Here is a 54,957-nt window from a genome sequence, read left to right as displayed (position 1 = left end):
GCGGCCACCAGGGCGGCCGCCGCCACGGCCACGGCGGCCTCGTGGGAGTCGAGGTAGTCCCTGGTCCGGACGACATCCGTCAGAGCGTTCCGGATCAGCTCCGCACGTTTGCCCTGCGGGGCGTCGTCGAGGTCCCCCGAGAAGTCCGCTGCGGTGTCGTTGTCGAAATGGCCGATGTCCCAGGTGCCCATGGCTCCCCTTCCTCGATGGTCGGGCCATCCTCGCAACCCCCACTGACAACGGGCCTGTCAGTGCCCGTTGTTACGGTCCTCCTCATGACGAAGAACGTGCCGTACACCGGCGGCGAGAAGGAGTCCCCGCACATCGCCCTCAACCGGCACGGCGACGCGGTGCTGTGGAAGCTCGACGGCTTCCACGACGAGCAGCTGCGCCGCCCGATGACCCCGACGGGCACCAAACTGCTGGGCCTGGTCAAGCATCTGGCGACCGTCGAGTACGGCTGGTTCTGCACGACGTTCGGCCGTGAGACGGAGAAGCTCTGGTTCGACGCGTACACGGAGGACATGACGGTCGCCCCGGACGAGACGACCGCCGACATCCTGGCGTTCTACGCCCGCGCCCGCACCGCCGCCGACCGGGCGATAGACGAGATCCCGCTCGACGCGATCGGTACGGCGTGGGACGGGCGGAAGGTGTCGATGCGCTGGGTGCTCATCCACATGCTGGAGGACGTCGTACGGCACGCCGGGCACATGGACATCGTCCGCGAACTGATCGACGGGGCGACGGGAACCCACCCGCAGAGCGCCTCCGCATAGAGCCTGGCACGCCTCGTTCACTCAACCGAGTGGACGACGACATACAGGACACGCAAGGCGCACCGTTCTACGATGATGGCCTCGACAACACCCCTTCAGGAGGCCCGCAATGTCTGCAGCAGCAGTCGAGCACCCCTGTGACGGTGAGCCGGAATCGCTGCTCGAAACGGCCAACATCCTCACAGAGCAGCACCCGGGTTACCGCGTCGAGATCATCGGAGGCGTCATCACCGTGGCCCCATCCCCGGATGCCCCGCACGCCCGAGTGCTGACCAAGCTCATGCGCCCCTTCATCGCAGCCGGTCTCGACGACGGTGAGACCGAGGTCCTGCAGGGAGTCGGCCTGTGGCTGCCCAGTGGCCCCGAGGACTACGCCATCCCCGACCTGGCGATCGTCGACGCCGATCTCGACGGGCACCTGGCCGAGAACAACTGCTACGACCCCGCCGTCTTCCGCCTCGTCCTGGAGGTCACCTCCAGCAACTACAACAACGACCTGCGCAACAAGGTCGCCGCCTACGCCGAGGCCAAGATCCCGGTGTATGTGATCCTCGACCGCAAGCACGGCCGGGTGCATGTCCTGACCGAGCCCATGGGCGGCGGCTACGACAGCCACCAGGTGTACGCCCCCGGGCAGACGGTCGCACTGCCCGATTCGATCGGCGCCCCGGTGACTCTCGACGTGGCCGAACTCATCCGGGCCGGTCGCCCCCGGACCTGATCACCCGACATCACCCGCCCGCCGCCACCAGCACGGCCCGGAGCCGGGTGACGCCCGCCGCGCGCTCCCCGCCGGGAGTGCGGGCAGCGGCGTGTCGGCCTCGCGACCGCCACTGACAGCGGGTCAGCCCTCTCTCCCGCCCCGCTCCCAGCGCCGTTCGCCGTCACACCACTCCTCCGTCGGCAGCAGACCCGCCCCGGCAGCCACAGCGGCCGAGGCTTCGTGGTCCGGATGGATATGGGCGACGACGGTACGCACCACCCGCAGCGCCGTCAGATGGGCCACCAGCCCCGCCGCCGCCTCCTTGGCATATCCCCGCCCCTGCCACCGCGTCCCGACCACCCAGGCGATCTCCGCCTCCGTGTCCCGCACGTTCACCGTCGCCTGTACGTAACCGGCCAGGCAGCCCTCGTCCCGCACCCGCAGCACCCAGTTCCACCAGCCCACGCCAGGGTGCGGCGAACCGGCGGTCTGGCGTTCGTAGCGGGCCCGCAGCTCATCGGCGGTCTCCGGGGCGCCGCCGGTGTAGGTGTGCAGGGCGGGGTCGGCCAGCACGGCCGCCATCTCGTCCGCGTACGCGACCCGCAACGGCAGTGCGTCCAGCCGGGCGGTGGCAAAGGGGTCCGGTCCAGGGTTCACGCGGTTCTCCATGGGTGCCCGACATAGGTGCCCGACATAGGCGCCCGACCCTACGCCCACGCCACGGCCGGCAGCGGGCCGGACCTCAGCCCGTCTTCCGCCGACGCCCCATGAACACCAGGAAGCCGATCCCGGCGAGCACCAGTGCTCCGACCAGGGTGCCGGTGCCGCCCTTCGTCCCGTCGCCGCTCCCGCCACCGGCGGACGACGACGCACCGCCGCCCTGCTTCGACGGCGACGCTCCCCCGCCGCCTGCGTCGGGCCGCACGTCCACCCGCACCACATCGCTCCGCTCCCCCTCCGAACCGAACATCAGCGCCGAGCCGTCCGCCGTGTACGTCACCGACTCGGCCTGCCGCTGGAGCGGCGCCCGGACCGCGTGGTCGGCGCCGAGCCTGCCGTTCTCGAAGGCGTAGCCACGGGCGCTGAAGTACGAGCGCAGCACCAGCTCCTTGCCGTCCGGCGAGAAGGCGCCGTCCGTCACCCACGGCACCTCCCCCACGCGCCGGAAGACGTTGGTGGCACCGGTGGTGAGCTTCGCGGGGCCCTCGTACAGCCCGCCGCCGTCCTCGTTCTTCGACGCGATGTAGACGCGCCCGGTCGTGGGGTGGACCATCAGCGCCTCGGCGTTGCGCGGACCGTCCGCGTACTTCACATCGAACTGCGTGGCGCGGACCGTGGCGTCCTTGAGCCGCTTCGGCTCCGGGAAGCGGTAGATCCAGACGTGGTCCCAGCTGCCGTTCAGGTTGTCGCCGATGTCACCGACGTACAGATTGCCGTCGGGCCCCAGCGAGATGGCCTCCACGTCGCGCGGCCGCCCCACCCCCTTCATGGTGATCGTCGCGACGGTCTTCCCGGTGCGGGAGTCGACGGCGTAGACGTACGGCCCGTCCTCGCTGTCGTTGTGCGTCCAGTAGATGCCGGGATGGGTACGGCTGGCCGCGAGGCCGCTGGACTCGGTGATCCTGGGGTCCTCGATCGTGAAGCTCCGGTCGGCTCCGTCTCCGGCCGTCGCGGGAGCCGCTCCCGCGAGGAGGAGCAGCGCGGCGGCTCCGGACACAGTCAGGTACGAACGCATGGACCCAAGTGTCCATCGTCACGTCGCAGGCCGCAGGAGTGATCCGCGATGATGACGCCATGCGTTTCACGTTTGTCGGCGATTCCATGACGATCGGCCGCGCCGGCGACTTCACCTGGCGCTACCGGATGTGGCAGCACCTGGATTCCGCCCTCGGCACCCCGTTCGCGATCGTCGGCCCGCGCAGCGAGCTGTACGACACCGGGACGAACACCCCCGTCTCGTACGCGTACGGCGCACCGGACTTCCCGGTCGGGGCCCGTAGCCATCTGGCCGGCTGGGGCGAGGGCTGGCTGCACATGGCCCCGGTGATCGCCGACACCGTCACCGAGCACCGCACGGACGTCCTGCTCGTCTCGCTCGGCCTGATAGACCTCGGGTTCTATACGGACAGTGGCCGGACCGCCCTGAACGCAAGGGCGTTCATCACGGCGGCCCGCACCGCGAACCCGCACGTCAGGATGGTGCTGCTGCCGGTGATACCGAACATACGGGCCGAGTCGGACGCCCCGTTCGCCGCCGAGTGCGACCGCTTCAACGAGCTCCTCGCGAAGGCCGTCGCCGACCTCGACGACCCGATGTCCCCGATCCTGCTGGCCTCCCGCCCGCCGGGGTACGACATCCACCGGGACACGTACGACGGGACGCACCCCGGTCCCAGCGGCGAACACCGGCTGGCGGCGGCGTTCGCCGACGCGATGCACCAGGCATGGGGCCTGGGCGGCCCGTACACGGCCCGCCCGTAGCGCCTGTCCGGGGCCGCCCTCGCGCGCAGCCGCCGATGTCTCACCGCCCCGAGGGCCGGGCCCGGACGTGCATCCGCTCGCCCTGCTGACCGAAGAGGCTGAGGAATTCGACCGGCTCGGGCCCGGCGCTGGCCCACGCGTGCGGTGTGCGCGTGTCGAACTCCGCGACCTCGCCCGCCGTGAGGACCAGATCGTGCTCGCCCAGCACCAGCCGCAGCCGCCCGGCCAGTACGTACACCCACTCGTATCCCTCGTGCACCCGCTGCTCCAGCTCGCCGGTGGCTCCACGTCCGCCGGGCAGGATCTGCTTGTACGCGTGCAGCCCGCCGAGGTGCCGGGTCAGCGGGACGAACGTCACGCCGTCCCGGGTGAAGGGGCGGAAGTGGATGCGTGGATCGCCGGTGGGCGGGGCGCCGACGAGTTCGTCGAGCTGGACGCCGTACGCCTTGGCCAGGGGCAGCAGCAGTTCGAGCGTGGGTTTGCGGCCGCCCGACTCCAGGCGCGAGAGGGTACTCAGCGAGATCCCGGTCGTCTCGCTGAGCTGCGCCAGGGTCGTACCGCGTTCCTGACGCAGGGCGCGCAGCCGCGGCCCGACGCCCGTCAGTACGTTCGAGATCTCGTCGTCCGTACGCTCCGCGTGCTCCGCGTCTTCATCCATGCCGCCATTATTTGCCGTCCGCGTTTGCCGTCCCGGCAACGGGGTGTGTCAGGACGGCAGGATCATGGCCAGCGAGAGCCGGGTCAGCTCATCGGTCAGCCACTCGGCGTTGACCTGGCGGGGGCGGCGGCCGTGGTGGGCCATGAGCTCGTCCACCGAGTGGTTCAGCACGGTGACGGTCACGTGGTGGTCGCTCGGCACCGCCTCGCCCCGGCGCACGGCACGCTCGGCCTCGGAGGTCAGGAACTCGATCCACATCGCCCGCCAGGTCGCGAGGTGGTTGTCCACCTCCCGGCTGACTCCCAGCGCCTCGACGAAGGCCACCCTGGCCGCGCACGGATCCTCGGTGACCGCCTTCACGTAGGCGTCGAAGAGCAGCCGGACCCGCTCCGCCGTCGGGCAGTCCTCCATGCCCTCGGCCATCAGGGCGTTCTCGGCAGCGCGCAGCCCGTAGGTCGCCACCTCGTCGTAGATCGCCATCAGGAGGACCTCCCGCGAGACGAACTCCTGCTGGAAGATGTGGACGGGCACCTTCGCCTGCTCGCACAGGTCCTCGATGCTCGTGTGCGCGTACCCGTACGCGGCGAACAACTGGCGTCCGGCGCGCAGGAGTCGGTCCCGCGCCCCCGGCCCCTCCATGGCCTGTCCGGCCGCCCCGTTCCGCTGGTTCGCCACGACACCCACCATCGGTCCTCCTTCGTCGTCCGTACCGCTGCCCCCACTTTCCACGCTCCGCGCCGCCGGTGGTGTCTCCGCCACGCCCTCGACCACGCGTAGGACGGCACCTCGGTCAAGTCCGATTGCCCATCGAACCGTTGCTGCTACGGTCTGAATTTTGGACTCCGGGAGGTGCCCGAGCCGCCGCCCGAGCCGCCGCCCGTGACACCGCCTGCGACTCCGCCCGCGCCTTCGTGGCACGCATGCCGCACGCGGACGCGACACGGAGAACCGCCGAAGAAACACCCCCCGGCGGACCCGAAACCACCGCCTCCACGCCCCCTCGCGAACGACTCCGCACTCGAAGAGACCGGACATGAAGGGGCGTTGCCTCACCCGCCGTCCGGGGCCGCCAGCCACCCGCGGGCGGCCTCGGCCGCCACCTCACGAACCGGGCTCCACCCCCCGGCGGATCTACAATTTCCCCTCCCGGAAAGGGGATTCACGTGGACCGGAACATACGTACGGTGGATGACGTGCTCAACCTCCTGGACGGCCTTTTCACCCGGGAGGCCGACCGGTGGACGGCCGACGGGGCCTCGTGGTGGGACAGCTTCTACGCGGACCGGACGAAGTCCGTTCCGTTCTTCGTGGCGAAGCCCGACGAGAACCTCGTCGCGTACGTCGAACGCGGGCTGATCACCCCCGGCCGCGCCCTGGACCTGGGCTGCGGTCCGGGCCGCAACGCCCTTCATCTCGCCACCCTGGGCTTCGAGGTCGACGCGGTGGACCTGTCCCCGGCGGCTCTCGCGTGGGCCGGGGACCGCGCCCGCGAGGCGGGGGCCGACATCCGGTTCCACTGCGGCGACGCCTTCGCGCTCGCGGCGACCGAGCTCACCGGCCCGTACGACCTGATCTACGACTCCGGCTGCTTCCACCACCTGCCGCCGCACCGCCGCATCAGCTACCTCGCCCTCCTCGACAGGTCCCTGGCCCCCGGCGGCCACCTCGCCCTCACCTGCTTCGCGGCCGGCGAGACGGGCATGGGCTCCGAACTCCCCGACGCCTCCTTCTACGACCGGACCGACGGCCTGCGCGGCGGCCTCGCCTACACGCCGGAGTCGCTGCGCGCGATCTTCTCCGACCTGACGGAACTCGAACTCCGCCGCATGAGCGACGAACCGCCCGAGTCCCCGTACTTCGGCGAGCCGTTCCTCTGGACGGCCCTGTTCCGCGGTGCCGGTGAGCGATGTGGCCCGGCGACCGGGACGGGCAGCGGCCGGTCCCCCGTGTCGTGAGGTGCCACCGGACGCCGCACGGCCGGTGAAGCGCGGGCTTCACCGGCCGTGGTGTGTCCGGGGACGGGGCGCGGTCGGGGCGTGCCCGGCAGCGGACCGTCAGACCCGGGTGGTGCAGATCGTGTCGTACGGGCGGCCCGGACTCGGGAACAGTTCCATGGGCTTGTCGGTCCCGGACGGGCATTCGACGGCCTTCTTGGTCAGACCGAGCACCTTGGCCACACCGCTGCCCCCGCTGCCGCAGGCGACCTCCTTGGCCCGGTCGTCGACGCAGTCGCCCTTCACCAACTGGCCGCCGCCCGCTCCCGGGTCACCGGGGTGGTCGCCGGAGAGGTTGCGGCCACAGATGGTCTTGCTGGGGATCCCGGCACTGGCGTCGCCGGAGCCGAAGGAGACCTTCACCGAGATGATCGTGTCCGTCCCCGGCGGGCACTGGATGGAATCGGCGAACATGGCACCGTCCTTGATTTCGAGAGCCTTGATCGTCGCCTTGGAGTCGTCGCAGTCCAGGGCCTGGTAGCCGTCCTTCGACTCACTGCGGTCGGGCCCGGCGCAGTCGCCGACCTTCCAGTCCTTGGCCGCGTGGCTCCCGCCGCCGGACGACTGGCTGCAGGCGGTGGCGGCCCCCAGGACGAGCGCGAGCGCGAGCACCGCCTTCGCGCAGTCCAGGGGAGCCGTACGAGAACCGCCCCGCGAGGAAACGGTGTTCCGGCTGCCGCCCCGGGACCGCGTGCCGCCGTTGACGCTCATGCTGCTCCTTGAGTGTGTGCATGTGGGTGTGGCGCGCACGACAGGACGACGGGATCGAGCGCCGTGGTTCCCGGGACGAGGAGTCCGTCCGACCACGGACCGGAAATGGTCGCTGAGCAGCGAACTACCCCTGCGCTCACGCGACTTGACGCCTCAGCGGCAGCGGGGCGGCACGGTGAAAGCGACGTCCGCGGCGTGGGCGACGACCTCGGCCTCGCTGCCGAGGGCCCATTCGGCGACCCGTGAGACCGCGGCGGCCGGAACCGCGTCACTGATCCCCGGTGCCGCCGGGATGTCGTGCGTCGCGTGGGCGTCGTGCGGCATGACGACCCGGTACCCCAGCGCCAGGGCGGTGCGGGCGGTCGCCTGGACACACATCTCGGACATCACACCGCAGATGGCGAGTGCCCGTATCCCCCGGTCGGTCAACAGGCCCCCCAGCGCGGTCCCGTCGAAGCCGTCGTCCTGGGTCTTGCGGATCACGGCCTCGGTGGGACCGGCCTCGACGGGATGATGGAGCTCCCAGCCCGGCGTATGCGCCTCGTCGCCCGCCCCCGGCGCCCCGTCGTTCTGGATGTGGACGACGAGCGCGCCTCTCCTGCGCGCCCGTGCGATCAGGTCCGCGGTCCGGTCCACGAGCCGGGCCGCCTCGGGAACGGCCCGGTCGCCGGAGACAGCGGCCGACTGGACGTCCACGACGAGCAGGGCCTCTACGGGCATCGCACGACTACTGGTCATCCCGCCATCATGTCCGTCCGCGCCGGACGCTTCCACTTCATTGAGCTCCAGGACGATTCACGCACACAGCCGTCTCGGCCCGGTTCTTCGCGAGGGCGGCAACCCGTTCGTGCCCGGGGACATGGGAAGGCTCTTCCGCGCACGCGGCTGACTAGTGCTGTGACCGGGAAGGTTCACCGTGATCGGAAGGCGGCTCGTGGGACGAGCGCACGCGAAACTCCTGGTATTACTGGGGCATGCAGGAAGAGACCGCACGCTCCGCGATCGACACGTTCATCTCCGCGTTCAACGCCTCGGACGACAGCTATGTGACTGCCCTGCTCTCCCAGGCCCTGACCTCAGACGTGGTCTTCTGGGGGCCGTTGGGTCGCAGCGAAGGAATCGGGGCGGTCGAGCGGTTCGTGCTGGACATCCGACGCCACCCGGCGGGGACCGGCACGATGGTGCGCTGCTCAGCGGTGGACATGCCTGACGAATGGGCCCGGTACCAGTGGGTCTTCACCACGCCTGATGGAGGCCCCCGCCTGGCGGGAACGGATGTCGTCCATCTGCGACGGAGCCTCATCGACCAGGTCATCGTCTTCGCGGGGGAGATCGAGCCGTCCGCCTCCTGAGTCATCCTTCTGTCGCTGTCCTTCTCGTCAACTACTCGGCCGTAAACGACCGAGCTTGCTGACTCGGTTCGATACGGCTTTGCTTATGCTCCCGACTGCCCCCTACGACAGGGCGGTCACGGGTCACATCTACCGCTCCCGGCTCGGGCCGGGAGCGGATCGGGCATGTTGACGAATACCCACGCCGAGCGTGCGCGGTTGCGCACGTTGACCCCGGCGACGTGGTCGGCCGGCCCAGCGAGGCCGCACCGGCGACAAGAGAAATGATCACGCGAAGGGCGGTTGTTCTTCGCGGTGTGACCGCAGCGCGGGCAGCGCTGCGAGGTGTAGGCCGGGTCCACCTCGATGAACGGCACACCTGCACGGCAGGCCTTGTATTCCAGGAAGGAGCCGAGCTGGTGGAACGGCCAGGAGGACAGACGGGCCCGCTGGTCGCGAGGAACCGTGACCCGCTCGCGGATACCCCTCAGCTCTTCGAGAGCGATTCCGCGTTCGGTGCGTTGCGCGACGGCAACCGTCTGCTTGGAGATCTTGTGGTTGATGTGGGTGGCGTGCCTCGCCTCGCGGCGGGCGCGTTTCTTGAGGAGCTGCTTGGATGAGCGGGTGCGCTTGGCCTGGATCTCGGCCTTCTTGCGGGCCTGCCACCTGCGGTAGCGGCCGAGACGGCGTCCGGAGTGATTGTCCCCGTCCGAGGTGGTGGCGAGGTTGACGATGCCCCGGTCCACTCCGATGAAGTCCTTCGGTTCAAAAGTACCGCCCGCAGCTCAGCGGGCGAGACGGCCCAGCAGTGAACCGGCGGCGATGATGCCCACCAAGGCCGCGAAGGCGAGGACCGCGAGGTCGAGGCCGAGGTGTGCCTGGGTGCCGATGAGCAGTCCGCGCAGGGCGTCGACCTCGTAGCTCAGCGGGTTCACCCTGCTGACGGCCTGGAGCCAGCCGGGCATCAGGGCGACCGGGTAGAGCGCGTTGGACGCGAAGAACAGCGGCATGGTGATGGCCTGGCCGATACCCATCAGGCGGTCGCGGGTCAGGACGATCCCGGCTATCGACATCGACAGGCAGGAGAAGAACGCCGAGGCGAGCACGACCACCACGACAACACCCAGCAGCCGCAACGGGTTCCAGGTCATGCCGACACCGATCAGTGCGGCGATCACGATGACGACCGCGGCCTGGATCACCGCCTTCACCCCGGCGGCGAAGGCCTTGCCCGTCACCAGGGCGGTGCGGGGCGTGGGGGTGACCATGAGTTTGGTGAGGACGCCGGAATCCCGCTCCCAGATGATCATGATGCCGTAGAAGATCGCGATGAACATGGCGGACTGGGCGATGATGCCGGGCGCGAGGAAGTCGAGATAGGGGACACCGCCGGTCGGGATGGCGTGGATACGGGAGAACGTCACGCCGAAGATCAGCAGCCAGAGGGCGGGCTGGACGGCGCGGGTGTAGATCTCGGTGCGGTCGTGGCGCAGCTTCTGCATTTCCACGACGCACATCGCGATGACGCGCGCGGCGACGACGCGCCAGCCGGTGCGGGGCGGTGGCGGGGTCAGCAGCAGCGCGAAGCGCTGTTCCGGAGGGCCGGACTCAGCCGAGGCGGGATGCGGTGCGACGGGTACGGCGGACATCTCGGAACGCTCCCTTCCGTTCGTCGGAACCGGAGCCGGAACCGGGGTCGTCCAGTCCGCGCCCGGAGTGGTACCGGAAGACGTCCTCCAGGGACGGCGGCGGCAGGCCCGTCTCGCCGGAGTCCCGGCGGTGGACGACGAGTTCCTTCTTCAGCTCGGCGGGGGTGCCGAGCGCGCGCAGCCGGCCCAGGTGCATCAGCGCGAGCCGGTCGCAGCGCTGGTCGGCCTCGTCCATGGAGTGGGTGGTGACCAGCACGGTCATGCCGGTGCCGATCCGTATCTCGGTGATGCGGTCCCAGACACTGTCCCGCGCGATCGGGTCCAGGCCGATGGTGGGCTCGTCCAGGATCATCAGCCGGGGCGCACTGACCAGGGCCTGCGCGAGTTCGAGGCGGCGGACCATGCCGCCGGAGTACGTGCCGACGAGCCGGTGCGCGACCTCGCCGAGGCCGACCGCGTCCAGGGCCTGGGCGACCCGTGCGGCGCGCCGGCGGCGGGGCACGTCGTAGACGCGGGCGAAGAGCTGGACGTTCTCCCGGCCGGTGAGGCTCGCATCGGCCGACAGTTGCTGCGGTACGTAGCCGAGCAGCCGCCGCACCGCCATCCTGTGCCGGGCCGCGTCCTGGCCGAACACCTCGATGACGCCGGGTGGCACGGGCAGCAGTGTGGTGATCGCGCGCAGGGTGGTGGTCTTGCCCGCGCCGTTCGGCCCCAGGAGGCCGAACACCTCCCCCGGGCCGACCAGCAGATCCAGGCCGTCGACGGCCTTCGCGTCGCCGAAGCTGTAGCTCAGTCCGGTGCAGTTAAGGGCGGGCGTGGTCTCCGTGGTCACGCGATCTCATCTCCTTCGCGCAGCGAGTCGGCGAGCCTGCGCAGGGCCGGGAGCGCGGCGGTCAGTGCCGCCCGGTCGGCCGCGCCCAGTCCGGCCAGGTGTTCGCGGAAGAGCGCCTCGCGGCGGGCGCGCCAGTCGCGCAGCCTCCCGGCCCCCGCCGGGGTCGGGTACAGCAGCGCGGCGCGTCCGTCGCCGGGGTCCTTCTCCCTGCGCAACAGCCCTTCGGCGACGAGGTGGTTCACCAGGGTGCTGACCGAGTTGGCCGCGAGACAGAGATGGTGCGCGGCCGTCGAGACCCGGATGCCGGGCTCTGCGGCCACCAGCCGCAGCAGCTCAGCGTGCGCCCCGCGCACCCGGGGGGCGCTCAGACCGCTCCACAGGCGTCGCCGGGCGAGCCTCTGGATGCGGGGCAGGAGTCCGGCGAGCTCATCGGGGAGATCACTCGCCGCCATCTGCCTATTTTAGCTCCGTATGCGAGGTAATGTCCGCGAGGTAATGTCCGCGAGCTGATGTCCGCATGTGGGGCGGCCTGGACGGACCGGTGGTCCGAACCGCCGCGTGACCGCCCGGAACCGCGGGCTCACCCCTCCGCGAACCGCTCCCCGCACCGGCTGCAGAACACCGGCTCGGGGTCCTGCGAGAGCCGGCCGCACCCTGGGCAGACGCGGTCCAGCACGCAGGGCGCCTCGCCGCCCTCGTACGCCGTCGAGGGCGCGGCCACGGGTGGGGACGAGGGCTCGATCATCAGGCCGGGGCGGCGGCGGTGGACGGTCACGTACGCCGGCCCCTCCGGCCCCGCGACGAGCGCGCGACGCGAGGTACGGGGCAGCCGGACGACCATGGTCGGGGTCAGGTCCGTCCCGTCGCCGCCCCCGGCCACGACCCGGCCGCCGCCCGCGACGACGACGAGCAGGACGTCCAGGACGTCCTCCTGATGCTCACCGACCTCCGCGCTCGGCGGAAGACGCACCAGATTGGCGTCCAACTCCCGGCCTGCTCGGCCAGTTGTCACAGCCCACCGCGGTCGTCGTGGGTGGCGGCGGTCAGCAGTTCGTCGAGTACGGCCAGTACCCGGGGTACGGAATCCACAGCGAACAGGCTACGCCCGCCCTACGCTGGCCCCTTTGCCCGCCGAGTTTGCCCGCCGAGTCGAAGGAGCCGCCGCGCCATGGACCGCGAGCCCGACGAGAAGTACCCGCCGATCGAACCGTACGAGCACGGCATGCTCGATGTCGGGGAAGGCAACCTCGTGTACTGGGAGGTGTGCGGCAATCCGGACGGCAAACCCGCAGTCGTCGTGCACGGCGGTCCCGGCTCGGGGTGCACCGAGCGGCCCCGGCAGTACTTCGACCCGGACCGCTACCGCGTCGTCCTCTTCGACCAGCGGGGCTGTGGCCGCTCCACCCCGCACGCGAGCGACCCGGCCACCGACATGCGGTACAACACGACCGACCGGCTGATCACCGACATGGAGCGGCTGCGCCACCACCTCGGGATCGACAACTGGCTGCTGTACGGCGGCTCCTGGGGCTCGACGCTGATCCTCGCGTACGCCGAGCAGCACCCCGAACGGGTCTCCGAGATCGTGATCCCGGCGGTGACGACGACCCGGCGCAGCGAGATCGACTGGCTGTACCGGGGCGCCGGACAGATCTTCCCCGAGGCGTGGGAACTGTTCCGGGCGGGTGTCCCGGAGGCCGGGAGCGACGCGACCGCGGACGTCCTCGCCGCGTACGCCCGGCGGATGGAGAGCCCCGACGCGGGTGTACGGGAGAAGGCGACGGCCGACTGGTGCGCCTGGGAGGACGCGGTGCTCTCCCAGGAGGCGTACACGGGACCGCCGCCGTACAGCGGGCGCCCCGACCGGGCGCGGCAGGCGCTGGTGCGGATCTGCTCCCACTACTTCTCCCGGGGTGCGTGGCTGGAGGAGGGGCAGCTGATCCGGGACGCGGGGCGGCTGGCGGGGATTCCGGGCGTGCTGGTGCACGGGCGGTTCGACCTGGGCGGCCCGCTGATCACCGCGTGGGAGCTGACGAAGGCGTGGCCGGACGCGGAACTGACCGTGATCGACGCTGCGGGGCATCTGGGCGGTCCGGCGACGAGCCGGGCGGTGCTGGCGGCGCTGGACCGGTTCGCGGTCCGGACCCGGCCGGAGCGTCCCTGACGTACCACCCGGCGCTCCCCGGACCTACGCGGTGCCACCCGCGTAGACACGGCGGCGTCCGGACGTGGCAAGCTGTTTCTCCGCTGTATGCGCGGTAGCACTCGTACCCCCCACTGGTCTTGTGACGACCGGTGCTGCCGCCTGACGCAGCACGTGACGAAACGACAGTCCAAAGACGATCCCTGGGGTACGACTTGAGATCGAAGAAGAGAATCTGGATCACGGCTGCCGTGGCCACGTCCGCCGTGGCGGGTGTCCTGGTGTTCGAGGGAGTGACGGGCAATCCCTCGGTGGACTCGGACGCCAAGTCCGGCCCGGCCAGGACCGATGTGCGCGCGACCGCGCTGAAGGTCGACGGCGACGGCACCACCGCCGTGCTCGGCAAGCAGGACACCAAGCCCTTCAGCATGCTGGGGGTCACCTGGACCGACCCCGCGGCCAAGGTCGGCGGAGCCGTGGAGGTACGGACCCGGTCCGCCGCCGACGGGAAGTGGACGGCGTGGCTGCCGCTCGAAACCGACGCCGACGGACGCGCGGAGACCGGCCGGTCCGGCGTGCGAGGGAGCACCGAGCCGCGCTGGGTCGGCCCGTCCAACGGCGTCGAGGTACGGATCAACGCGGGTGGCAAGGTCTCCACGAAGCTGCCCGCGGGGCTGCGGCTGGACACCGTGGACCCGGGCCGGAGCGGCACCCTGAACGCGGACCCCGCCGCCTTCGCCGCCGACCTCCCCGCAAACACCCCCTCGACCGATCCGACCGACGACCCTTCGGACCCGGTCACGCCCGAGCCGCCCGAGCCCGGCGACGCCACGGAACCGCCCGCCGAGGTCCCGCCGACCGACCCGGCGTCGCCGTCCCCGTCCGCCCCGGCCACGGGCGTCACGACTCCCCCGGCGAGCCCGACCCCTTCGCCGTCGGTCAGTTCGTCCCCGGCCGAGAGCCTGCCGCCCGCGCCGCCGTCGACCGTGCCGAAGCCGCCCATCACCCCGCGTGCGGGCTGGGGCGCCGACGAGTCGATCAGCCCGGAGGCCCCGGAGTACACCGACACCGTCAAGGCCGTCTTCGTCCACCACACCGCCGGGACCAACACCTACTCGTGCGCCGACTCCGCGGCCGTCGTGCGCAGCGTGTACGCGTACCACGTCCAGAGCGAGAAGTGGAAGGACATCGGCTACAACTTCCTGGTCGACAAGTGCGGCACGATCTTCGAGGGTCGTAAGGGCGGGGTGGACCGGCCGGTCTTCGGCGCGCACACCTACGGCTTCAACCGGCAGACGGCCGGCATCGCGGTCCTCGGCACGTACACGGACTCGGCCGCCCCGAGCGCGGTGACCACCTCGGTGGCCCGGATCGCCGCGTGGAAGCTCGGCCAGTACAAGGGCGACCCGGCGGGCAGCACCATGCTCACCGCGGGCGCCACCGGCGGCAACCTCGCCGGCACCAAGTTCACCGCCGGCACGCAGTACTCCTTCAAGCAGATCTCCGGCCACCGCGACGGCTTCGCGACCGAGTGCCCCGGCACCAAGCTGTACGGACAGCTGCCCGCGATCCGCAGCCTCGCCGCGGGACCCGTCACCGGACTGGCCATCAAGTCGGTGACCGGCGCCGGGTTCTCGGGCACGACGTACTACACCAAGTCCGCGATCACCGTGGGCTGGTCGGCGACCACCCCGAGCGCGTTCGTCTCCAAGTACGAGCTGCTGGTCGACGGCAAGTCCGTCGCCACCACCGCGGGCACCGCCACCTCCGCCAAGGCCACCCTCGCCGTCGGCATCCACCAGGTCCAGGTCCGCGCCACCCACCAGTCGGGCAAGGTCAGCACGTCCGCGGCGGCCACCGTGGTCGCCGACCAGACGGCGCCCGCCTTCACCACCAAGCCCAACCTGGCCCTGCGCCCCGGCACCGTGAACACCACGGCCGTCCCGGTCACCCTGAAGTGGAAGGCCACCGACGCCGCCTCGCTCAAGGAGGTCAGGCTCACCGCCCCGGTCGCCAAGACCTACGGACCGACGACCACCAGCGCCTCGCACACCGCGAAGTCGGGGGCGGCGACCAGCTGGGCCATGACCGCGTACGACCAGGCGGGCAACACCGCCGCCGCGTCCGTCTCCGGCACACCCGTCATCGTCCAGGAGAGCTCGGCGACGAAGACCGGCACCTGGACGACGAAGTCCTCGTCCAGCTACCTCGGCGGCAAGTCGTACTCCAGCTCGTCCAAGAACGCGAGCCTGAGCTGGACGTTCACCGGCCGCTCGGTCGCCCTGGTCGTCTCCAGGGCCGCCACCTCCGGCCAGGTGTACGTCTATGTGGACGGCGCGAAGGTGTCCACGGTGGACCTGAAGTCCAGCACCACCAAGTACCGCGACGCCCTGTGGACGCAGAGCTGGACCAGCGGTGCCAAGCACACCGTCAAGATCGTCGTCGTGGCCACGTCGGGCCGGCCGACGGTCACCACCGACGGGATCGTGTACCTGAAGTGACCGGCTGAGACGTTCGGTCGCTCATTCGCACGACGCTCCTGCCCCCGGTGCCGCCGGGGGCAGGGTGCGTTCGGGGTCGCCCTTGCTTCGAGCGGACTCGAAGGCGTTGGCTTGGTGTCCATGAAGTACACGCAGCTCGGACGCACCGGACTCAAGGTCAGCCGCCTCGTCCTCGGCACCATGAACTTCGGCCCGCAGACCAATGAGGTGGACAGCCACGCCATCATGGACGCGGCGCTGGACACGGGCCTGAACTTCTTCGACACCGCGAATGTCTACGGCTGGGGCGAGAACAAGGGCCGTACCGAGGAGATCATCGGCACCTGGTTCGCCAAGGGCGGCGAACGCCGCGACAAGGTGGTCCTGGCCACCAAGATGTACGGGAACATGGGCGCCGACGGCGAGGCCTGGCCCAACCACGACAAGCTCTCCGCCGTGAACATCCGGCGCTCGGTCGAGGCCTCGCTGAAGCGCCTCCAGACGGACTACATCGACCTGTACCAGTTCCACCACGTCGACCGGAACACCCCCTTCGAGGAGATCTGGCAGGCGATCGACGTCCTGGTGCAGCAGGGCAAGATCCTCTACGCGGGCTCGTCGAACTTCGCCGGCTACAAGATCGCCCAGGCCAATGAACTGGCGGCCCGGCGCGGCTCGTTGGGCCTGGTCAGCGAGCAGTGCATCTACAACCTGATGGAGCGCCGCGCCGAGATGGAGGTCATCCCGGCCGCCCAGGAGTACGGCCTCGGGGTCATCCCGTGGTCCCCGCTGCACGGCGGCCTGCTGGGCGGTGTGCTGAAGAAGGAGCGCGAGGGCACGGCGGGGCGTTCGGTCTCCGGGCGCAGCGCGGACGCGCTGCAGGACTCGGCGCAGCGCGCGAAGATCCAGGCGTACGAGGACCTGCTCGACAAGCACGGCCTGGAGCCGGGCGAGGTCGGCCTGGCCTGGCTGCTCTCCCGGCCGGGGGTGACGGGGCCGATCGTCGGTCCGCGCAACCAGGAGCAGCTGGACTCGGCGCTGCGGGCCCTGGAGCTCGACCTCTCGGCGGAGCTGCTGGCCTCGCTGGACGAGATCTTCCCGGGGCCGGGGCCGTCGCCGGAGGCGTTCGCCTGGTGAGGACGGACTGACGGGCTGTCCGTCCGGCAGGTACAGGCCGCCGTTGCCCCGTCCCCGTTCGGGGGCGAGGGCGACGGCGGTCCGTTGCGCGTCCGCGTCAGAGCGAGGCGTCGAGTTCCTTGAGCGTCTCCCCGAGCCAGCTCAGCTCCGTCTCGCTGGTCGCGCGGGCGATCCGCAGCAGCCCCCGCCGGAACGGGTCCTCGAACACCTCGGCGCCGAGCGGTCGCTCGCCCTCGTAGAAGAAGCTGCTCGGCTCCTCCAGGAACGCGAGCCGACGGCGCAGCACGTCCGCCTGCGCGGCCGGGGACTCCAGATGGCGTAGGAAGGCCAGGACCGTGAACCAGCGGTTCTCGTCGCTGATGTCCACGTCGTCGGCCTCGCGCAGCCGGCGCCGCAGCGAGGTCGTTAATGCCTTGGGGGAGTGCGTGCCAGGGCGTGGCCGCCCGATCAGAGGCCGCCCGACAGGCTCTCAGCCGCGCGTCACTGTCCGACGGCGGCTGCCACGGCGACGACGACGAACATCAGCACGAGCACGGCGGCCATGATGCGGTTTCTGGTCTTCGGATCCACCCTTCGAGCCTAACCGCCGCTCTCAGCGGCCCAGCGACCAGGATGCGACCGTCTCGTACCGCGGCTTCTCGCCCGGCACCCCGCCGACCGGCAGGTTGCTGCGTACGAGGGCGAGCTCACCGACCTCCCACGGCGTGCTCTCGAAGTCGGCGAGTGCCTCGACGTAGGGGCGCAGGTCGGCGTCGGTGCGGGAGCGGGCGAGGGTGAGGTGGGGGCTGTAGCGGCGGTGCTCGTCCATCGGGATGCCGGTGCGGCGGGCGGCGGCGTCGGCGCGTTCGGCGAGGAGCCGCAAGGTGTCGAGCGAACCCGCCGCCCCCACCCAGAGCGCCCGGCCGCCGAACCGGCCGCCCCCGTGGAGGCGCAGCGGGAAGGGCTCGGCGCGGTGGGCCGCCCGCGCGAGGCGCTCATCCAGCTCGGGTACCAGTTCCTCGTCCACGGACCCGAGGAAAGCGAGCGTGAAGTGCCAGCCGGGCGTGCCGGTCCAGCGCAGCTTCCCGGCACCGGGCAGCGAACGCAGCGCGTCCACGGCACGGCGCAGTTCCTGGACCGCCTGGTCGGGCGGCGACACGGCGACGAAGAGTCTGAGGCTGCTCATGGGCCGAGTGTCGCACCGTATCGGCGTGTCCCGGGCTCCGTACGTATCGTTGTCCTACGCGGCTGCCCGCGCCCGTGCGGCAGTGGGGAGGAGCGGCACGATGACCGTCGTAGACACCGACAGGATCGAGATGGCCGACAACGGCGACGAGCGCACCTTGGACATGATGTTCGAGTGGCTTGAGCCCACCCCCGAGGGATTCAAGGTCGAGATCGTCGAGGGGATCATCTACATGTCGCCCCAGCGGGACATTCACTGGCGGATCATCCTGGCGCTCATCAGGCAGCTGCTCTCCAGGTACGGGGAGGAGCAACTGACATCCGGCGTCCGCTTCGACTTTCCGGGCCGCCTCAACGGCCTCGCCCCGGACGTCGTGGCCCTGGCCGAGGGCGCTGCGCACGACGCCAAGGGGCGGTATCGCTACCAGGACATCGAGTTCGTCGCGGAGGTGATCTCCAAGGACACCGCCGCCAACGACTACGGCCCGAAGAAGGCCACGTATGCCACCGCCGGCGTGCCGGTGTACGTCATCGCCGACCCCTACACCGGCACATGGCACCTCCACACGCTCCCGAAGGACGACGAATACCGCAGTGTGCTGAGCCTCGATTTCGGCACCCCGATCGACCTGACCGACACCGTCGTCGGCCTCACCCTCCGGACCGACACGTTCCCCCGCGACTGACCGCGCCCCGACACACGGCACGGCCCCGACCGGTATCCCACCCGGTCGGGGCCGTGCCGTGTGTCGCACGGGCGGCGCTCAGGCCGCCGTGGCCAGCTCCTCGCGCGGGACGAACCGCACGTGGGGGCGGCCCGGCCGGAGGTCGACCTGGAGCCGGAGACCACCGACGCGGGCCAGCATGAAGCCGACACCGAGCGCGGCCACCAGCGAGAACGCGCCACCGACGACCATGCCCGTACGGACCCCGTAGGCGTCGCTGACCCAGCCGAGGATCGGGGCACCCACCGGCGTACCGCCGGCGAAGACCATCATGTACAGGCTCATGACCCGGCCGCGCATCGCCGGGTCGGCGGCCATCTGGACGCTCGTGTTGGCGCTGATGTTGGTCGTCAGGCCGATCATGCCGATCGGGACCAGCAGGATCGCGAAGAGCCAGACGGACGGCGACATGGCCGCGATGATCTCCAGCAGGCCGAACACCGTGCCCGCGGCCACCAGCATCCGCAGCCGCGAGGAACGGCGGCGGGCGGCGAGCAGGGCGCCCGCGAGGGAGCCGGCTGCCATCAGGATGTTGAAGAACGAGTACATCCCGGCGCCGCCGTGGAAGATCTCGTCCGCGAAGGCCGTGAGCCAGATCGGGAAGTTGAACCCGAACGTGCCGACGAAGCCGACCAGGACGATCGGCCAGATCAGATCGGGGCGGCCGGAGACATAGCGCAGGCCCTCGCGCAGCTGGCCCTTGGCACGCGGCACGACGACGGCCTTGTGCAGCTCGCTCGTCCGCATCAGCATCAGGCCGACGAGCGGGGCCGCGAAGGACAGGCCGTTGAACATGAAGGCCCAGCCGCTGCCGACCGTGGTGATCAGGACACCGGCGACGGCCGGGCCGATGAGCCGGGCGGACTGGAAGTTCGCCGAGTTGAGACTGACGGCGTTCCGCAGCTGGGCGGGGCCGACCATCTCGGAGACGAACGACTGACGGGCCGGGTTGTCGACGACCGTCACCATGCCGAGCAGGAACGCGATGAGGTAGACGTGCCACACCTGGACGACGCCGGAGAGCGTGAGCGCCGCGAGGGCGATCCCGCACAGGCCGAGCGCCGCCTGGCTGACAAGAAGAAGCTTCCGCTTCGGGAGACGGTCGGCGATGACGCCGCCGTACAGGCCGAAGAGAAGCATCGGGAGGAACTGGAGGGCCGTGGTGATGCCGACGGCGGTGGCGGACCCGGTGAGGCTGAGGACCAGCCAGTCCTGCGTGATGCGGGACATCCAGGTACCGGTGTTGGAGATCACGGCGCCCGTGGCGAACAGGCGGTAGTTACGGATCTTCAGCGACGAGAAGGTCCCGCCGGTCGTGCTCTCGTGGGTGGAAGTCGGTGCGGGGGCGGAGTCTGCTCCGGATCCCGTACTCAAAAGGGTTCGCCTCCTTGGGCATATACGTTTCGCTGACTGACGGGATGCGGCGGTGCGGACGGTGCCGGCCATGGGGCAGGCGCGGCCGCCCCGCTACAGGTGGGCGAGCTTCTCCAGCACGGGCGCCGCCTTGCGGAGCGTCTCCCACTCCTCCTCGTCCAGGCCCTCGGCAAGGGTGGTCAGCCAGGCGTTCCGCTTGGAGCGGCTCTCTTCGAGCATGGCTTCCGCCTGCTCGGTCTGGCTGACCATCTTCTGGCGACGGTCATCGGGGTGCGGTTCCAGTCTGACCAGCCCCTTCGCCTCCAGCAGCGCGACGATGCGAGTCATCGACGGAGGCTGCACATGCTCCTTGCGGGCCAGCTCACCGGGCGTGGCCGAACCGCAGCGGGCGAGCGTGCCGAGCACCGACATCTCGGTGGGGCTCAGCGACTCGTCGACGCGCTGGTGCTTCAGGCGTCGGCCGAGCAGCATCACGGCGGAGCGTAGGGAGCTCACGGCGGCCGCACTGTCGCCGTCGTGGATCAGGTCAGGCATGTTTATTAGGGTAACTCATTACCTACCCTAAAGACCATTCGCGTTACACGCGCGAGAGGCAGATCACCTAATCGATCACCCGAACGAGTGAGTCGGCTCCGGAAAGTGACGCGAAACGACCTCCTGGGCCGTAACCCTGCTTGCCATGGGATCGACTGTGCTCAGCCTGCGGATAGACGGTGAGCTGCTCGACCGGCTCCGGCAGCATGCCGCCAAACGCGGAATGAGCGTCCAGGACTATGTCGTCCGGACGCTCATTCGCGATGACTTCGACGAGCGCTTCAAGGCGGCCGTCGACGAGACGGAGAAGTTCTACGGTCCGGAAGGGACCGCGGGAATCAGGGCGGAAGGGGTCACGTGAGGCCGAGGGCCGGCATCGCGTAGTAGAAGACGAAGACCGCCGACACCGCGTACATGGCCACCGGCACCTCGCGCCAGCGCCCGGCCACCACCCGCAGCACGGAGAAGGCGATGAAGCCGATGCCGATGCCGTTGGTGATCGAGTACGTGAACGGCATCATCAGCATGGCCAGGAAGGCCGGGATGGCGAGCGTGTAGTCGCTCCAGTCGATGTCGCGCACCGAACCGGAGATGATCAGGAAGCCGACCGCCAGCAGGGCCGGGGTGGCCGCCTGCGACGGGACCATGGTCGCCAGCGGCGTCAGGAACAGCGCGGCCGTGAACAGCAGCCCCGTCACGATGCTCGCGAGGCCGGTGCGGGCACCCTCGCCGACACCCGCGGTGGACTCCACGAAGCAGGTGCCCGCGGAGGCGGAGCTCGCACCGCCCGCGGCGACCGCGATGCCGTCCACGAACAGCACCTTGTTGATGCCGGGGAAGTTGCCGTCCTTGTCGGTCAGCTTCGCCTCGTCGCCGACACCCAGGATGGTGCCCATCGCGTCGAAGAAGCAGGACAGCAGCACGGTGAAGACGAACAGGATGCCGGTGAGGACACCCACCTTGTGGAACCCGCCGAACAGACTGACGTGGCCGAGCAGCCCGAAGTCCGGAGTGGCGACCGGGTTGCCCGGCCACTGCGGGACGGTCAGGCCCCACGCCTCGCCCGGCAGGTCGGCGATCGCGTTGATGACCAGAGCCACCGCCGTCATCGCGACGATGGAGATCAGGATGGCGCCCGACACCTTGCGGACGATCAGCGCGAGGGTGAGCAGCGCGCCGAGGACGAAGACGAGGACCGGCCAGCCGGTGAGGTGACCGTCGCCGCCGAGCTGCAGCGGAACGGTGGTGTGCGCGGCGTCCGGCATGCGGGAGACGAAGCCCGAGTCGACCAGGCCGATCAGCAGGATGAAGAGACCGATACCGATCGCGATGCCCTTGCGGAGCGACTTCGGTACGGCGTGCATCACGCGTTCCCGCAACCCCGTCGCGACCAGCAGCATGACCACGATGCCCGCGAGGACGACCATGCCCATCGCGTCCGGCCAGGTCATCTTCGGGGCGAGCTGGAGGGCGACGACCGTGTTGACGCCGAGCCCGGCGGCCAGCGCGATCGGCACATTGCCGATGACACCCATGAGGAGGGTGGAGAAGGCCGCGGTCACCACGGTGGCGGTGACCAGCTGACCATGACTGAGGTAGTGATCGTTTATGTCTTTCGCGCTACCGAGAATGATCGGGTTCAGCACGATGATGTACGCCATGGCGAAGAACGTGGCGAATCCGCCGCGGATCTCGCGTGCGACCGACGACCCCCGCTCGGAGATCTTGAAGAAACGATCCAGGCCGCCCTGCGGCTGAGGGGCCGTGGACGGCGAGGAATCGACCGGAGCGGTGGCCGAGGGGGACATGTATGACCTCAGTCGTACGTAGAGGGGGTTAAAAGTGGTCAGCTTTGGACTTTCACACGAATAAATCGAGACAGCCTTGAGCAGATTCAGTATGAATACATAGGGCGAAGATCGCTATCTCCGCGCGTAGACCCTTGGGCCGACGGGCCCGGCGGCCTTTATTCATGCCGCCCATACGGGCTACGGGAGGGTGCGACAGGGGGCGCCATACACTGAGGCCATGGCGAAGTGGACACCGAAGCACGAGGCACCCGAGCCCCTGGAGGGGCCCGTCGTCGCCACCATCACCGGCGGCACGATCCTCTGGTTCGTCCTCTTCCTGGTCCAGTTGCCGTTCTACGGCTGGTTCGACGATCACGGACACCTGTGGTGGGTCTGGACCTGCCTGGCCGGTGCCGGGCTCGGCCTGATCGGCATCTGGTACGTGCGGGGACGCGACGCGGCGCTCAAGCGCGCCGCCGCGGCGGCCGAGGCCGAGGCTTCCGGTACCTCCGCGCCGGGCGCCGGAACGGACACCGGAGGCACGTCCGGCGTCACGGCCTGACCCCGGCCGGCCCCGCCCGCACACTCCCCGGCGCCGTCCGCACACCCTCCGCCCACTCCGCGGCGTCGCCCCACATACGCTCCGCCGCCGTCCGCACACCGACCGGCATCACCCGGCGCCGCCCTTGACCACACCGGTAGCGCCCCGCATCAGGGTCCTCGTACCACCGCAGGACCATTCCTCCGCGTTCCCCTCCTCCCCCGGTCTGATCTTCGGACCCCTCAGTGGGTGATTCGGACGATCCACCCGTACCGTCGGAACCATGACGCAGCGGGCACCCCATTCCTCCGACGAGCAGACCCCCGAGGCTTCCGGCTCCGGCGGCCTCCCCGGGCCGGCCATGATCGACGCCGGATCCGAGCTCGACCCGGTCCACCCGATGAAGCTGCCGACCGCGGCCCTGAGCACCCGTGGGCTGACCGCGGCCGAGGTGGCCGAGCGGATCGCCCGCGGTGAGGTCAACGACGTACCCGTCCGCTCGTCCCGGTCCGTCCGCGAGATCGTCCGCGCCAACGTCTTCACCCGGTTCAACCTGATCATCGGCGTGCTCTGGCTGATCATGCTGTTCGTCGCACCGATCCAGGACAGCCTCTTCGGCTTCGTGATCATCGCCAACACCGGTATCGGCATCATCCAGGAGTGGCGGGCCAAGAAGACGCTGGACAGCCTCGCGGTCATCGGCGAGGCCAAACCCACGGTGCGGCGCGACGGCGTCTCGGCCGAGATCTCCACCTCCGAGATCGTCCTCGGTGATCTCGTCGAGCTGGGACCCGGGGACAAGGTCGTCGTGGACGGCACGGTCGCCGAGGCCGACAGCCTGGAGATCGACGAATCGCTGCTCACCGGCGAGGCCGACCCGGTACTGAAGCAGCCCGGCGATCACGTGATGTCCGGCAGCTTCGTCGTCGCGGGCGGCGGCTCGTTCGCCGCCACGAAGGTCGGCCGCGAGGCCTACGCCGCGCAGCTCGCCGAGGAGGCGTCCCGCTTCACCCTCGTCCAGTCCGAGCTGCGCACCGGCATCTCCACCATCCTCAAGTACGTCACCTGGATGATGGTGCCGACCGCGATCGGCCTGATCATCAGCCAGCTCGTCGTGAACAACAACGACTTCAAGGGGTCGGTCGCCCGGACCGTCGGCGGCATCGTCCCGATGATCCCGGAGGGCCTGGTGCTGCTCACCTCGGTCGCCTTCGCGATCGGGGTCGTACGGCTCGGCCGCAAACAGTGCCTGGTGCAGGAGCTGCCCGCCATCGAGGGGCTGGCCCGCGTCGACGTCGTCTGCCTGGACAAGACGGGCACCCTCACCGAGGGCGGCATGGACGTCACCGAGGTGCGGACGCTGAGCGGTGCGGACAACACCTACATCCACCGCGTGCTGGGCGCCCTCGGCGCCTCCGACCCGCGGCCCAACGCCAGCCTGCAGGCCATCGTCGACGCCTACCCGGACGGCGAGGAGTGGCGGTGCACGCAGTCGCTGCCGTTCTCCTCGGCCCGCAAGTACAGCGGTGCCGCGTTCGACGAGGGTGGCGGCCGGGCGTCGGCCTGGCTGCTCGGCGCGCCCGATGTGCTGCTGCCCGACCAGGACCCGGCGCTCACCGAGATCGAACAGCTCAACGAGCAGGGGCTGCGGGTGCTGCTGCTGGCGCGTGCGCAAGGCGCGCTCGAAGGGCCGGACATGGCCACCGGGGCCGTCCCGAGCGCGCTGGTCGTGCTGGAGCAGCGGCTGCGGCCCGACGCCGGGGAGACGCTGGCCTACTTCGCCGACCAGCGCGTCGCCGCCAAGGTCATCTCCGGCGACAACGCGGTCTCCGTCGGCGCGGTCGCCGGAAAGCTCGGCCTGCCGGGCGCCGAGAACACTCTGGACGCCCGCCGGCTGCCCACCGACCCGGACGACATGGCCACGGCCATGGAGGAGAACGCGGTCTTCGGCCGGGTCACCCCGCAGCAGAAGCGGGACATGGTCGCCGCGCTCCAGTCCCGCGGCCACACCGTCGCGATGACCGGTGACGGCGTCAACGACGTGCTGGCGCTGAAGGACGCCGACATCGGCGTCTCCATGGGTTCCGGCTCCGAGGCGACCCGGGCCGTCGCCCAGATCGTGCTGCTCAACAACAGCTTCGCGACGCTGCCGTCCGTCGTCGCCGAGGGGCGCCGGGTGATCGGCAACATCACCCGGGTCGCCACCCTGTTCCTGACCAAGACCGTCTACTCGGTGCTGCTGGCGATCCTGGTGGTCTGCTTCCAGGTCGACTACCCGTTCCTGCCGCGCCACCTGACCCTGCTGTCGACGCTGACGATCGGCGTCCCGGCCTTCTTCCTCGCGCTGGCCCCCAACAAGGAACGGGCCCATCCGCACTTCGTGCGCCGTGTCATGCGGTACGCGATCCCGTCGGGCACCATCGCGGCCGTGGCCACCTTCGCGACGTATCTGATCGCCCGGAGCCACTACGCCGGCACGGGCGCGCTGGACGCGGAGACCAGCGTGGCCACGCTCACGCTGTTCCTGGTCTCGATGTGGGTCCTGGCGATCATCGCCCGCCCGTACACCTGGTGGCGGATCTGCCTGGTGGTGGCGATGGGGGTGGCGTTCCTGATCGTGCTGGTGGTGCCGTGGCTGCAGAACTTCTTCGCGCTGAAGCTGGTGGGAGTGACGATGCCGTGGACCGCGGTGGGGATCGCGGTGGTGGCGTCGGCCGCCCTGGAGTACGCCTGGCGGCTGGTCGGCCGCCGCTTCCCGGCGTAGCGCCGTGCGGCGGCGCGGCTACTTCACGTCGACGAAGTCGCCCGCGGTCGTGATGGCCGGGGTGGTGGACGTACCGGCGAAGCTGTAGCGCCAGTAACCGTCGACCGTGGCCTTGGACGTGGTCTTCAGGTTGCCGGTGCTGTTCGTCTTGATCGTCTTGACCGTGGTGTACGTGGAGCTGGTCTTCTTGCGGAACTGGAGCTTCACCGGCTGTCCGGTGTAGCCGTGGTACGCGTGGTCCTCCCAGTTCGCCCGCGACAGCTTCCCGGTGACCGTGATCGTCCCGCCCTTCTTCACGGGCTCCGGAGCGGCGTTGACCGTCAGCCGGGACAGGCGCTGCACCCGGGCTGTGGTCGCGTAGTCGTTCCACGAAGAGGTTGATTCGTCACCGGCCAGCGCACCGGCGGCAACGTGCCAGGTGCCCGCCAGAGCGTTCTTGTAGAGCTGGTTCCGCGGGTTGATCGTGTACGTCAACGAGCAGGTGGACGTGGTGCTGTTGATCTTCTTGCAGTTCCCCATGTCCTCGTTCGGGATGATCGCCCCGTCGACGCCGTCCTCCGAGACGAGATCGGTTCCGTGCCACAGGAACGCGAAGCCGTCGGAGATGCCGGAGGGGTGCGAGGCGGTGACCGAGATGGTGATCTTCTTCGAGTCCGTGGTCCCGAGGACGATGTTCTTGCCGCCGTTGACGGTGATCTTGGAGATGACGGGGTCCGCGGCGGCCGCACGCGAGACCGCGGCGGGGGCCTTGGCCGCGCTGCCGAACACCTCGGCGGCGGTGGGCACGTGCAGATCGGGTACCGCCGGGCCGTCCGCCTGGGCGGCCGGTACGGCCAGAGCGGACAGGGCCAAGGCGCCGGAGACGGCAGCAACAGTGGCACGAATGCGCATGTGTTTCCCCAGTGGAGAAAGGGGCCCCGCGGGTACGTGGTGCGACCCGGGCGGGGCTCGTCGGGTCTGAGAGTCTGCTGACTCGAAAGACCAGACCTCTTACGCATGTGAAGGGTTGTACGCAAAGTGGATTTCTTGTGTGTCGTCCCGCAGTGAGAAACGCGGCGACCCACGCGGAGGGCCGTGCCCGGGGACGGGAGCCGTCCCCGGGCACGGCCCGCGGTGGTGCGTGTGGCGCGACGGAAATTACTTCACGTCGACGAAGTCACCCGCGGCCGAGACGGCCGGGGTGGTGGACGTACCGGCGAAGCTGTAGCGCCAGTAACCGTCGACCGACGCCTTGACCGTGGTCTTCAGGGTGCCGGTGCTGCTCGACTTGATCGTCTTGACCGTGGTGTACGTGGAGCTGGTCTTCTTGCGGAACTGGAGCTTCACCGGCTGCGTGGCGTAGCCGTGGTACTTCAGGTCGTCGAAGTTCGCCCGCGACAGCTTGCCGGTGACCGTGATCGTCCCGCCCTTCTTCACGGGCTCCGGGGCGGCGTCGACCGTCAGCTTCGACAGCCGCTGCACACGGGCCGTGCCCAGGCCGTCCTGCAGCGCGAAGCCGATCTTGCTGACGTCGGGGTCCCTCGGGTCCTGGCCGTTGTAGTCGACGGCGAAGCCCATCGCCTTCCACGTCGTGGCATCGGCGTTGCCGAACAGGTCGACCTGCGGCCAGATGGCGATCTGCCCCTTGCAGGTGGCGACCGTGGAGGAGACGGCCTTGCAGGTGGGGGCGGCATCGCCGTAGAGCTCGTTCGTCGGGCTCTCGAACGAGCCGCGGTAGAGCTCGACATCGAGCGCGAAGTCCGAGGCGAAGATGTTCACATTGGCGGCGTGCGTCACGGTGAACGTGGTCGGCACGGTCTTCGTGGCGGTGGTGCCCACGGCGATCGGCTTGCCGCCGTTCACCGTGAACTTGGAGAAGGTGAGGTCGAGCTGGCCCGGAGTGCTGACGGCCGCGAGGGAGCGCGCGCCGGACTTGGCACCGGAGCCGGCACCGGTGGTGGACTGAGCGGCACGCGCGACGTCGCTGACGGTCGAGCGGTGCGTGTCGTCGGCCTGGGCCGCCGACGGAATGACAAGGGCGGAGAGAGCCAGGGCGCCGGTCACGGCGGCCACGGTGGCACGAATGCGCATGTTCATTCCCCAACAGGGAGAAGGGGGCCCGCGGCGGTCGTCCGCCAGGGGCCCGAGATCGTCTGTGAAGCCTGGTGGCTTCGCAGGAGAGACCACCGGGAGACGTGAACGGTTGTGCGCCTGCTGGGGAATTCTTGTGCATGCGCTGCGGGCTCCGGCACGGATGTGCTCAGGGCCCGCACCGGCCGGTCAGTCGAACCAGCGGTCCCGGGCCAGTTCCTCCGTACGGGACGGGTCCTCCAGCAGCGCCGCGACCTCGAAGCGGCGCGGCCACTGACCCGCCGCCCAGGCCAGCCCGGCCGCGACGCCTTCCAGCGTGGCGGCGTGCACGGTCCCGTCGGGGGTGCGGCGCCAGTCCAGTTCGACGCCGCCCGCGCGCAGTTCGCCGTGTTCGAGGTACGCCTCCGGGGTTCCGGCGCCGAGCAGCACCCGTACCGGATCCGGCACGCGATGCTCCTCGCCCTCCGTCGTCACCTCCGCCTCGACGCTCTCGCCGAGCCGCCGCACCTGGAAGAGCTCGGCCAGATCGGCCGCGCGCGTCGGGGCGACCGGCAGCAGCGGAAGCCCACGGGTGAGCGGCAGCAGGTCCGGTGCGTCCGCGATCACGGCGTCCGCCGCGTCGACCACCCGGACCCCGCCGTCGACCACGGCCCGCAGTTCGTCGGGGAGCGTGACCTGTTCCGGGTCGAGATCGGCCAGCGCCGTGTACAGGGAGTGCAGTTGTACGGGGCCGACCTCACGGTCCTCGTCCGCGAGCCGGCCGAGGAGTTCGGCGGCGCCGCCGGGCTCGTCGAGGAGCGCGGCCACGGACGTCCGTACGCCGAGGGCGCGCAGCACCTGGGCGTCGTCGAAACCGGTCGCGTCGGCGGAGTCGTACAGTCCGGCCAGCCGCGGGTCGCCGGACGCCGCCCGCAGACCGGCCGGGCGGCGGCCGTCGAGCACGGGGTGGTCGCGCAGCCACCAGGCCGTGTACGGGCGGACGGACCGCGTCGTACCGTCGGGCAGCAGCACCCGTACCGGCTGGGTGAGCGCATCGCGCAACGGCGGCTGGGCGAGCAGCGCGAGCGCCTGCGGCCAGGCGTCGTCGTCGACGAGGTCCAGGTCGCGTACGGCGACGAGTTCGGTGGCGACCGGTGGCACAGGAGAATCGGGCAGCTGGTCGAGGACGTCCTCGCACCACACGTCCACGGCGTCGAGCAGACCGGCGTCGTCGGGCTCGGCGAAGTCGCCCTCGCGGGGCTCCAGTTCGTCCGGGTCCAGGACGACGTCGGCGGCCCGTACGAGGGCGAAGGTGGCGAGCACTCCGCAGGCGGTAAGCGGCTGCGTTCCCCAGCGGTCGGTCAGTTCCTGGTCGCAGAGGGCGAGTTCACCCTCCCGCATGATGGCCGCGAACGGACTTCCGGGCAGCACGAGTTCACCGGCGGGCGCCGGTTCGCCGTCCTCGTCGGGAAGGGCGAGCGCGCCGAGCCAGGGTTCGTCTCCGGGCGCCAGTTCGGCGTCGCGTACGAGGGTGAGGACGGTCTCGGCGAGCTCGTCGGCGTCCAGCGCGTCCTCGTCCCAGATCTCGCCCGCGTCCAGCGAACCGGCGACGGCGGCCCGCACCTGCGGGGTCGTCAGCACGGCGCGGGGCGTGGCGGGCAGGGCGCCCAGCTTCTCCAGCAGCGGATGGGCGGCGTCCGGGTGGGCGACCTTCAGCCCGAGCCGGGCTAGGCGCTCCAGGACCGGGGCGGTGAGGGCGTCCGGGAGCGGGAGGAGGACCTGGCGGGGGCCGATGGTGGTGCGGGGAGCGGCCGGGGTCCCGGCGTCCGCCACCGGCCTGCCGGCGAGCGGGACGGGCAGGCCGGACAGGCGGTCCGGGTCGATGCCGGACAGGCTGTCGTACAGCCGCCGCCACCAGCCGGGGTCGCGTTCCAGCCCGGCGAGCCGGTCGATCGCCTCGGTCAGCGGGACGCGGGCGACGCCGAGGGTGCGCAGTTCGCTGCGGCGCTCCAGTCCGGCGGGCAGCAGACACGGCAGGACCTCGGCGAGCACCCGTACGGTCTCGGCGCCGACGCCCTCCAGCACCTCGGCCTCGATGGGGCGCAGCGCGGTGGTGGCCGCCTCGCGGATGCCCTCCGCCGCCGCGTCCCAGCTGTCCCATCGGTCCGCTTCGGCAGTGGGTTCGCGCGGTGCGGCGGGCTCCAGGAACGCGACGCGCGGCAGCCGCTCCAGGATCGCGCCGCGCAGCGCGCCGTCCAGTTCGCCCTTGCCGAGCGGGCCGGGGACGAGGTCGATGGTGTCGATGGACAAGGGCTGCCAGCCGGCGAGCAGCTCGGCGTACGCGTCGGCCGCGCGCTGCACCAGGAAGTCGGTGAGCGGCCCCGGGGCGGGATGGCGGCGGGTGGTGTCGAGCGGCAGCGACGCGATGAGCAGCGCGGGGATGCCGAGGGGTTCGTCGGTGGGGGTCGGCGCGTGGACGACGGGGGCGGTGCGGGGGCGTACCGGGGCGCCCTCCGCGTCCACCGGGACCGCCCAGGTGACCGACCAGTGCGGGCGCAGCCGTTCCTCGCGGGGCCGGTCGGCGAGCAGGTCGGGCTCGACGACACCGTGCCGGACGGCGGTGCGCCAGCGGTGCGTACCGTGCGCGGAGTCCTCGACGTGGGTGTACGGGCCGTGCTGCGAGCGGCGCAACGTCCGTACGGCGTCCGGGGTTTCGATCGCGATCTCGTCGAGGCCGCGCAGGGTGAGCAGGAGCGCGTCGTCGACCGCGGTGAGCAGCCGGACGACGAGGTCCTCGGCGCCGCCGTCGCGCAGCGGGAGGACGACCACGGTGTCGTACCCGTCGGGTGCGGTGCCCTCGGCGGGCAGCGGGAGCCGCAGCAGCGGTACGTGGCCGTCGCGGCGGCGGAGCTCGTCGCCGAGGCCGGGGCTGGCGACGGCCGCCCGTGCGGCGAGGTCGCGGGCCTCGGCGAGGGACCAGCGGACGCCGCCGTGCCGGCCGACGACGGCGGGCTCGTCGCTCACCGCGAGCACGGCGGCGAACCCGACGCCGAACCTGCCGACAGCGCCCTCATGGCCCTCGCGCTTGGCGGAGGCGCGCAGGGTGGAGAGCGATTCCACGCCGGTGGCGTCGAGGGGGGCGCCGGTGTTGGCGGCGGCGAGTACGGCGGGGGCGTCCGCGGTCGCCGCGTGCAGCGTGAGGCGGAGCCGGCCGGGGACCTGTGCGCGGGCGGCGGCGTCGGCGGCGTTCTGGGCCAGCTCGACGACGAGGCGGTCGCGGTAGCCGCCGAGCGCGAGGTCCTCCTCGGCGTTGGCGTCCTCGCGGAACCTGGCGGGGCCGGCACCCCAGGCGTCGAGCACACCGCGTCGCAGCCGTGCGGTCCCGAACGGATCGGCCCCCTCGGTCGCATTCATGCTCACGCTCTGACTCCGCTCTTCTCCGGTTTACGCGTTGCCCGTGGGGCCAAGTGTGCGCCTGAAGGTACCGGGTCCTCGCGCCGGACGGGGCGCCGCGAACGGCACTCCACGCGGGGGATGGCGCATCTGCCCCACCCAGGGGCCGGGTTCCGTCCTCGAACGCCGGACGGGCCCGGGTGCGGGCCGACCAGGGGCCTCTCGTCCGGATCAGCCCGGATGGGCGCGGAACCGTCCTTGCGCGCCGGGGTGCTCCCACGGCCGAGGCCGCCCTTGCGGGCCGGGGCGTCCCACCGCAGGGACGGCCGGATCAGGCCCGTCCGGCGATCGTGGACGGAACCGGCGCGCCGGGGCCCGCGGGCCTCACCGGGAGCGCGCCCGAGCGCCCCGCAGCCCCGCGCCCCGCGCCCCGCTCAGGAGTGGCCGAGGTCCTCCGTGGGGGTGTCCGGTTCCGCCGGGACCGAGCCGGAGTCCCGGGCCGGGCGCAACGGGTACTCGTCCACCTGCATCGTGTCCAGCGCGTGCGGCGCCGGCTTCGGCGGCTTCGGCATCACCGCCGCCTCCGAATGCCCGCCGCACCCGTACGACAGCGACACCACATGTCCGTCCGCCGGGCCGAACTCGTTCGCGCACACCCCGAACGCCTGCTTCAGCGAACCCGCCAACGGCACCAGGAACGCGCAGGTCACACACGAGGCCGGGGCCGCCTGGGCCATCGGCGTCTTCGCGCCGAACGACTCGTCCCACCGGTCGGCCGCCGCATGCAGCCCGTACCGCGACAGCACCCGCGCCCGCCGCATGCCGAGCTCGTCCGCGAGCGCCGCGATCGAGCCCCGGCTCGTCGTCGCGGGGCGCGTCGTCAGTTCCGCGTCCTCCGCGTCGACGAGGTCGGCCATCTCCTGCGACATCTCGGAGACCGCGGAGTTCGGCGGCGGCTCGTCCTCGCCGGTGTAGCCGGGCTCCAGGCGGATGTCGTCCGCCTCGGTGGGCAGCAGATCGCCGGGCCCCATGTCCCCGGGGCGCAGCCGCTCGCTCCACGGCACCCACTCGGGGGCGAGGAGCGCGTCGCTGCCGGGCAGCAGCACCGTCTCGTCGAGGGTGACGTTCTTCGCGCGGGAGGCGCGCGCCACGGTCACCGCCCAGCGCCAGCCCCGGTAGCCCGGCTCCTTGCACTCGAAGAAGTGCGTGACGACCCGGTCACCCTCGGAGACCACGGCCACATGCTCGCCGACGACCCCCGGCGCGGCTGCTTCCTCGGCCGCCGCGCGGGCGAGATCTACCGCCTCGGCGCACAGACGGTCGGGGACGGGGGTACGGGCCGTACGGCTTCGCGTCGTCGCAGCACTCACAGGTCTCGCTTCTCTCCTACGCCAGTCTCACGAGTGCGCCAGCACATCCATCGATTTCGGCCATGACGGATGCGGGCGGAGCGGACCTGGGGGCCGCGTCGACGTCCACACCCGTTGTGCCTGCCTCGGGCGCACCTTCTGCCATCCATTCTGCGGGATCGCCGATAGGCGCGCGGCCGAGAACAACCGCCGGTGGCGCGCTACGCACGCTACCCTCTCTGCCGCCCCCCGCCCACCTGCCCGTCCCAAACAAGGCCGTATCCGGCTCCGTGCCCGCGCGAAGACCGCCCCGGAACGCCCGACGGCCACCGGCCGGTGCCACCGGGTCCGCCCGGTCAGGACCGGGCGGACGACTGGCCCGACAGGGCGGAGTGCATCCGTGCCCCGGACCGATCCCGGTTCGCGGGTGCCCTCACTGGGGCACTATGACGAGGTGACTTCCGCCAGGTCGCACAAGGATTCCGGCCCGCTCCGCAGGACGGGCCGGACGATCGGTCATGCCCTGCGGACCCCGTTCACCGGCACCGCGAGAGGAATCCGGAAGGCGACGCACGCCCACGGCGCCGGCGAATCCGGGCTCGGCAAGCTGATCGAGCTGCACGCCGTGAACGGCGCGGGCGATGTGATGATCACGATCGCGCTCGCCTCGACGGTGTTCTTCTCCGTACCGACGGACGAGGCCCGCGGCCGTGTCGCGCTCTACCTCGCCGTCACCATGGCGCCCTTCACCCTTCTCGCCCCCGTGATCGGCCCGCTCCTCGACCATCTGCCGCACGGCCGCCGGGCCGCGATGGCCGGCGCGATGCTGGCCCGCGCGGTGCTCGCGCTCACCATGGCGGGCGCGGTCGCCACCGGCGGTCTGGAGCTGTACCCGGCCGCGCTGGGCGTCCTGGTCTGCTCGAAGGCGTACGGAGTGGTGCGCAGCGCGGTCGTGCCACGCCTGCTGCCACCCCGCTTCTCCCTGGTCAAGGCGAACTCCCGGGTCACCCTGGCCGGGCTCCTGGCGACCGGTGTCGCCGCCCCGATCGGGGCGGGGCTGCAGACCATCGGCTCCGGCTGGCCGCTGTACGGCGCGTGCGCGATCTTCATCGGGGGAACCGTCCTCGCCTTCACGCTGCCGCCCAAGGTCGACTCCGCCAAGGGCGAGCGGAAGGCCCAGCTGGTGCTGCCGCACAGCGTGACGTCCGCCCGGCCCGCGACGGAGCGGAACGGAAGGGGTGGCAGAGCGGGGCGCCGGGAGAGGAACGGGGAGAAGCGGCCCGGCCTGAGGTCCGTGGGGCCGTCCGTGCTGAACGGGCTCCAGGCCAACACCGCGCACCGCGCGCTCTCCGGCTTCCTGATCTTCTTCCTCGCGTTCCTGCTGCGCGAGCAGCCGCTCGCCGGACAGAGCGCCGCCGTCTCGCTCGGCATCGTCGGCGTGGCGGCCGGCGCGGGAAACGCGGTCGGTACGGCGGTCGGCTCCTGGCTCCGGGCGCGCGGCCCCGAGGCGATCGTCGCCGCGGTGCTGGCCCTGGCCCTGGGCATCGCCGTGCTCGCCGCCCTGTTCTTCAGCGCCGTCATGGTCGCCGCGCTCAGTGCGACGGCGGGCTTCACCCAGGCCCTGTCGAAGCTCTCACTGGACGCGATGATCCAGCGCGACGTGCCGGAGGAGGTGCGGACATCCGCGTTCGCCCGGTCCGAGACCGTGCTCCAGATGGCGTGGGTGATCGGCGGCGGAATCGGCATCGCCCTCCCCCTCAACGGCGTACTGGGCATGTCGGTCGCCGCCGGCATCCTCGCCCTGGGCGCGGCCACGTCCGTACGGGGCCTGCTGAGCGCCGCTCGGCGCGGCTCGCCGCACCCCCGCGTGGCGTGAACCGGAGCGACCGATAGCCTTCGGCCCATGACCGTTGCGTTCTTCTCCGGCAAGAGCCGTCGAATCGGCGTCGCTCTTGGTGCCGTGTCCGCGGGACTCCTTGTCCTCTCCGCCTGCAGCAAGCCCACGCCGCTCGCAACCGTGACGGTCGGCGGCAACTCGGTGAGCACCGAGGCGTCCTGCTACAACGACGGCAAGGCCCTCAAACCGTCCGAGTACCAGAGCTGCCTGAACAAGAAGGCGGAGAAGTCCGTCAAGGTCGCGATGGACGACAAGGTCCACTTCGGCGTCGACCCGGAGATCGCGGACAACGGCTGGACGCTGTTCATCAACGGTCAGCAGGCCGAGCAGGAGCCGTACAAGAAGACCTACCGGTCCATCCCGGGCAGCGCCTTCTTCTCCAGCCAGACCGGCGAGACCGCGAACAGTACGCAGATCAGCATCGTGGAGACCAAGGGCAAGCAGCTCACGGGCATCTGGCACTTCGAGCTGAAGAAGACTTCCTGACCCTCGTCTGCCCCTCCTGACCTCGGAGGATCCGCCCCGTGCGTGTGCTCGTCGTGACCGCTGTCCCCGCCGAACGGGACGCGGTCACGCGTGCGTTCCAGGACGTGTCCGAACCGTCCGTGTCCGAGGTGCCGGGAGCCCGGATCCACCATGCGGGCCGCCCCGGCGGCTCCGTCGCCGTCGATGTCCTCGCGGGCGGCGCCGGACCGGCCGCCGCGGCCGCCGCGACGGCCTTCGGCCTTGCCTCGGCGCCGTACGACCTCGTCGTCTCGGCCGGGATCGGCGGCGGGTTCGCGTCCGCCGCCCCGGTCGGCTCGCTCGTCGTCGCGAGCGGCATCGTCGCCGCCGATCTGGGCGCGGAGACGCCCGAGGGCTTCGTGCCCGTCACCGCCCTGGGCTTCGGGCGCGACCGGTTCACGCCACCGCCCGCGCGCGTACGGGACGTGGCCGCCGCCACCGGCGCGCTCCCCGGCGAGATCCTCACCGTCTCGACCGTGACGGGCAGCGCCGAGCGCGCCGCAGCCCTGCTCGCCACACACCCGCGGGCCGCCGCCGAGGCCATGGAGGGCTTCGGCGTCGCCGAGGCCGCCGAGCGCTCGGGCGTGGCGGTGCTGGAACTGAGGGCGGTCTCGAACGCCGTCGGCCCGCGCGACCGCGACACGTGGCGCATCGGCGACGCGCTGGCCGCGCTCACCGGGGCGTTCGGGAAGCTCGTACCCGTACTGGAAGGTTGGACCCACCATGACCGACACGACGCATGACCCGTCGAACCCGTTGCACATCGCGTTCTCGCCGTGCCCGAACGACACCTTCGTCTTCGACGCCTGGGCGCACGGAAGGGTCCCCGGCGCGCCCGCCCTCGATGTCACCTTCGCCGACATCGACATCACCAACAAAATGGCCGAGCGCGGCGAACTCGACGTGCTCAAGGTCTCGTACGCGGTGCTGCCCTGGGTGCTGGAGGAGTACGCGCTGCTGCCGTGCGGCGGGGCGCTCGGGCGGGGCTGCGGACCGCTCGTCCTCACCAGGGAGGCGGGGACGGATCTGACGGGGAGGACCGTCGCCGTGCCGAGCGAACGCTCCACGGCGTATCTGCTGTTCCGGCTCTGGGCGGCGGAGGTGGTGCCGGGCGGGGTCGGCGAGATCGTCGTCATGCCGTTCGACGAGATCATGCCCGCCGTGCGCGACGGGAAGGTGGACGCCGGTCTCGTCATCCACGAGGCCCGTTTCACGTACCGGAACTACGGGCTGCACAACCTCGCCGACATGGGCCGGCACTGGGAGGAGACGACCGGGCTGCCGATCCCGCTCGGCGCGATCATCGCCAAGCGCTCGCTGGGCGCGGACATGCTGAAGCTGCTCGCCGAGTCCGTGCGCACCTCGGTACGGATGGCCTGGGACGCCCCGGAGGCGTCACGGCCCTACGTGCTGGAGCACGCCCAGGAAATGGACCCGGCCGTGGCGGACCAGCACATCGGGCTGTATGTCAATGAGTTCACGGCCGACCTCGGCGAGGACGGTTACGCGGCGATCCGCGGGCTGCTGACCCGCGCCGCGGCCGAGGGGCTGGTACCACCCCTCGGCCCGGACGCGCTGTCGTTCGTCTGAGAGCCTGTCGGAAGGCCGGGGCCGGAGGCGGTCCTACACGTCGAGCTGGTCGGCGACCGCGCGCAACAGGCTGCCGATCTTCTTACCGGCCGCCTTGTCGGGGTAGCGGCCGCGCTCCAGCATCGGCGTGATGTTCTCCAGCAGGGTGGTCAGATCCTGCACGATGGACGCGAGCTCGTCCGGCTTGCGGCGCTGTGCGGCCGCGACGGACGGGGTCGGGTCCAGGACCGCCACCGAGAGCGCCTGGTCTCCGCGCTGACCTGCCACGACGCCGAATTCGACGCGCTGGCCGGGCTTGAGTGCGTCGACGCCGTCGGGGAGCACGGAGGAGTGCACGAAGACGTCGCCGCCGTCGTCGCGGGAGAGGAAGCCGAAGCCCTTCTCGCTGTTGAACCATTTGACCTTGCCAGTCGGCAAAGCACGCACCCCATCTCAACCCGTATGCAACCTGTATGCCGGAACAAAGCCTCAGCAGGTCAGGCTATCCAGTGGTGGTGCTCCCCTGCTGGCAGAAGCCTCCCCAGGGGAAGTACCCCTCGTCAAGCCTGGTCATCCGGACTGTGTCCAGAAACGGTGCCTGCGCCGCGCGCGACTCGCCGCGGGACGTTTCGCCGGTGCCGGGAACTACCCTGGCGGGGTGAGTACTACACCTTCTGGCGCAGGTGACCGGCTGGTCCGGATCGGCGCGATCGTCTTCTTCGTCGGCGCACTGTCCACCCTGGCCACCATGGCCCCCCTCTTCCTCGGCACCCATCCGCTCCCGTCCATCGCCTGGTCGCTGTGCATGCTGATGGGCGTGGGCTTCCTGATCGCCGCGGCGGGCGTGGTGCGCTCGGTACGGGCGGGGGCGCCGAAGCGGTAGCGCCGGGGTCGTCCGGCGGGCCGTACCGGTCTCGTGCTCCGGCCGGGCTTGAGCTTGCCCGGACCTGACGCCCGCAACCCGCTTCTCTATCGCAAACACCGTAAGTCGTCCCGCTCGACCGCCCGGCCCCCGCCTCATGAAACGGCAGCAGGAAACGAAAAGGGCGGCGCGAGCTGCTCATCCAGCGATGATGCCGAGTCGCCACGTCATCTCGGCCAACACGCTCCGCGCTCACCTGAACGCACGTTTGGCTTGAAATGCGTTGCCAATGCTACGAGCACCTTGATACAGATGAAGATCCTGTTGTCAGTGGCACGTGCGTTGCTGGACGCAGTTGACGAGACGTATCAGCCGGGGGATGCGGGGGGGGGGGTGGCATGACGGGGTGGGACATCAGGCCGAGCGGGGTGGAGTCCGTTCTGTCGTTGGTGGGGCTGGCGGCCGAGGACCTGAGCAAGGACGTCAGGGGTTACGGCGAGAGCGTGGAGGACGCCGCGCAGCACGCCGGGACGATCAGTGGTCCGTACTGCGGTGAGGCGCCCGCAGGGCCGGTGGGGGCCGCGGTGGTGAACTTCGTCGCCGACACCCAGCAGCGGATCAGGTTCATGGCCGCCCGTACGAAGAAGTCGATGGACGGCACGGTCAAGGCCACCAGCGAGTACATCGAGGGCGACCTCGCCATGGCCGCCCAGGCCCAGCACGACGCGGCGAAGGCTCCCACCCCCGCCGAGATCAGGGCGGTCGGGCAGAAGCCCGGCCAGCGGGGCGGGGAGTAGCCGACGTGATCGAACCGGGGGGAATACCGCAGTACACAGGTGACTTCGGCCAACTGGAGAAGGCCGCGTCCAGCCTGCGTACGCACGCGATCGGCATCCGGAACGGGGGAAAGGACGTCCACTCCCGCTTCCAGGCGACGGCCGCCTATTACAAGGCTCCCGAGGCCGACAAACTGTTCTCGTCCACGCAGCCGGTGATGGATACGGCGGAGGAGTTCGCCGGGGACATCGAATCACTGGCCGACGCCCTGGACACGTTCATCTTCGAGGCCAAGCCGCACGCGGACCGGCTGGATCAGTTGAAGCTGGACGCGTTCACCTTCGTCGACAGTGTCCGGGGCGATGACGACTGGACCGAGGACCAGGGCAAGGTCGACGCGCACCAGGCGTTGATGGACGGCGTGGAGGCGGCACGCGAGGCCTTCCAGGAGGCGGAGCGCAACGCCGCCAACAAGATCAACGCGATCAGTCCGGGTGTGTGCCGCCCTCAGTGGGTGGTGGACGACGGTACGCATGGCCTCGGCATGTACGGCCAGACCGCCGACGCGCTCAAGGACGTGAAGGATCTGCCGTGGGGCAGCCCCGAGGGGCGTACCTACGAGCGCTGGAGTCTGGAGTGGTGGGGCCACGGGGCCAAGAGCTGGGCCTGGGACGGCATCGTCAAGGACAGCATCTGGGGCGGAATCGACGGCCTGGTCACCTTGGCCGGCTTCCACGGGGAGCAAGAGCGTGACCAGGCCTGGGACGGACTGAGGCGCACCGCCGTCGGCGGCTACGCCTACGGCATGGACCTGTTCGGACAGGACGAGCACCTGACCGGCTGGCAGCGCGACAGCAAGGAGTACGCGAAGGAGTTCGGCAAGCAGTTCGTCGCGTACGACACGTGGGAGGACGATCCCGCTCGCGCTCACGCCGTGGTCTCCTTCAACCTGCTCACTCTCGCCTCCGGCCCACTGGCCGCAGCCTCGAAGCTCGGCAAGGGCGGCACGTTCGCGAGAGCGGCCGGCACCATGGCGAAGATCGGCGACGCCCTCGACCCCCTCGGCGGCGCCTTCAAGGCCGCCAAGGCCCTCTCGGACCTGCCCAAGGTCTCCCAGGTCCTGGCCAACGTCAGCGACCACCTCCAGATACCGAAGACGAAGTTCCCCGACGACGCCCTCGACCTCAGCGACCGCTACCGGGTCGACAAAGACGGCAACTTCATCCCGCTCGACCGGGACGGCACACCCAATCTGGACCCGGCCAAGCGCGAACCCTCCGCAGCCGAACGGGGTGTCGGCGGACGGCAGGGCGACCGTGAACCGGTCGGCGTCGGGGCACGCGCGCCCGGAGCCGCCGCCCACGCGGGCGACAGCCTGCCGCCGCGCGGCAGCCACGACGCAGGCGGCAGTAGCGCTACGGGAAACACGACGCACGGGCCGACAGACGAGCTGGGCCCGGCTCGAAGTAACGACGGCGGCCATACCGGAGGAGGGCACGGAGAGACCCCGAACGGCCCGGGCCACACGGACGGCCCCGGCGGCGGCCCCACAGTGCCGCATCAGGTGGAACACGCAGAAGGGCCCACTGCGGCGGGACATGACACACCAACTGTTGAAGCACACACAGGCGGAGGTACAGACCACAGCGCCCCTGAATCAGCCTCCCACCCCCACGAGGCGCTCTCCCCCGAGACGGTGGTGGGGGACAACGGTGCGAGACCAGCCGCAGGGCACGGCGAGAAGCTCATGGAGCAGCTGGACGTCAGCAGCCCCCGCGTGGCCACCGAGAACGGCATCATCACTCATGTGGACGGCCTCCCGGTTGCTGACTACCTTGATCAGCTGGCCCGCGACCGTGGCGCCATGTATCTGCAGGCAAAAGAAGCCGGAACGTTTGCACGAGCCCAGACAGGCGCGTGCGTGGGCTCCGTGATCGATTTGCGCACGGGTACGATCATCGAGGGCATCAACGGTCCGCGTGATCTGACCATTGAGACCAGCCGGCTCCACCCGACGCTGGCAGACCGGTTCAAGTCCATCGGTGATCCTCCTCCTCACAAGGACGAGCCGCTCGGACATGCTGAGGTAAAGGCGGCCAACGAGCTGCTGTGGATGCGCACGCGACAGGGACTGCCGGACGACGCCTCCGCACTGGCCGAGATGCGTGCGTCAGTCGAGTTTCCGTTCCTGAAGAACCCGGAGACGGGGGCGCGCGGCCGCAGTGCTCCCTTCTGCGCCAACTGCAACCATATGTTGGAGGGTATGCCCAGCAGTCACGGCCGGTTTACGGGCTTCCCACCGAGTGACGAGAACTGGATTCCATGATGACCGAGGCAGTGCGAATCGACATCGACGATCCCGATGTGGACATGGATATGGGACAACGCCTGCTGTACCAGGGTGAGCTCTTCACCGGGGAGGCAGTGGAGTACTTCGGCCAGCAGGTCGTCGCATTGGACGAGTACGTGGATGGCCTCCCCAACGGACGCTCTCGAGCGTGGTATCCGGATGGAACGCTGCGGTCAGAAGGCCGGAACCAGGATGGACGCCCTATGGGCGAGTTCAAGAGGTGGCATCCGAATGGCGTCCTTCAGCAAAGAAGGGTCTTCGACGGTAGCGTCGCGTCACTTGCCGAGGAAGATAAATGGGACGACAAGGGCAACCTTCTCAGCTCTTGGCGGCGCGAAGCCGGAACTCTACCGTGACCGTTGTCGTGACCCGCCATTTCACGCCTGGTGCCGCGGAAGAGGAATCGGGCTGAGTACCTCAGGGGAAATCTGGCCGAGGACATCGACAAGCTGGAGGAGTACCCGCACCCTCTCGACATAGCCTTCAACGACGCGCCCTCCCACCTCGGTGCTCGTTGCACCGTCGACCCGCGCGCGGCGAGGCTTGAGACGTGGGAAGCCATGGTCAACACGCTCCAGTTGGGGTCGGCCATCTTCGCTACCGCGTGCGCGGACGGAGGAACCGTGGAGTGCCGTATCAACCGCGAGATGCGCACGCTCCCGGCCACTGGTACGACGAGTTACGCCTGTCTCGGCACGGCACGTGGCTGACGACATTCTGGCCGGCCTGGCGCACACTCACCGGCGCCCCGCCCGCCGGCTGGGCCACCGCCGAACCCATCAACGTTCCCTGGTCGCCACGGCAGTTGACCGACCTGGCCCGCACCCGCGCCCAACAGTCCCTGCCCCCCTGGATCGCCGCCGTCGGCGCCCCCGACCGCCCGGCCATCGCCACCATGCGCACAGTCCGCACCCACGCCGGCGTCGAGGAGCACATCACGCTGGCCACCGGCTACGGCGCAGACCAGAGCAGAGCAGACGGCAGCGAACAAGACTCAGACATGATCGAAGACGGAAGGCTCGCAAGCGACCTCGCGACCTTGCGCGCCTTCTACGCCCGCGCAGCTGAGGCCGGACACGCCGTGATCAAGGACATCTCGTGACTCAGGACGGGTTGACCGGGCCCTCGTCGTCGAGTCCTGCGAAGTGGTCGAACTCGCCTGCAACGACGCCCTTGGTGAAGGCGTCCCATTTCGTCGTGGTCGTCGTCACGACGTTCTCGGGGCCGCTGGTCTCCCGTAGATGGACCAGGCCGTCCGGGCCGAAGGCGATCTCGATCCAGGGGCCGGGGCCCTCCTCGCCCTCGGGGGCGGCGCGGATCCAGGTGAGGTCGGCGGGGATGTCAGCCATGGACGCGGTTCTCCTTGACGGCGCGTACGAGGGCTGTCCACGCAGCGGGGGTGGTGCGGAGTATCGCTCCGGTGGGGTCGCTGCTCTCGGTGAGGCTGACCGTGCTGTTGCGCGCGGCGACGTGCAGGCATGAGTGCGGTCCTCGTTGAGGACGCCGCGAGGGCCGCCCAGGGGGCGGGCGTGGTGCGGGGGGTGCGGGCGGGGGCGCCGAAGAGGTAGGACTGTGGCGCCCGACGGCCGCTTCGGCCGGCCCTGGCTCCGGCCGGGTTTGATCGCGTCCGGCCTGGCCTTCACAGGCCTCTTCCCTATCGCAAACACCGTGAGCCACCCTGCTTGGCTGCCCGATCCCCGCCTCATGGGACAGCAGCAGGAACCGAAAAGAGCAGCACGATCTGCTCACCCAGCAATGGTCGTCGGCCGCCACGACGCCCTGGCGACCACGCTCCGCGCTCACCGCAACACGCGCTTGGCTTGAAATGCGTTGCAAATGCTACGACCGCGCAAGCAGTTCGTCGCGTACGACACGTGGGAGGACGATCCCGCTCGCGCTCACGCCGTGGTCTCCTTCAACCTGCTCACTCTCGCCTCCGGCCCACTGGCCGCAGCCTCGAAGCTCGGCAAGGGCGGCACGTTCGCGAGAGCGGCCGGCACCATGGCGAAGATCGCTCAGGGGACAGTACGGGCAGCAGCCACGAACCCTCGGGTGAGCCCGGCCGGTTCAGTGATGGCGATCGCGTATCCGCCAGCCCTACTGGTCCCATGCGCGCCGAACAGGAAGCTGGGGTCGCAGCCGCGTTTGATCGTGCGAAGATGCCACCGCAGGACCAGCAGCGCGCACTTACGCAGCTACGCAAGGGAGACTACGGGGCGGGCGTCGCCGAATTCATCGCCCGAGGAAACTTTGACGGAGTTCCTGAATACAGGGAACTACTCAACCAATGTAAGCAGAAGGGCATGCTCCCCGCCGTGCACCAGGCCATGGAGTTCGCCTCGGATCTCCAGTCACGTGGGGTGAAGGACCTGGCCTTCGAGTACAAGAGCAAATCAGAAAAGCTGGACCTGGATGTCTTGGTCAAGTCGGGCGATGAGATCAAGTATGGATGCCAGTTGAAGGATGTGGACGCGGAACACAGCATTGGTTCGGCGGCCCGCAAGATCGCGGACAAGCAGCTGGCTGGCGAGATCGCGGGCACTAAGGTCGCCATCCTGGACATCCACGACACCAAGTCCGCTCTTACCGAGTCGACCATCAGAGATGTGGAGCATTACGCCAAAAAAACTGGCGCAACCTTCGAGCTCCGCTTTCGAGATGGTTCCATCACGATCCCTCCCAACGGCCATATCTATCCGTAAGGAATTCTCATGTCCATCTTGATGCGCGCACCCGAGGAATGCGCCTCCTGGGAATGGGAGCTTGACGATTTCGCACCTCCCGGACTTAATTCGGCACTGATGACCGCGACGCGAATGTCAGAACTGCTGCGAGGTCACGATCTGCTGGAGCCCCATTCCCTTGAGTGGATGTGGATTGTCTATGGCGTCGGCGGCGTCGGTGTGACCACAAGGCTGTCCGTGATGGGGCGACTCGACGAAGCGGAACTCGCACAACGGATTCGCCGGAGCCATCCCTCGGGCTTCCCGGATGCCGAAGTCGGCGCCATTTCGGTATCCGGCAGAGGTATGTGGCTTGATGCTGAGGGCAAAGAGCGCCATGAGTCTGATCTCCTCGCGCTGACAGTGAGCCCGGATGAACTGCACCTGTCAGCCGAAGTCGCTGTATTCCATGATATTTGGGGGCATTTCGACTTCAGGGGGATCCCTCATCCGGGCATCCAGAAGCGAAATGCTCCACGCTTGGCGGCTGCCCTGCACGCCCTCGACGCGCTTCTCGGGACTACTGCCGAGGCGGGCGATCCGACATATTTCGGACATGCCGAAGGGTATGGGATCGAGATGCCCGACATGATCGACGGGCGGGGCCCCGACCTAACGGACAGGCTTTGACCGTCTTCGACGTGACAGCCCTTAATAGCGCGACAGAGAAGGCGGCGATGCGGCTGAAACACGACGGCATCGGCCATCGAGTGGCCGTGCTGGACATCCACAAACCGATGGGGAACCTCACGCCCAGAATGTTCTGTGAGGCAGGATTTCAAGCGGAGGACGCCGGAGTGTAAGGAAAAATGATGTCGGCATTGATGCGCGCGCCACGGGAATGCGGTTTCTGGTAGGGAAACAGGACTTCCGGGCAAGGGTGCCCCATTCTGTGCCAACTGTTACAATATGCTCCCCGGAATTCCGTCACCTCACGGTCGTTTTACAGGCTATCCGCCTAGCGACGAGAATTGGATTCCATGATGAACCAGGTGCATCGCATCGACATCGATGACCCTGATGTCGATATGGACATGGGTCATCGCACGCTCTATCGGGACAAGTTGTTCACAGGAGAGGTCGCAGAATACCAGGACGGGCAAATAGTCTGCCTTGATACCTACACCGACGGAATCAAGAACGGATTGTCCCAGATGTGGCATCCGGATGGCTCTTTGAGGTTGCAGGGAACTGTCATCAATGGCGTCGCATCAGGGGAGTTCCTGGAATGGCACCCCAATGGCACTCTGAAGTCTCGAAAGTTTTTCGACAGCGATATCTATTCGCTCCGAGAAGAGACCACTTGGGACGAGAAAGGCAACGTTGTTCGCGACTGGCATCGCGAATAGGAGTCGATGCGGGCACCTCTCCGACTCCTCAAGAAAAGTGTGACCTGCGGGTTACCGGCACGACAACGGCATGGGACCCGATCTGACCGACCATCTCTGACCGCCGAGAAGGCGACTTCCATCCTGCGGCACGGATGGCGGGAGCGTCCGTGGTCCACCGAGCCGCACTTCAGGAGCAGCACATGACCCAGGACGTCGTCGCTCTCACCCCGCAGATGCCTGACACCAAGACGCTGCTGGCCGGGCTCCACGCCGGTGGCCCCGATCTGCTCGTGAACCGGGCGGGGGGTGGGTCCGTCGTTCAGTTGTGTACTGCTGCCGGGCAGGCGTTGGTGTCGGTCGAAGCGCCCAGGTATCTCCAAGTCCCGGGCGAGGTGGACCGGTTGCTCGGGTCGAGCGTGCACGCGGAGTCGCCCGTGTGGTGGACCGAGGCGCGGGCCACCACCGCTGTGGAGGAGGCCGGGCGGCTGGCCGGGTCCGTCGCCGGGCGCCTGACCGCCGTGCACGGGGGCACCGTCTGGCCGCGCGAAGCCGGTCATACCGATGTCGTGGCCGACCTCGCCGACGCCACCACGACGGCAGCCCCCATGGGCGTCGACATACTCACCGACACGGCCGCCGTCGTCATCCAGGGGCGCCCCGTCGTCGCCGCCACGACCTGGCTGACCGACGTGGTGCGCAACACGATCCGGACCGGGCGTGAACTGCAGATCCTCACCCCGCCCTGCACCCGGCTCACACTCCCCGCCCGCACACTGCTGGACGGACTGCCCTCCCGCTGGGTCGTCCGCGACCCCGAGTGCGGCTACTACGACGGGCTCTCCGGAGCCGTACTGCACTGGCACAGCGGCCGATTCGTCCCGGTCGCCGGCGACAGCCCCCGAATCGCGGAAGCCTTCCGGCCCCGTCCCGGCACCGAGGGAGAACAGCAACTGCTGCTCTCCATCCGCACGATCCACCCGGCCGACGAGCGGCTCGTCCTGGGCGGCGCCCTGGAGCAAGCCTGGCGCGTGCTCACCGGAGCCCCGCCCGCCGGATGGGCCACCGCCGAACCCATCAACGTCCCGTGGTCGCCACGGCAGTTGACCGACCTGGCCCGCACCCGCGCCCAACAGTCCATGCCCACCTGGATCGTCGCCGTCGGCGCGCCCGACCGCCCGGCCATCGCCACCGCGCGCACAGTCCGCACCCACGCCGGCGTCGAAGAGCACATCACTCTGGCCATCGGCTGCGGCGCGGACCAGAGCACTCCGGTGGACGCCCTGCCCGCGCTGGCCGAGTCCCTGGCGGCTGGGCACAACCTCGCCACGATGGTCACCCAACTACGCACCGCACGAGCGGATCTGACCACCCCGGCCCACTACGAGCCAGCCCCGGTACCTCTCACCTTCACCCTCGGCCCCGACGCCGTCGCCGACCTCGGCCACGATGGGACCCCCAGGGTCTTCGCCCCCGTTCGGCTCGGCCCGGTCGCCCGGCCCGCCCTGCACTATGCACTCGGCGACGGGACCGACCTTGCCGCCTGGCAACACCTCCAGCGGATCAACGACGACCTGAACGACGCTCGGCAGAAGAAATGAGCAGGGTCTCGGCAGCCTGCGTGGAGGACGTGAAGGTCAAGCGCCACCGATAGTCCGGCTGTGCTCCGACAGCGGTTGCTGGGAAACTGCAAGCATGCCGATTGTTGAAGTCTCGCCCGGGGTGTCCATCGCGTACGAAACCTTCGGTGACCCCTCCGACACACCTGTCCTGCTCGTGGTGGGTTTCAGCGCTCAGATGATCGCCTGGCACGAGGATTTCTGCCGTGCACTCGCCCATCGTGGCCGCCACGTGATCCGGTACGACAACCGCGACTGCGGGCTGTCCACCAAGTTCGGTGGTCATTCCGTCGATACGGGCCGGCTCATCGCCGCTGTGAGCTCGGGAGACATTCCGTCCGCCCTCGCGATGGTTCCCTACACGCTTCAGGACATGGCCGACGACGGCCTCGGCCTGCTCACGGCGCTCGGAATCGAACGAGCTCACGTGGTCGGATCCTCCATGGGCGGAATGCTCGCCCAGACGATGGCCATCAGCCAGCCGACGCGGGTGGTGACCCTGACGTCGATGATGTCCTCGACCGGCGAGCCCGAATACGGCCGGTCCAGTCCCGAAGCCCAGGCGGTGGTCTCCAGTCCGAAGCCGGCGGACCGCGAGGGATACATCGCAGCGGCGGAGAGAGACCTGGTATGGGCCTCCAAGCGCTATGGCGACCCCGCGGCCCTTCGTGAGCTGGCTGCCAACAGTTACGACCGCGCGTACTGCCCGGCCGGAGTCGGACGTCAACTCGGAGCGATGATCCTCAGTGGTTCACGCGCACCTGCGCTCCGGGAGCTTCGGGTCCCGACTCTGGTGATCCATGGCCTGGACGACACACTGGTCGACCCCAGTGGTGGGGAACGCACCGCAGAACTCGTGCCCGGAGCGAAGCTCTTGTTGATCCCCGATATGGGTCACGACCGCCCCCGCGAACTCTGGCCCGAGATCAACGACGCCATCGAGGCACACACCAGTCGCGAATGAACAATTTCAGCGGCAGCCCCGCCACGGTCACGCCGCCCCGCCGTAGAGCGCCCGGAAGTGCAGCAGCGCCCGATGGTCCGAGTCGGATTCCGTAAGCGTGCAGTCGTCCTCAAGGACACCGTTCTCATCCCACTGCTTCGCCCACAACGCAATGCCGTACTCGTACTCGCCGTCCTCCGCGAGCTGCCCGTTCCTGTGCCACTCCCGAGCCCGTCCGTGCAGCGCCCCCCGCTCGAACGTCGAGTCCACCATGGGCTGCCCCGACGGATACCACTCCTTCGTCGGCCCCCACCGCAGGCCCTCCCGGTAGGCCGCCTCGGACTTGAGGGCGCCATTCTTCTCCGTGAACGTGACCCCGGTGAAGGGCGCGTCGTCCAGGTAGTGGAGGCCGTCGTCCTTGCAGTCGACGCGGTCCGCCGGGACTCGATCCATGGAGGCTTCCTAGCTGTCCTGCCGTCTGGTTCGACGGGCGCATCCTGTCGGCTGCCAGCCCTCAAGTTCCGGCTGCTGCCGGTGACTTGTGATATCCGGTCCGGTCCGATTCTGGCAAATCGCCATGGTCGTCCGAGGAGCGCCGCCGGGCACAGCGGCATCTGTTCAGCCGACAGTGCCCCGGCCGTGCGGGCCCCCCGTACGTCCCCGGCGCGGTCGCCCACGTCGAGCGATGAGGGGCGTTGTCCGGCGAGGTCAGGCCGGGGCCACCGGGCCCTCGTCGTCCAGTCCGGCGAAGTGGTCGAACTCGCCGGCCACGACGCCCTTGGTGAAGGCATCCCATTTCGTCGTGGTCGTCGTCACGACGTTCTCGGGGTCGCTGGTCTCCCGTAGATGGACCAAGTCGTGCGGGCCGAAGGCGATCTCGATCCAGGGGCCGGGGCCCTCCTCGCCCTCGGGGGCGGCGCGGACCCAGGTGAGGTCGGTGGGGGTACGGGGGTCAGCCATGGCGGTGACTCTCCTTGACGGAGCGTACGAGGGCCGCCCAGGCGGCGGGTGTGGTGTGGAGTATCGCCCCGGTGGGGTCACTGCTCTCGGTGAGTTTGACGGTGCTGTGGCTCGCGGCGACGTGCAGGCAGGATTCGCCCTGCCCGCAGTACGAGGACCTCCGCCATGAGTGCTGGTGCATATCCAGATCCTTCACTGGTCGGCGATCAGGCTGTGGATGAAGTCCCGGGACTTGTCCGGCGCCAGGGCCACGGCCTCCATGCGTGCCAGCAGGAGGCGGTAGGCCTCCAACTCCGCCTCGGCATCCACCAGAACAGGGCCGTGCGACTGATCCAGCGAAACCGTGTCGAGGCGGGGCACCGAGCCGTGCACGTACAGGATGGTCTGCCCGGACCCGGGATAGGCGCCGATGGCGAACGGGATCACCTGGACCGAGATGTGTTCCCGCTCGCTCTGCTCAACCAGATGTCGAAGCTGGTTCCTGGCGACGGCAGGTCCGCCGACCGGCACGCGGAGGGCAGCTTCATGAATGACTGCCCGGTACGTCGGCGGGCTTGGTCGGTCAAGGAGGGCCTGGCGCTGAAGTCGGTGACTCACTCGGTGCTCAATGTCCGAACGAGAGAACTCCGGCACCACCTGCCGGAAGATCTCGCGGGCATGGTCCGTGGTCTGGAGGAGACCCGGGACATGGGACGTATTGGCGGACCGCAGCCCTGTCGCGTGGTGCTCCAGTTCTGCGATGTCCAGCAAGGGGGAGGGCAGGACCTCGCGGAACGTCTCCCACCAGCCCGATGAGCGTTCCCCGGCGAGATCGAGCAGCCCTGCGATGTACGTGGGGTCCGAGCAACGATAGTTGCGAGCCATGGCCCGAAGCCGTTCCGCGCTCACGCCGAAACGGCTCGCCTCGATGTTGCTGAGCTGAGCCTGGCTGATCCCGAGCAGCCGGGCGCCGTCAGTGGCCGTGAGCCCGGCGCGTTCTCGCAACCGACGCAACTCGGCCCCAAGGCGCAGGCGCCGCACGCCGGGGGTGCTTCTGGACGCCATGTGTCAACCCTCCTTGATCAGGAACATGTTGGCAACGTCACTCACACGAGTGCATATCTCAATCGATTGCCGATCTCGCAAATATTTTATGTCTCGTGCCGCTAATTTGGACCCAGGCCACTCGCCCGGAAGTACCCCGCTCGACGGAGCGGCCTCGTCACCGGGCACATCGAAGCGCACCCTCCAACCTCCCTCCGTGATCGGAGACTTCCATGGTCAGTGCCACGGTATCCCCGCCCTGGGCGTACACCCTCCAACTCCCGCAGGATCCCCGCGCTCCCGGCGTGGCCCGCTCCACTCTCCGCACCGTCTTGCGCGTGCACGGCATGCGCGAACTCACCGAGGTGGCGGAACTGTTGGCGAGCGAGCTGGTCACCAACGCGTACCTGTACTCCTCAGGGGCCTACTCCCTGCGCCTGCACGACGCCGGGCGCAGCCGTGTCCGGCTGAGCGTGTGGGACACCAACCCGCACATCCCCGCCCCTTTCCGATGGAACGCCGAAGCACCGGAGGAGCTCGCCGAACGCGGGCGGGGGCTGTACCTCGTCACCCTCTACGCGGAGAGCTGGGGCGCCCACCCCATGGGGACCGGACTGCCGGGCCAGGGCGGCAAACTGCTCTGGGTGGAATGCGCCGCCAAGACGGAGGAGGCTCCGTCGTACGGCGCTCGGTGAACCGGAACCCGCCGAAGGCCTGCGCCGCGTCCTTGCCGCAAACAGGGCACGCCACCGGTTGTGGTCAAGATCCGCCGGGTTACGGGTCTGTCCCAGCGAGCAACAGGCGCGAACAGGTGCGGAACGGTGGCGGGAACCGCCGTCCCGGCCGGTCGGCGGCGTGCCCCGGCGGGGTGCGCCCGGTGGTGGTGCGCGTTGTGCCTGGCTGTGCGTGTAACAGGAGCGTATTAGGGGCTGGTTGGGCGGAACGGTTCACTGGGCCGGACGTGTCCTGGTGATCAGAAACGCTCGCTCGTACCGACTCGTACCGACTCGTACCGAGCAGCCGGCACCCCCCACCGATACTGAGGAAGAAACGATGCGCGTTCGCAAGCTCACCTTCGCCGCCCTGGCCGTTGTCGCGGGTCTCTCGCTCACGGCCTGTCAGAACAACGATGACGGCACGGCACAGAACGACTCGTCGTCCGCGTCCACCGCGTCGTCCACGTCCACCTCGGGCAATGGTTCGGGATCGGACGGTGGTTCGGGCTCGGGCGGTTCGGATCAGGGCGACGGGAAGGGCTCCGCCGGGAAGAGCTCCGGCGTGAAGAGCTCCGGCGGGCAGGGCACGGCTGCCGGGACCGGCTCCAACGAGAGCGGCAAGGTCGGCAAGTGCCGCACCGACGAGCTGGAGATCACGGCGACGGACAGCACCATCGGTGGCGACACCGAGGGGACCGTCGCGGTGGAGCTGAAGAACGGCGGCGGCCGGGACTGCGTGCTCTCCGGGTACGCGGGCGTCGACCTGAAGACCAGCGCGGGGTCGCTGTCCGCGAAGCGCACGGGTGAGAAGGCCACCCCGATGACCCTCAAGGACGGGAAGTCGGTGTACTTCGGCATCAACTACCCGATCAACAAGTCGGGCGGCTCCGGCGTCCGCATCACGGGCCTGGTGGTGACCCCGCCGGACGAGACGAAGTCGGTCACCCTCGACTGGCCGGGCGCCGGCACGCTGCCCGCCACGGACGGCTCCGGCTCCCCGGTGAAGGTCGGCCCGATGGGCAGCGCCGGTCAGGGCGAGGGCTGACCCGGGCACCACGGGATCCGTCCGGGCCGCGCGCGGGCGGAGCCACAGGCGGATCGCTGCAGCGGTGACTGTGCCGTGGAAGACGTAGGCCCGCTTGTCGTGACTTCCGACTCCCTCGTCGGGGGATCGCGAACGGGGGTGGGCCTACGTCCCCGTGACGTAAGCGTTCCAGATCCGGAGCGGGAAGACATTGCCGCGTCCCGAATCGGGTCCGCCCACACCCTGCATTCCCAGCAGTTGAGGGGTGCCCGGCTTGCTGCGGAACATCGTGACGGCCGTGGTCAGCCCTTCGGTGTGGCCGATGAACCAGGCCGACTTCATCCGGTCGTCCTCGCCGGTCGCGCCCGCCGAGAGGTCGTCGGCAGCCTTGGGCCTGGCGAACGTGGCGAACTTCCCGTCCCGACCCAGCCGCGTCCAGGCCACCATCCCCAGGGTGTTGTTCACATCGTTGGCCACCGAGGCGTCCATCGCGCGCCGCAGCTCGGGCTTCCCGAAGCCCTCGACCACCTCGCCGTCCCGGGTCATCCTGGTCACCGAGTAGGGATCGGCCCTCATACCGTCGTTACTGAAGGCGGTGTACGCGTCCGCCATCCTGACCGCGCTCGGTGTGGACGTGCCGAGGGGAAAGGACTTGTCCAGGCGGGCCAGGCTCTCCTCGTGCAGCCCGGCCGATACCGCCAGTTCCTTCACCTTCTTCAGCCCGATGGCCTTGCCGAGCAGCACGAAGGTTGCGTTGGACGACTTGACCAGCGCATCGCGCAAGGGCGTCGGCGCCGTGACCATCACCTGGCCGGGACCGGCACCCGGCGGGGCGGGGGGCGCCGCGTACGGGCCGTCCTTGATCAGACGCCCCTCACTGTCGTAGCCGCTGTCCAAGGTGATCCCGTCGCCGTGCTGAAGGGCCGCTGCCAGCACGAAGGGCTTGAAGGCCGAGCCGACGGGGACGCCCGCGGTGTCGGCGTTGTTGGCGAAGTGGGTGACCGCGTCGGCTCCGCCGTACACCGCGACCACGGCCCCGTCGGACCGCACGGATGCGGCGCCGACCTCGACGTACTTGTCCTCGGGGCGCTTCTCGGGGTCGAGGTCGCGCTTGCGCACGCTCCGCACGGCCCGTTCCAGCTGCCCCACCCTGGCCTTGTCGAAGGTGGTGTGCACCCGGTAGCCGCCCCGGAAGAGGTCCTTGTTCGTGAGGCCCGAGCGCTTCTTGATGTACTTGTTGGCGATGTCGACGAGATAGCCGGTCTGGCCGCCGAGGCTGGTCGGCTTGGCGGCCGGCTTCGGCTCGGGAAACTTCTGGTACGCGGCCCGCTCGGCCTTCGTCATCGTGCCGATCTCCACCTGCCGGTCGAGGATCCACTTCCAGCGGGCGACGGCGCGTTCGTGGTTGCCTTCGCCGCCCGCGGGGTCGTACTGCTCCGCCCCCTTGAGCAGGGACGCGAGCAGCGCCGCCTGGCTGGGGTCGAGGTCCTTGGCGGGGATTCCGTAATACGCGTGTGCCGCTGCCTGGATGCCGTAGGCGCCGCGGCCGAACCAGCTGGTGTTCAGATATCCCTGGAGGATCTCCTCCTTGCTCTGCTTGTTGCTCAGCTTCAGCGAGATGAAGAACTCCTTGAACTTCCGGGTGGCCGACTGCTCCTGGCTGAGATAGGTGTTCTTCACGTACTGCTGGGTGATGGTGGAGCCGCCCTGGGTCTCACCGCCTTCGACCATGCTGACGGCCGCGCGGGCGATCCCCTTCGCCGATACCCCCGAGTCGGAGTAGAAGGTCTCGTTCTCGGCGGCGATGACCGCGTGCTCCACCGAATCGGGTATGTCGGCGAGCGTGACGTTCTGCCGATCGACCGCGCCCACGCTCACCATCTGGCTGCCGTCCGCCCAGTAGTAGACGGTGCCCTGCCTGCGCGCCTCGGCGTTCTCGTCCGGGATGTCGACGGATGCGTAGACCACGGCGAACAGCCCGGCCAGCGCTCCGGATCCGAACAGGATCCCGCTCAGCACCTGCCGCCACGAAGGGACCCAGCGGCGCCAGTTGCCTCTCCCCCGGCGGGGGTAGTCGACACGGAGGCCGCAAAGGCGGATCGGGCGGATGGGGCGTCGGGCCATGCTCCGGCTCCTCGTTCACTGTCCCGCACCGGTGTGGTGCGGGCTTGTGAGAGGAGATGTTCCGGATCGCGATCAGGTTGTCTCGAAGCCCCGTCCGACACGGGTGACGAACCGAGGACAGAGCACAACGGCCGTCGGCAGCCGGTGGATCGGGGTCGCTGGCCCGCCGCGGGAGCGTCCGGAGGCGTGGTCGCCCGGCGCTCTGGATCCGCCCCCGCCGAAAGCCCTACGCCGCGTCCCCGTCCAGGTACCCGTCCAGCCAGGGCGGGAACTCCGTCAGCGACGACAGGACGACGTCCGCCCCCGCCGCCCGGAGCTCCTCCGCGTCGCACGGGCCCGTGGCGACCGCGACCGACAGCGCCCCTGCCGTGCGGGCGCCGCGTACGTCGCCGGTGTGGTCGCCCACGTACACCTGCGCGCCGTGCTCGCGCAGCGCCTGGCCCTTGGCCTCCGCCCACAGGCCGCCGATGAGCGCGTCGGGCTCGATCCCGAGGTGGGCGAGGTGGAGCTCCGCGCTCGGCCGGTGCTTGGCCGTGACGACTATCGCCCGGCCGCCCCGCTCACGGATCGCCGCGACCGACTCCCGGGCGCCCGGCAGCACGGGGCTCGGGGTGATGGCGTAGGTGGGATAGATCTCCCGGTAGCGGTCGGCGGTGGCGGCCACCGCGTCGGCCGGGAACCAGTTGCGCAGCTCGTCGTCGACCGGCGGCCCGAGCCTGCTCACCACCAGGTCGGCATCGATCGGCGTCCCCGTCTCGGCGGAAAGCGCCAGGTAGGCGGCCTTGATGCCGGGCCGGGTGTCGATGAGCGTCATGTCGAGGTCGAAGCCGACCGTCAGCGGGTGCGAAGGCATGAAGCCCATTGTCGCGCGTGGCGGATGCCGGGCGTTCGCGGTACGGGCCCTCGGACGCCGAACCGGCGGTGCTTAGACTTAGCCAAGCCTAACTTTGCTTCGCCTTTCGATTGGGTCCCATGTCAGCCGCCGCACCACGCCGCCCCGGACGCGCACTCGCGACGGCGGCGGCCGTTGCGGCGCTGCTGGTGGCGGTCCTTCTCAGTCTCGCCGTGGGGGCCCGTTCCATACCCCCGTCCGAGGTGATCGACGCCCTGCTGCACGGCGGGCACTCCGACTCCGCCGAAGTCATCCGGAACATGCGGGTACCGCGCACCCTGATCGGGCTGATGGTCGGCGCGGCACTGGCCCTCGCGGGCACGGTGCTCCAGGGCATCACCCGTAACCCCATCGCCGACCCTGGCATCCTCGGCATCAGCCAGGGCGCCTCGGTGGGCGTGGTGCTGGCCATCGCGTACGCCGGAATCCACACCCTGACGGGGTACGCGTGGTTCGCGTTCGCGGGGGCCGCGATCGCCTCGGTCGCCGTGTACGCCGTCGCCTCCGGCGGGCGCGGGGGCGCCACCCCCGTGAAGCTCGCCCTCGGCGGCGCCGCGATCAACGCGCTGCTGGTGTCGGTGACGATGGCGGTGCTGACGACCAAGGCGTCCGCGCTGGACGAGTTCCGTTTCTGGCAGGTCGGCTCGATCGCCGGGCGCGAGGCCGATGTGGCCCAGCAGATCTGGCCGTTCATGCTGGTCGGGACCGTGCTCGTGCTGTCCGTCGCCCGAGGGCTGGATGCGCTGGCCCTCGGCGAGGACGTGGCGAAGGGCCTCGGGCAGAAGGTCGCGACGGTACGGATCGTCGGCGGCGTCGGGGCCACCGTGCTGACCGGTGTCGGTGTCGCGGCGGCCGGTCCGATCGCGTTCATCGGGCTCGCCGTCCCGCACATCGCCCGCGCGATCGTCGGCAGCGACCACCGCTGGGTGCTGCCGATGGCGGCGCTGATCGGACCCGTCATGCTGCTCGTCTCCGATGTCATCGGCCGTGTCCTCTTCCCGCCGAGCGAGGTCCCGGCGGGCGTGATGACGGCACTGATCGGTGTTCCGTTCCTGGTCGTGCTGG

56 protein-coding genes and 3 pseudogenes (2 of these 59 cut by a window edge) are annotated in these 54,957 nt (G+C 69.8%); 29 read left to right on the top strand and 30 right to left on the bottom strand.

Going from position 1 to position 54,957, the window contains the following annotated elements:
- Positions 1 to 191 carry the start of a DUF4259 domain-containing protein gene (locus ABZ826_RS11470; RefSeq protein WP_361445800.1) on the bottom strand. 220 nt of this gene lie to the left of the window's left edge, so 191 of the gene's 411 nt are visible here — the first part of the coding sequence; its start codon is at positions 189 to 191; its stop codon lies beyond the left edge, outside the window.
- Between the two features lie 84 nt (positions 192 to 275).
- Here ABZ826_RS11470 and ABZ826_RS11465 point away from each other — a divergent pair, with 84 nt between their 5' ends.
- Both ABZ826_RS11465 and ABZ826_RS11460 read left to right on the top strand, forming a co-directional pair.
- Complete coding sequence (locus ABZ826_RS11465) at positions 276 to 779, top strand: DinB family protein (RefSeq protein WP_361445797.1); 504 nt, start codon at positions 276 to 278, stop codon at positions 777 to 779.
- A gap of 109 nt (positions 780 to 888) precedes the next feature.
- Positions 889 to 1,500 (top strand): Uma2 family endonuclease, encoded by a 612-nt coding sequence (locus ABZ826_RS11460; protein ID WP_361445794.1) that lies wholly within the window; start codon positions 889 to 891, stop codon positions 1,498 to 1,500.
- 123 nt (positions 1,501 to 1,623) lie between these two features.
- Here ABZ826_RS11460 and ABZ826_RS11455 read toward each other — a convergent pair whose 3' ends face one another.
- Both ABZ826_RS11455 and ABZ826_RS11450 read right to left on the bottom strand, forming a co-directional pair.
- The gene (locus ABZ826_RS11455; protein ID WP_361445791.1) at positions 1,624 to 2,151 is read right to left on the bottom strand and encodes a GNAT family N-acetyltransferase; all 528 of its coding nucleotides are present in this window, start codon (positions 2,149 to 2,151) and stop codon (positions 1,624 to 1,626) included.
- 73 nt (positions 2,152 to 2,224) lie between these two features.
- Entirely contained in the window at positions 2,225 to 3,217 is a 993-nt protein-coding gene (locus tag ABZ826_RS11450; protein WP_361445788.1) for a WD40 repeat domain-containing protein, read from the bottom strand.
- A gap of 59 nt (positions 3,218 to 3,276) precedes the next feature.
- Here ABZ826_RS11450 and ABZ826_RS11445 point away from each other — a divergent pair, with 59 nt between their 5' ends.
- Positions 3,277 to 3,963 carry a GDSL-type esterase/lipase family protein gene (locus tag ABZ826_RS11445; protein WP_361445785.1) on the top strand — a complete coding sequence of 229 codons (687 nt, stop codon included), beginning with the start codon at positions 3,277 to 3,279 and terminating at the stop codon, positions 3,961 to 3,963.
- Between the two features lie 40 nt (positions 3,964 to 4,003).
- Here ABZ826_RS11445 and ABZ826_RS11440 read toward each other — a convergent pair whose 3' ends face one another.
- Complete coding sequence (locus ABZ826_RS11440; protein WP_361445782.1) at positions 4,004 to 4,621, bottom strand: XRE family transcriptional regulator; 618 nt, start codon at positions 4,619 to 4,621, stop codon at positions 4,004 to 4,006.
- Between the two features lie 48 nt (positions 4,622 to 4,669).
- Positions 4,670 to 5,260: a TetR family transcriptional regulator gene (locus tag ABZ826_RS11435; protein ID WP_361446030.1), complete on the bottom strand. Its 591-nt coding sequence runs from the start codon at positions 5,258 to 5,260 to the stop codon at positions 4,670 to 4,672.
- Positions 5,261 to 5,784: 524 nt separating this feature from the next.
- Between ABZ826_RS11435 and ABZ826_RS11430 the strand changes: the two genes are divergently transcribed.
- Entirely contained in the window at positions 5,785 to 6,576 is a 792-nt protein-coding gene (locus ABZ826_RS11430; RefSeq protein ID WP_361445779.1) for a class I SAM-dependent methyltransferase, read from the top strand.
- A gap of 99 nt (positions 6,577 to 6,675) precedes the next feature.
- On the opposite strand, the gene ABZ826_RS11425 is transcribed toward ABZ826_RS11430, so the two are convergent.
- Positions 6,676 to 7,326 (bottom strand): hypothetical protein, encoded by a 651-nt coding sequence (locus tag ABZ826_RS11425; protein WP_361445776.1) that lies wholly within the window; start codon positions 7,324 to 7,326, stop codon positions 6,676 to 6,678.
- 153 nt (positions 7,327 to 7,479) lie between these two features.
- Positions 7,480 to 8,064 carry a cysteine hydrolase family protein gene (locus tag ABZ826_RS11420; protein ID WP_361445773.1) on the bottom strand — a complete coding sequence of 195 codons (585 nt, stop codon included), beginning with the start codon at positions 8,062 to 8,064 and terminating at the stop codon, positions 7,480 to 7,482.
- Between the two features lie 236 nt (positions 8,065 to 8,300).
- On the opposite strand from ABZ826_RS11420, the gene ABZ826_RS11415 reads away from it, so the two are divergent.
- On the top strand, positions 8,301 to 8,678 hold the full coding sequence (locus ABZ826_RS11415; protein ID WP_361445770.1) for a nuclear transport factor 2 family protein: 378 nt from the start codon (positions 8,301 to 8,303) through the stop codon (positions 8,676 to 8,678).
- A 116-nt stretch (positions 8,679 to 8,794) separates the two neighbouring features.
- Here the strand turns inward: ABZ826_RS11415 and ABZ826_RS11410 are convergent.
- From ABZ826_RS11410 to ABZ826_RS11390, 5 genes and pseudogenes are all read right to left on the bottom strand, one after another.
- A pseudogene (locus tag ABZ826_RS11410) lies at positions 8,795 to 9,412 on the bottom strand (transposase); the annotation flags it as partial.
- A 30-nt stretch (positions 9,413 to 9,442) separates the two neighbouring features.
- Positions 9,443 to 10,306, bottom strand: a complete 864-nt coding sequence (locus tag ABZ826_RS11405; protein WP_361445767.1) for an ABC transporter permease — start codon at positions 10,304 to 10,306, stop codon at positions 9,443 to 9,445.
- On the bottom strand, positions 10,266 to 11,138 hold the full coding sequence (locus ABZ826_RS11400; protein WP_361445764.1) for an ATP-binding cassette domain-containing protein: 873 nt from the start codon (positions 11,136 to 11,138) through the stop codon (positions 10,266 to 10,268). The genes ABZ826_RS11405 and ABZ826_RS11400 overlap by 41 nt, the downstream gene beginning before the upstream one ends.
- Complete coding sequence (locus tag ABZ826_RS11395) at positions 11,135 to 11,590, bottom strand: MarR family transcriptional regulator (RefSeq protein WP_361445761.1); 456 nt, start codon at positions 11,588 to 11,590, stop codon at positions 11,135 to 11,137. Before ABZ826_RS11395 ends, ABZ826_RS11400 begins: the two co-directional genes overlap by 4 nt.
- Before the next feature lie 128 nt (positions 11,591 to 11,718).
- A pseudogene (locus ABZ826_RS11390) lies at positions 11,719 to 12,143 on the bottom strand (hypothetical protein).
- A 163-nt stretch (positions 12,144 to 12,306) separates the two neighbouring features.
- Between ABZ826_RS11390 and pip the strand changes: the two are divergent.
- The 3 genes from pip (at position 12,307) to ABZ826_RS11375 (ending at position 16,898) form a co-directional block, all read left to right on the top strand.
- Positions 12,307 to 13,302 (top strand): prolyl aminopeptidase, encoded by a 996-nt coding sequence (gene pip, locus ABZ826_RS11385; RefSeq protein ID WP_361445758.1) that lies wholly within the window; start codon positions 12,307 to 12,309, stop codon positions 13,300 to 13,302.
- 194 nt (positions 13,303 to 13,496) lie between these two features.
- On the top strand, positions 13,497 to 15,782 hold the full coding sequence (locus tag ABZ826_RS11380; protein WP_361445755.1) for a peptidoglycan recognition protein: 2,286 nt from the start codon (positions 13,497 to 13,499) through the stop codon (positions 15,780 to 15,782).
- Between the two features lie 120 nt (positions 15,783 to 15,902).
- A complete protein-coding gene (locus tag ABZ826_RS11375; protein ID WP_361445752.1) occupies positions 15,903 to 16,898 on the top strand; it encodes an aldo/keto reductase in 996 nt (331 codons plus the stop codon).
- A gap of 97 nt (positions 16,899 to 16,995) precedes the next feature.
- Here the strand turns inward: ABZ826_RS11375 and ABZ826_RS11370 are convergent.
- Both ABZ826_RS11370 and thpR read right to left on the bottom strand, forming a co-directional pair.
- Positions 16,996 to 17,295, bottom strand: a pseudogene (locus tag ABZ826_RS11370) (PadR family transcriptional regulator); the annotation flags it as partial.
- 195 nt (positions 17,296 to 17,490) lie between these two features.
- Positions 17,491 to 18,063, bottom strand: coding sequence for an RNA 2',3'-cyclic phosphodiesterase (gene thpR / locus ABZ826_RS11365; RefSeq protein ID WP_361445749.1), 573 nt, complete (start codon positions 18,061 to 18,063; stop codon positions 17,491 to 17,493).
- Between the two features lie 100 nt (positions 18,064 to 18,163).
- On the opposite strand from thpR, the gene ABZ826_RS11360 reads away from it, so the two are divergent.
- Complete coding sequence (locus ABZ826_RS11360) at positions 18,164 to 18,748, top strand: Uma2 family endonuclease (RefSeq protein ID WP_361445746.1); 585 nt, start codon at positions 18,164 to 18,166, stop codon at positions 18,746 to 18,748.
- A gap of 78 nt (positions 18,749 to 18,826) precedes the next feature.
- On the opposite strand, the gene ABZ826_RS11355 is transcribed toward ABZ826_RS11360, so the two are convergent.
- Positions 18,827 to 20,161, bottom strand: coding sequence for an MFS transporter (locus ABZ826_RS11355; RefSeq protein ID WP_361445743.1), 1,335 nt, complete (start codon positions 20,159 to 20,161; stop codon positions 18,827 to 18,829).
- 93 nt (positions 20,162 to 20,254) lie between these two features.
- On the bottom strand, positions 20,255 to 20,695 hold the full coding sequence (locus ABZ826_RS11350) for a MarR family transcriptional regulator (RefSeq protein ID WP_093899797.1): 441 nt from the start codon (positions 20,693 to 20,695) through the stop codon (positions 20,255 to 20,257).
- A gap of 145 nt (positions 20,696 to 20,840) precedes the next feature.
- Between ABZ826_RS11350 and ABZ826_RS11345 the strand changes: the two genes are divergently transcribed.
- The gene (locus tag ABZ826_RS11345) at positions 20,841 to 21,056 is read left to right on the top strand and encodes a ribbon-helix-helix protein, CopG family (RefSeq protein ID WP_361445739.1); all 216 of its coding nucleotides are present in this window, start codon (positions 20,841 to 20,843) and stop codon (positions 21,054 to 21,056) included.
- On the opposite strand, the gene ABZ826_RS11340 is transcribed toward ABZ826_RS11345, so the two are convergent.
- Entirely contained in the window at positions 21,049 to 22,503 is a 1,455-nt protein-coding gene (locus tag ABZ826_RS11340; RefSeq protein WP_361445736.1) for an NCS2 family permease, read from the bottom strand. The genes ABZ826_RS11345 and ABZ826_RS11340 overlap by 8 nt on opposite strands.
- Positions 22,504 to 22,723: 220 nt before the next feature.
- Here ABZ826_RS11340 and ABZ826_RS11335 point away from each other — a divergent pair, with 220 nt between their 5' ends.
- Positions 22,724 to 23,047 carry a DUF2530 domain-containing protein gene (locus ABZ826_RS11335; RefSeq protein WP_361445733.1) on the top strand — a complete coding sequence of 108 codons (324 nt, stop codon included), beginning with the start codon at positions 22,724 to 22,726 and terminating at the stop codon, positions 23,045 to 23,047.
- Positions 23,048 to 23,309: 262 nt separating this feature from the next.
- Entirely contained in the window at positions 23,310 to 25,790 is a 2,481-nt protein-coding gene (locus ABZ826_RS11330) for an HAD-IC family P-type ATPase (protein ID WP_361445730.1), read from the top strand.
- A gap of 18 nt (positions 25,791 to 25,808) precedes the next feature.
- Here the strand turns inward: ABZ826_RS11330 and ABZ826_RS11325 are convergent, their stop codons facing one another.
- The 4 genes from ABZ826_RS11325 to ABZ826_RS11310 form a co-directional block, all read right to left on the bottom strand.
- Entirely contained in the window at positions 25,809 to 26,681 is an 873-nt protein-coding gene (locus tag ABZ826_RS11325) for a DUF5707 domain-containing protein (protein WP_361445727.1), read from the bottom strand.
- A 246-nt stretch (positions 26,682 to 26,927) separates the two neighbouring features.
- The gene (locus tag ABZ826_RS11320; RefSeq protein ID WP_361445724.1) at positions 26,928 to 27,860 is read right to left on the bottom strand and encodes a hypothetical protein; all 933 of its coding nucleotides are present in this window, start codon (positions 27,858 to 27,860) and stop codon (positions 26,928 to 26,930) included.
- 189 nt (positions 27,861 to 28,049) lie between these two features.
- Entirely contained in the window at positions 28,050 to 31,253 is a 3,204-nt protein-coding gene (locus ABZ826_RS11315; protein WP_361446028.1) for a molecular chaperone Hsp90, read from the bottom strand.
- A gap of 413 nt (positions 31,254 to 31,666) precedes the next feature.
- Positions 31,667 to 32,602, bottom strand: a complete 936-nt coding sequence (locus ABZ826_RS11310; RefSeq protein ID WP_361445721.1) for a DUF3027 domain-containing protein — start codon at positions 32,600 to 32,602, stop codon at positions 31,667 to 31,669.
- A gap of 433 nt (positions 32,603 to 33,035) precedes the next feature.
- Between ABZ826_RS11310 and ABZ826_RS11305 the strand changes: the two genes are divergently transcribed.
- The 4 genes from ABZ826_RS11305 to ABZ826_RS11290 are packed head-to-tail and all read left to right on the top strand — an operon-like array spanning position 33,036 to position 36,572.
- Positions 33,036 to 34,457: an MFS transporter gene (locus ABZ826_RS11305; RefSeq protein WP_361445718.1), complete on the top strand. Its 1,422-nt coding sequence runs from the start codon at positions 33,036 to 33,038 to the stop codon at positions 34,455 to 34,457.
- Between the two features lie 27 nt (positions 34,458 to 34,484).
- Positions 34,485 to 34,964, top strand: a complete 480-nt coding sequence (locus ABZ826_RS11300; RefSeq protein ID WP_361445715.1) for a DUF2771 domain-containing protein — start codon at positions 34,485 to 34,487, stop codon at positions 34,962 to 34,964.
- Positions 34,965 to 35,002: 38 nt separating this feature from the next.
- A complete protein-coding gene (locus ABZ826_RS11295; protein WP_361445712.1) occupies positions 35,003 to 35,725 on the top strand; it encodes a futalosine hydrolase in 723 nt (240 codons plus the stop codon).
- Entirely contained in the window at positions 35,706 to 36,572 is an 867-nt protein-coding gene (locus ABZ826_RS11290) for a 1,4-dihydroxy-6-naphthoate synthase (RefSeq protein ID WP_361445709.1), read from the top strand. The genes ABZ826_RS11295 and ABZ826_RS11290 overlap by 20 nt, the downstream gene beginning before the upstream one ends.
- A 33-nt stretch (positions 36,573 to 36,605) precedes the next feature.
- On the opposite strand, the gene ABZ826_RS11285 is transcribed toward ABZ826_RS11290, so the two are convergent.
- Positions 36,606 to 36,989 carry a cold-shock protein gene (locus ABZ826_RS11285; RefSeq protein ID WP_351081896.1) on the bottom strand — a complete coding sequence of 128 codons (384 nt, stop codon included), beginning with the start codon at positions 36,987 to 36,989 and terminating at the stop codon, positions 36,606 to 36,608.
- Positions 36,990 to 37,209: 220 nt separating this feature from the next.
- Between ABZ826_RS11285 and ABZ826_RS11280 the strand changes: the two genes are divergently transcribed.
- The 5 genes from ABZ826_RS11280 (at position 37,210) to ABZ826_RS11260 (ending at position 41,642) form a co-directional block, all read left to right on the top strand.
- Positions 37,210 to 37,434 (top strand): hypothetical protein, encoded by a 225-nt coding sequence (locus ABZ826_RS11280; protein WP_361445701.1) that lies wholly within the window; start codon positions 37,210 to 37,212, stop codon positions 37,432 to 37,434.
- A gap of 377 nt (positions 37,435 to 37,811) precedes the next feature.
- The gene (locus tag ABZ826_RS11275; protein WP_361445698.1) at positions 37,812 to 38,210 is read left to right on the top strand and encodes a DUF6507 family protein; all 399 of its coding nucleotides are present in this window, start codon (positions 37,812 to 37,814) and stop codon (positions 38,208 to 38,210) included.
- Between the two features lie 5 nt (positions 38,211 to 38,215).
- Positions 38,216 to 40,516 (top strand): hypothetical protein, encoded by a 2,301-nt coding sequence (locus ABZ826_RS11270; RefSeq protein WP_361445695.1) that lies wholly within the window; start codon positions 38,216 to 38,218, stop codon positions 40,514 to 40,516.
- Positions 40,516 to 40,896 (top strand): hypothetical protein, encoded by a 381-nt coding sequence (locus ABZ826_RS11265; RefSeq protein WP_361445692.1) that lies wholly within the window; start codon positions 40,516 to 40,518, stop codon positions 40,894 to 40,896. The genes ABZ826_RS11270 and ABZ826_RS11265 overlap by 1 nt, the downstream gene beginning before the upstream one ends.
- A gap of 272 nt (positions 40,897 to 41,168) precedes the next feature.
- Entirely contained in the window at positions 41,169 to 41,642 is a 474-nt protein-coding gene (locus tag ABZ826_RS11260) for a DUF6177 family protein (RefSeq protein WP_361445689.1), read from the top strand.
- Between the two features lies 1 nt (position 41,643).
- On the opposite strand, the gene ABZ826_RS11255 is transcribed toward ABZ826_RS11260, so the two are convergent.
- Both ABZ826_RS11255 and ABZ826_RS11250 read right to left on the bottom strand, forming a co-directional pair.
- Entirely contained in the window at positions 41,644 to 41,889 is a 246-nt protein-coding gene (locus ABZ826_RS11255; protein WP_361445686.1) for a DUF397 domain-containing protein, read from the bottom strand.
- Positions 41,882 to 42,217 carry a DUF397 domain-containing protein gene (locus ABZ826_RS11250; protein ID WP_361445683.1) on the bottom strand — a complete coding sequence of 112 codons (336 nt, stop codon included), beginning with the start codon at positions 42,215 to 42,217 and terminating at the stop codon, positions 41,882 to 41,884. The genes ABZ826_RS11255 and ABZ826_RS11250 overlap by 8 nt, the downstream gene beginning before the upstream one ends.
- Before the next feature lie 431 nt (positions 42,218 to 42,648).
- Between ABZ826_RS11250 and ABZ826_RS11245 the strand changes: the two genes are divergently transcribed.
- From ABZ826_RS11245 to ABZ826_RS11225, 5 genes are all read left to right on the top strand, one after another.
- The gene (locus ABZ826_RS11245) at positions 42,649 to 43,242 is read left to right on the top strand and encodes a hypothetical protein (RefSeq protein ID WP_361445680.1); all 594 of its coding nucleotides are present in this window, start codon (positions 42,649 to 42,651) and stop codon (positions 43,240 to 43,242) included.
- A gap of 9 nt (positions 43,243 to 43,251) precedes the next feature.
- A complete protein-coding gene (locus tag ABZ826_RS11240; RefSeq protein ID WP_361445677.1) occupies positions 43,252 to 43,893 on the top strand; it encodes a hypothetical protein in 642 nt (213 codons plus the stop codon).
- A 350-nt stretch (positions 43,894 to 44,243) separates the two neighbouring features.
- The gene (locus ABZ826_RS11235) at positions 44,244 to 44,612 is read left to right on the top strand and encodes a hypothetical protein (RefSeq protein ID WP_361445674.1); all 369 of its coding nucleotides are present in this window, start codon (positions 44,244 to 44,246) and stop codon (positions 44,610 to 44,612) included.
- A 182-nt stretch (positions 44,613 to 44,794) separates the two neighbouring features.
- Positions 44,795 to 46,192, top strand: a complete 1,398-nt coding sequence (locus ABZ826_RS11230) for a DUF6177 family protein (RefSeq protein ID WP_361445671.1) — start codon at positions 44,795 to 44,797, stop codon at positions 46,190 to 46,192.
- A 94-nt stretch (positions 46,193 to 46,286) separates the two neighbouring features.
- Positions 46,287 to 47,174: an alpha/beta hydrolase gene (locus tag ABZ826_RS11225; RefSeq protein WP_361445668.1), complete on the top strand. Its 888-nt coding sequence runs from the start codon at positions 46,287 to 46,289 to the stop codon at positions 47,172 to 47,174.
- Positions 47,175 to 47,201: 27 nt separating this feature from the next.
- Here ABZ826_RS11225 and ABZ826_RS11220 read toward each other — a convergent pair whose 3' ends face one another.
- The 4 genes from ABZ826_RS11220 to ABZ826_RS11205 all read right to left on the bottom strand — a co-directional run bounded on the left by ABZ826_RS11220 (position 47,202) and on the right by ABZ826_RS11205 (position 49,157).
- Positions 47,202 to 47,606, bottom strand: a complete 405-nt coding sequence (locus tag ABZ826_RS11220; protein ID WP_361445665.1) for a hypothetical protein — start codon at positions 47,604 to 47,606, stop codon at positions 47,202 to 47,204.
- Between the two features lie 255 nt (positions 47,607 to 47,861).
- Complete coding sequence (locus ABZ826_RS11215; protein WP_361445662.1) at positions 47,862 to 48,113, bottom strand: DUF397 domain-containing protein; 252 nt, start codon at positions 48,111 to 48,113, stop codon at positions 47,862 to 47,864.
- Entirely contained in the window at positions 48,106 to 48,294 is a 189-nt protein-coding gene (locus tag ABZ826_RS11210; RefSeq protein WP_361445659.1) for a DUF397 domain-containing protein, read from the bottom strand. Before ABZ826_RS11210 ends, ABZ826_RS11215 begins: the two co-directional genes overlap by 8 nt.
- Before the next feature lie 11 nt (positions 48,295 to 48,305).
- On the bottom strand, positions 48,306 to 49,157 hold the full coding sequence (locus ABZ826_RS11205) for a helix-turn-helix transcriptional regulator (RefSeq protein WP_361445656.1): 852 nt from the start codon (positions 49,155 to 49,157) through the stop codon (positions 48,306 to 48,308).
- Positions 49,158 to 49,369: 212 nt separating this feature from the next.
- Here ABZ826_RS11205 and ABZ826_RS11200 point away from each other — a divergent pair, with 212 nt between their 5' ends.
- Both ABZ826_RS11200 and ABZ826_RS11195 read left to right on the top strand, forming a co-directional pair.
- Positions 49,370 to 49,831, top strand: coding sequence for an ATP-binding protein (locus ABZ826_RS11200; protein WP_361445653.1), 462 nt, complete (start codon positions 49,370 to 49,372; stop codon positions 49,829 to 49,831).
- Between the two features lie 358 nt (positions 49,832 to 50,189).
- Entirely contained in the window at positions 50,190 to 50,897 is a 708-nt protein-coding gene (locus ABZ826_RS11195; RefSeq protein WP_361445650.1) for a DUF4232 domain-containing protein, read from the top strand.
- Positions 50,898 to 51,041: 144 nt separating this feature from the next.
- Here ABZ826_RS11195 and ABZ826_RS11190 read toward each other — a convergent pair whose 3' ends face one another.
- Positions 51,042 to 53,000, bottom strand: coding sequence for a transglycosylase domain-containing protein (locus ABZ826_RS11190; RefSeq protein WP_361445647.1), 1,959 nt, complete (start codon positions 52,998 to 53,000; stop codon positions 51,042 to 51,044).
- A 226-nt stretch (positions 53,001 to 53,226) separates the two neighbouring features.
- A complete protein-coding gene (locus ABZ826_RS11185) occupies positions 53,227 to 53,853 on the bottom strand; it encodes an HAD family hydrolase (protein ID WP_361445644.1) in 627 nt (208 codons plus the stop codon).
- A gap of 119 nt (positions 53,854 to 53,972) precedes the next feature.
- On the opposite strand from ABZ826_RS11185, the gene ABZ826_RS11180 reads away from it, so the two are divergent.
- On the top strand, positions 53,973 to 54,957 hold the 5' portion of the coding sequence (locus tag ABZ826_RS11180; RefSeq protein WP_361445641.1) for an iron ABC transporter permease. It continues 26 nt past the right edge of the window; 985 of the gene's 1,011 nt are visible here — the first part of the coding sequence; its start codon is at positions 53,973 to 53,975; its stop codon lies beyond the right edge, outside the window.

Origin of the sequence: Streptomyces sp. NPDC047515, from assembly GCF_040643055.1 — a bacterium.
Lineage (GTDB): Bacteria > Actinomycetota > Actinomycetes > Streptomycetales > Streptomycetaceae > Streptomyces.
Note: the sequence above shows the minus strand (reverse complement) of the source record. Positions and strands in the feature narration are given on the sequence as shown.

Bases quoted from the DNA above. Each gene is read 5' to 3' on its own strand.
- ABZ826_RS11465 (WP_361445797.1), top strand. From the start codon at position 276: ATGACGAAGAACGTGCCGTACACCGGCGGCGAGAAGGAGTCCCCGCAC.
- ABZ826_RS11460 (WP_361445794.1), top strand. From the start codon at position 889: ATGTCTGCAGCAGCAGTCGAGCACCCCTGTGACGGTGAGCCGGAATCG.
- ABZ826_RS11455 (WP_361445791.1), bottom strand. From the start codon at position 2,151: ATGGAGAACCGCGTGAACCCTGGACCGGACCCCTTTGCCACCGCCCGG.
- ABZ826_RS11450 (WP_361445788.1), bottom strand. From the start codon at position 3,217: ATGCGTTCGTACCTGACTGTGTCCGGAGCCGCCGCGCTGCTCCTCCTC.
- ABZ826_RS11445 (WP_361445785.1), top strand. From the start codon at position 3,277: ATGCGTTTCACGTTTGTCGGCGATTCCATGACGATCGGCCGCGCCGGC.
- ABZ826_RS11440 (WP_361445782.1), bottom strand. From the start codon at position 4,621: ATGGATGAAGACGCGGAGCACGCGGAGCGTACGGACGACGAGATCTCG.
- ABZ826_RS11435 (WP_361446030.1), bottom strand. From the start codon at position 5,260: ATGGAGGGGCCGGGGGCGCGGGACCGACTCCTGCGCGCCGGACGCCAG.
- ABZ826_RS11425 (WP_361445776.1), bottom strand. From the start codon at position 7,326: ATGAGCGTCAACGGCGGCACGCGGTCCCGGGGCGGCAGCCGGAACACC.
- ABZ826_RS11420 (WP_361445773.1), bottom strand. From the start codon at position 8,064: ATGACCAGTAGTCGTGCGATGCCCGTAGAGGCCCTGCTCGTCGTGGAC.
- ABZ826_RS11415 (WP_361445770.1), top strand. From the start codon at position 8,301: ATGCAGGAAGAGACCGCACGCTCCGCGATCGACACGTTCATCTCCGCG.
- ABZ826_RS11405 (WP_361445767.1), bottom strand. From the start codon at position 10,306: ATGTCCGCCGTACCCGTCGCACCGCATCCCGCCTCGGCTGAGTCCGGC.
- ABZ826_RS11395 (WP_361445761.1), bottom strand. From the start codon at position 11,590: ATGGCGGCGAGTGATCTCCCCGATGAGCTCGCCGGACTCCTGCCCCGC.
- pip (WP_361445758.1), top strand. From the start codon at position 12,307: ATGGACCGCGAGCCCGACGAGAAGTACCCGCCGATCGAACCGTACGAG.
- ABZ826_RS11375 (WP_361445752.1), top strand. From the start codon at position 15,903: ATGAAGTACACGCAGCTCGGACGCACCGGACTCAAGGTCAGCCGCCTC.
- thpR (WP_361445749.1), bottom strand. From the start codon at position 18,063: ATGAGCAGCCTCAGACTCTTCGTCGCCGTGTCGCCGCCCGACCAGGCG.
- ABZ826_RS11360 (WP_361445746.1), top strand. From the start codon at position 18,164: ATGACCGTCGTAGACACCGACAGGATCGAGATGGCCGACAACGGCGAC.
- ABZ826_RS11350 (WP_093899797.1), bottom strand. From the start codon at position 20,695: ATGCCTGACCTGATCCACGACGGCGACAGTGCGGCCGCCGTGAGCTCC.
- ABZ826_RS11345 (WP_361445739.1), top strand. From the start codon at position 20,841: ATGGGATCGACTGTGCTCAGCCTGCGGATAGACGGTGAGCTGCTCGAC.
- ABZ826_RS11340 (WP_361445736.1), bottom strand. From the start codon at position 22,503: ATGTCCCCCTCGGCCACCGCTCCGGTCGATTCCTCGCCGTCCACGGCC.
- ABZ826_RS11335 (WP_361445733.1), top strand. From the start codon at position 22,724: ATGGCGAAGTGGACACCGAAGCACGAGGCACCCGAGCCCCTGGAGGGG.
- ABZ826_RS11330 (WP_361445730.1), top strand. From the start codon at position 23,310: ATGACGCAGCGGGCACCCCATTCCTCCGACGAGCAGACCCCCGAGGCT.
- ABZ826_RS11325 (WP_361445727.1), bottom strand. From the start codon at position 26,681: ATGCGCATTCGTGCCACTGTTGCTGCCGTCTCCGGCGCCTTGGCCCTG.
- ABZ826_RS11320 (WP_361445724.1), bottom strand. From the start codon at position 27,860: ATGCGCATTCGTGCCACCGTGGCCGCCGTGACCGGCGCCCTGGCTCTC.
- ABZ826_RS11315 (WP_361446028.1), bottom strand. From the start codon at position 31,253: ATGAATGCGACCGAGGGGGCCGATCCGTTCGGGACCGCACGGCTGCGA.
- ABZ826_RS11300 (WP_361445715.1), top strand. From the start codon at position 34,485: ATGACCGTTGCGTTCTTCTCCGGCAAGAGCCGTCGAATCGGCGTCGCT.
- ABZ826_RS11290 (WP_361445709.1), top strand. From the start codon at position 35,706: ATGACCGACACGACGCATGACCCGTCGAACCCGTTGCACATCGCGTTC.
- ABZ826_RS11275 (WP_361445698.1), top strand. From the start codon at position 37,812: ATGACGGGGTGGGACATCAGGCCGAGCGGGGTGGAGTCCGTTCTGTCG.
- ABZ826_RS11265 (WP_361445692.1), top strand. From the start codon at position 40,516: ATGACCGAGGCAGTGCGAATCGACATCGACGATCCCGATGTGGACATG.
- ABZ826_RS11255 (WP_361445686.1), bottom strand. From the start codon at position 41,889: ATGGCTGACATCCCCGCCGACCTCACCTGGATCCGCGCCGCCCCCGAG.
- ABZ826_RS11245 (WP_361445680.1), top strand. From the start codon at position 42,649: ATGCGCGCCGAACAGGAAGCTGGGGTCGCAGCCGCGTTTGATCGTGCG.
- ABZ826_RS11240 (WP_361445677.1), top strand. From the start codon at position 43,252: ATGTCCATCTTGATGCGCGCACCCGAGGAATGCGCCTCCTGGGAATGG.
- ABZ826_RS11235 (WP_361445674.1), top strand. From the start codon at position 44,244: ATGATGAACCAGGTGCATCGCATCGACATCGATGACCCTGATGTCGAT.
- ABZ826_RS11230 (WP_361445671.1), top strand. From the start codon at position 44,795: ATGACCCAGGACGTCGTCGCTCTCACCCCGCAGATGCCTGACACCAAG.
- ABZ826_RS11225 (WP_361445668.1), top strand. From the start codon at position 46,287: ATGCCGATTGTTGAAGTCTCGCCCGGGGTGTCCATCGCGTACGAAACC.
- ABZ826_RS11220 (WP_361445665.1), bottom strand. From the start codon at position 47,606: ATGGATCGAGTCCCGGCGGACCGCGTCGACTGCAAGGACGACGGCCTC.
- ABZ826_RS11215 (WP_361445662.1), bottom strand. From the start codon at position 48,113: ATGGCTGACCCCCGTACCCCCACCGACCTCACCTGGGTCCGCGCCGCC.
- ABZ826_RS11210 (WP_361445659.1), bottom strand. From the start codon at position 48,294: ATGCACCAGCACTCATGGCGGAGGTCCTCGTACTGCGGGCAGGGCGAA.
- ABZ826_RS11205 (WP_361445656.1), bottom strand. From the start codon at position 49,157: ATGGCGTCCAGAAGCACCCCCGGCGTGCGGCGCCTGCGCCTTGGGGCC.
- ABZ826_RS11200 (WP_361445653.1), top strand. From the start codon at position 49,370: ATGGTCAGTGCCACGGTATCCCCGCCCTGGGCGTACACCCTCCAACTC.
- ABZ826_RS11195 (WP_361445650.1), top strand. From the start codon at position 50,190: ATGCGCGTTCGCAAGCTCACCTTCGCCGCCCTGGCCGTTGTCGCGGGT.
- ABZ826_RS11190 (WP_361445647.1), bottom strand. From the start codon at position 53,000: ATGGCCCGACGCCCCATCCGCCCGATCCGCCTTTGCGGCCTCCGTGTC.
- ABZ826_RS11185 (WP_361445644.1), bottom strand. From the start codon at position 53,853: ATGCCTTCGCACCCGCTGACGGTCGGCTTCGACCTCGACATGACGCTC.